56 protein-coding genes (2 of these 56 cut by a window edge) are annotated in these 55,467 nt (G+C 65.4%); 24 read left to right on the top strand and 32 right to left on the bottom strand.

Features of this window, described 5'->3' with window-relative positions; genetic code table 11:
* Positions 1-327: the final stretch of a 4-hydroxybenzoate octaprenyltransferase gene (ubiA, locus tag ACVISU_RS14670; protein ID WP_050403687.1), read on the top strand. Its footprint begins 606 nt before the window's first position; only the last 327 of its 933 coding nucleotides appear in the window; the start codon falls outside the window, past its left edge; the stop codon is at positions 325-327.
* Between the two features lie 310 nt (positions 328-637).
* Here the strand turns inward: ubiA and ACVISU_RS14665 are convergent, their stop codons facing one another.
* Complete coding sequence (locus ACVISU_RS14665; protein ID WP_456707397.1) at positions 638-1,162, bottom strand: DUF6101 family protein; 525 nt, start codon at positions 1,160-1,162, stop codon at positions 638-640.
* Between the two features lie 275 nt (positions 1,163-1,437).
* Here ACVISU_RS14665 and ACVISU_RS14660 point away from each other — a divergent pair, with 275 nt between their 5' ends.
* From ACVISU_RS14660 to lpxK, 6 genes are all read left to right on the top strand, one after another.
* On the top strand, positions 1,438-2,826 hold the full coding sequence (locus tag ACVISU_RS14660) for a TldD/PmbA family protein (protein ID WP_050403685.1): 1,389 nt from the start codon (positions 1,438-1,440) through the stop codon (positions 2,824-2,826).
* A complete protein-coding gene (locus tag ACVISU_RS14655; protein WP_456707396.1) occupies positions 2,813-3,622 on the top strand; it encodes an inositol monophosphatase family protein in 810 nt (269 codons plus the stop codon). The genes ACVISU_RS14660 and ACVISU_RS14655 overlap by 14 nt, the downstream gene beginning before the upstream one ends.
* A gap of 174 nt (positions 3,623-3,796) precedes the next feature.
* Positions 3,797-4,045: a DUF4170 domain-containing protein gene (locus tag ACVISU_RS14650; protein ID WP_050403683.1), complete on the top strand. Its 249-nt coding sequence runs from the start codon at positions 3,797-3,799 to the stop codon at positions 4,043-4,045.
* Positions 4,042-4,755: a lysophospholipid acyltransferase family protein gene (locus ACVISU_RS14645; RefSeq protein ID WP_050403682.1), complete on the top strand. Its 714-nt coding sequence runs from the start codon at positions 4,042-4,044 to the stop codon at positions 4,753-4,755. Before ACVISU_RS14650 ends, ACVISU_RS14645 begins: the two co-directional genes overlap by 4 nt.
* Positions 4,718-6,052 carry a 3-deoxy-D-manno-octulosonic acid transferase gene (locus ACVISU_RS14640; RefSeq protein WP_456707395.1) on the top strand — a complete coding sequence of 445 codons (1,335 nt, stop codon included), beginning with the start codon at positions 4,718-4,720 and terminating at the stop codon, positions 6,050-6,052. Before ACVISU_RS14645 ends, ACVISU_RS14640 begins: the two co-directional genes overlap by 38 nt.
* Positions 6,045-7,067 (top strand): tetraacyldisaccharide 4'-kinase, encoded by a 1,023-nt coding sequence (gene lpxK / locus ACVISU_RS14635; protein WP_456707394.1) that lies wholly within the window; start codon positions 6,045-6,047, stop codon positions 7,065-7,067. The genes ACVISU_RS14640 and lpxK overlap by 8 nt, the downstream gene beginning before the upstream one ends.
* Positions 7,068-7,081: 14 nt before the next feature.
* On the opposite strand, the gene ACVISU_RS14630 is transcribed toward lpxK, so the two are convergent.
* Positions 7,082-7,309, bottom strand: coding sequence for a DUF2093 domain-containing protein (locus ACVISU_RS14630; RefSeq protein WP_016848019.1), 228 nt, complete (start codon positions 7,307-7,309; stop codon positions 7,082-7,084).
* Between the two features lie 187 nt (positions 7,310-7,496).
* Here ACVISU_RS14630 and ACVISU_RS14625 point away from each other — a divergent pair, with 187 nt between their 5' ends.
* Positions 7,497-8,327, top strand: a complete 831-nt coding sequence (locus ACVISU_RS14625) for a dienelactone hydrolase family protein (RefSeq protein ID WP_456707393.1) — start codon at positions 7,497-7,499, stop codon at positions 8,325-8,327.
* Positions 8,328-8,535: 208 nt separating this feature from the next.
* Here ACVISU_RS14625 and xseA read toward each other — a convergent pair whose 3' ends face one another.
* Complete coding sequence (gene xseA, locus ACVISU_RS14620; RefSeq protein WP_456707392.1) at positions 8,536-10,158, bottom strand: exodeoxyribonuclease VII large subunit; 1,623 nt, start codon at positions 10,156-10,158, stop codon at positions 8,536-8,538.
* 149 nt (positions 10,159-10,307) lie between these two features.
* On the opposite strand from xseA, the gene ACVISU_RS14615 reads away from it, so the two are divergent.
* The 4 genes from ACVISU_RS14615 (at position 10,308) to purD (ending at position 13,078) form a co-directional block, all read left to right on the top strand.
* Positions 10,308-10,850, top strand: coding sequence for a DUF2306 domain-containing protein (locus ACVISU_RS14615; protein ID WP_456707391.1), 543 nt, complete (start codon positions 10,308-10,310; stop codon positions 10,848-10,850).
* Positions 10,847-11,398: a hypothetical protein gene (locus ACVISU_RS14610; protein ID WP_456707390.1), complete on the top strand. Its 552-nt coding sequence runs from the start codon at positions 10,847-10,849 to the stop codon at positions 11,396-11,398. The genes ACVISU_RS14615 and ACVISU_RS14610 overlap by 4 nt, the downstream gene beginning before the upstream one ends.
* A gap of 3 nt (positions 11,399-11,401) precedes the next feature.
* The gene (locus tag ACVISU_RS14605) at positions 11,402-11,701 is read left to right on the top strand and encodes a winged helix-turn-helix domain-containing protein (RefSeq protein WP_050403675.1); all 300 of its coding nucleotides are present in this window, start codon (positions 11,402-11,404) and stop codon (positions 11,699-11,701) included.
* 99 nt (positions 11,702-11,800) lie between these two features.
* Positions 11,801-13,078: a phosphoribosylamine--glycine ligase gene (purD, locus tag ACVISU_RS14600; protein WP_456707389.1), complete on the top strand. Its 1,278-nt coding sequence runs from the start codon at positions 11,801-11,803 to the stop codon at positions 13,076-13,078.
* Positions 13,079-13,211: 133 nt separating this feature from the next.
* On the opposite strand, the gene ACVISU_RS14595 is transcribed toward purD, so the two are convergent.
* Positions 13,212-14,444, bottom strand: a complete 1,233-nt coding sequence (locus ACVISU_RS14595; RefSeq protein WP_456707388.1) for an acyl-CoA dehydrogenase family protein — start codon at positions 14,442-14,444, stop codon at positions 13,212-13,214.
* Between the two features lie 120 nt (positions 14,445-14,564).
* Between ACVISU_RS14595 and ACVISU_RS14590 the strand changes: the two genes are divergently transcribed.
* The gene (locus ACVISU_RS14590) at positions 14,565-15,470 is read left to right on the top strand and encodes an alpha/beta fold hydrolase (protein WP_456707387.1); all 906 of its coding nucleotides are present in this window, start codon (positions 14,565-14,567) and stop codon (positions 15,468-15,470) included.
* 201 nt (positions 15,471-15,671) lie between these two features.
* On the opposite strand, the gene ACVISU_RS14585 is transcribed toward ACVISU_RS14590, so the two are convergent.
* Positions 15,672-16,130: a nucleoside deaminase gene (locus ACVISU_RS14585; RefSeq protein WP_456707386.1), complete on the bottom strand. Its 459-nt coding sequence runs from the start codon at positions 16,128-16,130 to the stop codon at positions 15,672-15,674.
* Between the two features lie 128 nt (positions 16,131-16,258).
* Here ACVISU_RS14585 and ACVISU_RS14580 point away from each other — a divergent pair, with 128 nt between their 5' ends.
* The 3 genes from ACVISU_RS14580 (at position 16,259) to ACVISU_RS14570 (ending at position 19,591) form a co-directional block, all read left to right on the top strand.
* Positions 16,259-18,307 (top strand): pseudouridine synthase, encoded by a 2,049-nt coding sequence (locus ACVISU_RS14580; protein ID WP_456707385.1) that lies wholly within the window; start codon positions 16,259-16,261, stop codon positions 18,305-18,307.
* 6 nt (positions 18,308-18,313) lie between these two features.
* A complete protein-coding gene (gene rsmD / locus ACVISU_RS14575) occupies positions 18,314-18,871 on the top strand; it encodes a 16S rRNA (guanine(966)-N(2))-methyltransferase RsmD (protein ID WP_050402775.1) in 558 nt (185 codons plus the stop codon).
* Positions 18,872-18,970: 99 nt separating this feature from the next.
* A complete protein-coding gene (locus ACVISU_RS14570; protein ID WP_050402774.1) occupies positions 18,971-19,591 on the top strand; it encodes a hypothetical protein in 621 nt (206 codons plus the stop codon).
* Between the two features lie 106 nt (positions 19,592-19,697).
* Here ACVISU_RS14570 and mutL read toward each other — a convergent pair whose 3' ends face one another.
* Positions 19,698-21,515: a DNA mismatch repair endonuclease MutL gene (gene mutL / locus ACVISU_RS14565; protein ID WP_456707384.1), complete on the bottom strand. Its 1,818-nt coding sequence runs from the start codon at positions 21,513-21,515 to the stop codon at positions 19,698-19,700.
* 232 nt (positions 21,516-21,747) lie between these two features.
* Here mutL and ACVISU_RS14560 point away from each other — a divergent pair, with 232 nt between their 5' ends.
* Positions 21,748-22,059 (top strand): ribbon-helix-helix domain-containing protein, encoded by a 312-nt coding sequence (locus tag ACVISU_RS14560; protein ID WP_229197066.1) that lies wholly within the window; start codon positions 21,748-21,750, stop codon positions 22,057-22,059.
* Between the two features lie 124 nt (positions 22,060-22,183).
* Here ACVISU_RS14560 and ACVISU_RS14555 read toward each other — a convergent pair whose 3' ends face one another.
* Genes ACVISU_RS14555 through ACVISU_RS14540 form a run of 4 tightly spaced genes read right to left on the bottom strand, consistent with a single transcriptional unit; the run spans position 22,184 to position 25,074 of the window.
* Positions 22,184-23,752: a GMC family oxidoreductase gene (locus tag ACVISU_RS14555; RefSeq protein WP_456707383.1), complete on the bottom strand. Its 1,569-nt coding sequence runs from the start codon at positions 23,750-23,752 to the stop codon at positions 22,184-22,186.
* Positions 23,753-23,776: 24 nt separating this feature from the next.
* On the bottom strand, positions 23,777-24,325 hold the full coding sequence (locus ACVISU_RS14550; RefSeq protein WP_050402770.1) for a twin-arginine translocation pathway signal: 549 nt from the start codon (positions 24,323-24,325) through the stop codon (positions 23,777-23,779).
* A 32-nt stretch (positions 24,326-24,357) separates the two neighbouring features.
* Entirely contained in the window at positions 24,358-24,753 is a 396-nt protein-coding gene (locus ACVISU_RS14545; RefSeq protein WP_456707382.1) for a VOC family protein, read from the bottom strand.
* The gene (locus ACVISU_RS14540) at positions 24,754-25,074 is read right to left on the bottom strand and encodes a c-type cytochrome (protein ID WP_456710825.1); all 321 of its coding nucleotides are present in this window, start codon (positions 25,072-25,074) and stop codon (positions 24,754-24,756) included. It lies immediately after the preceding gene.
* Positions 25,075-25,475: 401 nt separating this feature from the next.
* Between ACVISU_RS14540 and ACVISU_RS14535 the strand changes: the two genes are divergently transcribed.
* Positions 25,476-25,784: a hypothetical protein gene (locus tag ACVISU_RS14535; RefSeq protein ID WP_050402768.1), complete on the top strand. Its 309-nt coding sequence runs from the start codon at positions 25,476-25,478 to the stop codon at positions 25,782-25,784.
* 53 nt (positions 25,785-25,837) lie between these two features.
* Here ACVISU_RS14535 and arfB read toward each other — a convergent pair whose 3' ends face one another.
* From arfB to ACVISU_RS14495, 8 genes are all read right to left on the bottom strand, one after another.
* Positions 25,838-26,257, bottom strand: coding sequence for an alternative ribosome rescue aminoacyl-tRNA hydrolase ArfB (gene arfB, locus ACVISU_RS14530; RefSeq protein WP_456707381.1), 420 nt, complete (start codon positions 26,255-26,257; stop codon positions 25,838-25,840).
* Between the two features lie 325 nt (positions 26,258-26,582).
* Positions 26,583-27,920, bottom strand: a complete 1,338-nt coding sequence (locus tag ACVISU_RS14525) for a M16 family metallopeptidase (protein ID WP_456710824.1) — start codon at positions 27,918-27,920, stop codon at positions 26,583-26,585.
* A 38-nt stretch (positions 27,921-27,958) separates the two neighbouring features.
* Complete coding sequence (locus ACVISU_RS14520; RefSeq protein WP_456707380.1) at positions 27,959-29,350, bottom strand: M16 family metallopeptidase; 1,392 nt, start codon at positions 29,348-29,350, stop codon at positions 27,959-27,961.
* Positions 29,351-29,519: 169 nt separating this feature from the next.
* Positions 29,520-30,251, bottom strand: coding sequence for a hypothetical protein (locus ACVISU_RS14515; protein WP_456707379.1), 732 nt, complete (start codon positions 30,249-30,251; stop codon positions 29,520-29,522).
* A 101-nt stretch (positions 30,252-30,352) separates the two neighbouring features.
* The gene (gene lspA, locus ACVISU_RS14510) at positions 30,353-30,874 is read right to left on the bottom strand and encodes a signal peptidase II (protein ID WP_050402765.1); all 522 of its coding nucleotides are present in this window, start codon (positions 30,872-30,874) and stop codon (positions 30,353-30,355) included.
* Complete coding sequence (ileS, locus tag ACVISU_RS14505) at positions 30,847-33,846, bottom strand: isoleucine--tRNA ligase (RefSeq protein WP_456707378.1); 3,000 nt, start codon at positions 33,844-33,846, stop codon at positions 30,847-30,849. Before ileS ends, lspA begins: the two co-directional genes overlap by 28 nt.
* Before the next feature lie 410 nt (positions 33,847-34,256).
* Positions 34,257-34,784 (bottom strand): sugar O-acetyltransferase, encoded by a 528-nt coding sequence (locus tag ACVISU_RS14500; protein ID WP_050402763.1) that lies wholly within the window; start codon positions 34,782-34,784, stop codon positions 34,257-34,259.
* Between the two features lie 17 nt (positions 34,785-34,801).
* Entirely contained in the window at positions 34,802-35,785 is a 984-nt protein-coding gene (locus ACVISU_RS14495) for a bifunctional riboflavin kinase/FAD synthetase (RefSeq protein WP_050402762.1), read from the bottom strand.
* 213 nt (positions 35,786-35,998) lie between these two features.
* Between ACVISU_RS14495 and ACVISU_RS14490 the strand changes: the two genes are divergently transcribed.
* Complete coding sequence (locus ACVISU_RS14490; RefSeq protein ID WP_050402761.1) at positions 35,999-36,394, top strand: response regulator; 396 nt, start codon at positions 35,999-36,001, stop codon at positions 36,392-36,394.
* A gap of 259 nt (positions 36,395-36,653) precedes the next feature.
* Here ACVISU_RS14490 and ACVISU_RS14485 read toward each other — a convergent pair whose 3' ends face one another.
* From ACVISU_RS14485 to uvrC, 7 genes are all read right to left on the bottom strand, one after another.
* Positions 36,654-37,508 (bottom strand): TIGR01459 family HAD-type hydrolase, encoded by an 855-nt coding sequence (locus ACVISU_RS14485; protein WP_050402760.1) that lies wholly within the window; start codon positions 37,506-37,508, stop codon positions 36,654-36,656.
* Positions 37,509-37,523: 15 nt separating this feature from the next.
* Positions 37,524-38,936 (bottom strand): EAL domain-containing protein, encoded by a 1,413-nt coding sequence (locus ACVISU_RS14480; protein WP_456707377.1) that lies wholly within the window; start codon positions 38,934-38,936, stop codon positions 37,524-37,526.
* 177 nt (positions 38,937-39,113) lie between these two features.
* Positions 39,114-40,085, bottom strand: a complete 972-nt coding sequence (gene prmB / locus ACVISU_RS14475) for a 50S ribosomal protein L3 N(5)-glutamine methyltransferase (protein ID WP_456707376.1) — start codon at positions 40,083-40,085, stop codon at positions 39,114-39,116.
* Positions 40,085-40,552 carry a molybdenum cofactor biosynthesis protein MoaE gene (locus ACVISU_RS14470; RefSeq protein WP_456707375.1) on the bottom strand — a complete coding sequence of 156 codons (468 nt, stop codon included), beginning with the start codon at positions 40,550-40,552 and terminating at the stop codon, positions 40,085-40,087. The genes prmB and ACVISU_RS14470 overlap by 1 nt, the downstream gene beginning before the upstream one ends.
* Positions 40,553-40,560: 8 nt before the next feature.
* Positions 40,561-40,812, bottom strand: coding sequence for a molybdopterin converting factor subunit 1 (moaD, locus tag ACVISU_RS14465; RefSeq protein WP_456707374.1), 252 nt, complete (start codon positions 40,810-40,812; stop codon positions 40,561-40,563).
* Positions 40,809-41,423 carry a CDP-diacylglycerol--glycerol-3-phosphate 3-phosphatidyltransferase gene (gene pgsA, locus ACVISU_RS14460; protein ID WP_194458636.1) on the bottom strand — a complete coding sequence of 205 codons (615 nt, stop codon included), beginning with the start codon at positions 41,421-41,423 and terminating at the stop codon, positions 40,809-40,811. Before pgsA ends, moaD begins: the two co-directional genes overlap by 4 nt.
* Positions 41,424-41,615: 192 nt before the next feature.
* Entirely contained in the window at positions 41,616-43,712 is a 2,097-nt protein-coding gene (gene uvrC / locus ACVISU_RS14455) for an excinuclease ABC subunit UvrC (protein ID WP_050402754.1), read from the bottom strand.
* Between the two features lie 268 nt (positions 43,713-43,980).
* On the opposite strand from uvrC, the gene ACVISU_RS14450 reads away from it, so the two are divergent.
* Positions 43,981-44,604, top strand: a complete 624-nt coding sequence (locus ACVISU_RS14450) for an outer membrane protein (RefSeq protein ID WP_050402753.1) — start codon at positions 43,981-43,983, stop codon at positions 44,602-44,604.
* A gap of 275 nt (positions 44,605-44,879) precedes the next feature.
* Here the strand turns inward: ACVISU_RS14450 and ACVISU_RS14445 are convergent, their stop codons facing one another.
* The 4 genes from ACVISU_RS14445 to ACVISU_RS14430 all read right to left on the bottom strand — a co-directional run bounded on the left by ACVISU_RS14445 (position 44,880) and on the right by ACVISU_RS14430 (position 47,647).
* Positions 44,880-45,092 (bottom strand): cold-shock protein, encoded by a 213-nt coding sequence (locus ACVISU_RS14445; protein WP_016844477.1) that lies wholly within the window; start codon positions 45,090-45,092, stop codon positions 44,880-44,882.
* 259 nt (positions 45,093-45,351) lie between these two features.
* Positions 45,352-46,212 carry a 23S rRNA (adenine(2030)-N(6))-methyltransferase RlmJ gene (locus ACVISU_RS14440; protein ID WP_456707373.1) on the bottom strand — a complete coding sequence of 287 codons (861 nt, stop codon included), beginning with the start codon at positions 46,210-46,212 and terminating at the stop codon, positions 45,352-45,354.
* A 158-nt stretch (positions 46,213-46,370) separates the two neighbouring features.
* Positions 46,371-47,057, bottom strand: coding sequence for a ribonuclease T2 family protein (locus ACVISU_RS14435; RefSeq protein ID WP_050402751.1), 687 nt, complete (start codon positions 47,055-47,057; stop codon positions 46,371-46,373).
* Positions 47,058-47,170: 113 nt separating this feature from the next.
* Complete coding sequence (locus tag ACVISU_RS14430; RefSeq protein WP_050402750.1) at positions 47,171-47,647, bottom strand: hypothetical protein; 477 nt, start codon at positions 47,645-47,647, stop codon at positions 47,171-47,173.
* Between the two features lie 166 nt (positions 47,648-47,813).
* Between ACVISU_RS14430 and ACVISU_RS14425 the strand changes: the two genes are divergently transcribed.
* The 3 genes from ACVISU_RS14425 (at position 47,814) to ACVISU_RS14415 (ending at position 51,540) form a co-directional block, all read left to right on the top strand.
* Positions 47,814-48,113, top strand: a complete 300-nt coding sequence (locus ACVISU_RS14425; RefSeq protein ID WP_050402749.1) for a hypothetical protein — start codon at positions 47,814-47,816, stop codon at positions 48,111-48,113.
* 43 nt (positions 48,114-48,156) lie between these two features.
* Positions 48,157-48,687, top strand: coding sequence for a DUF3617 domain-containing protein (locus tag ACVISU_RS14420; protein ID WP_456707372.1), 531 nt, complete (start codon positions 48,157-48,159; stop codon positions 48,685-48,687).
* 579 nt (positions 48,688-49,266) lie between these two features.
* Positions 49,267-51,540: a TonB-dependent siderophore receptor gene (locus ACVISU_RS14415; protein ID WP_456707371.1), complete on the top strand. Its 2,274-nt coding sequence runs from the start codon at positions 49,267-49,269 to the stop codon at positions 51,538-51,540.
* On the opposite strand, the gene ACVISU_RS14410 is transcribed toward ACVISU_RS14415, so the two are convergent.
* The 3 genes from ACVISU_RS14410 to ACVISU_RS14400 are packed head-to-tail and all read right to left on the bottom strand — an operon-like array spanning position 51,541 to position 54,209.
* Positions 51,541-52,926, bottom strand: coding sequence for an ATP-binding protein (locus ACVISU_RS14410; RefSeq protein ID WP_050402746.1), 1,386 nt, complete (start codon positions 52,924-52,926; stop codon positions 51,541-51,543).
* Positions 52,927-52,935: 9 nt separating this feature from the next.
* Positions 52,936-53,658 carry a response regulator gene (locus tag ACVISU_RS14405; RefSeq protein ID WP_456710823.1) on the bottom strand — a complete coding sequence of 241 codons (723 nt, stop codon included), beginning with the start codon at positions 53,656-53,658 and terminating at the stop codon, positions 52,936-52,938.
* A gap of 2 nt (positions 53,659-53,660) precedes the next feature.
* On the bottom strand, positions 53,661-54,209 hold the full coding sequence (locus ACVISU_RS14400; RefSeq protein ID WP_456707370.1) for a MarR family winged helix-turn-helix transcriptional regulator: 549 nt from the start codon (positions 54,207-54,209) through the stop codon (positions 53,661-53,663).
* Between the two features lie 330 nt (positions 54,210-54,539).
* On the opposite strand from ACVISU_RS14400, the gene ACVISU_RS14395 reads away from it, so the two are divergent.
* On the top strand, positions 54,540-55,467 hold the 5' portion of the coding sequence (locus ACVISU_RS14395; protein ID WP_456707369.1) for a branched-chain amino acid aminotransferase. The gene runs 152 nt beyond the window's last position; only the first 928 of its 1,080 coding nucleotides appear in the window; it begins with the start codon at positions 54,540-54,542; its stop codon lies beyond the right edge, outside the window.

Genomic DNA, 55,467 nt, shown 5'->3' with positions numbered 1-55,467 from the left:
ACCATCTACGCCCATCAGGATGCCGAGGATGACGCGCTGATCGGCGTCAAATCCACCGCGCGCCTGTTCGGCGCACGCACCCATCTGGCGCTTAAGATTTTCTACGGTCTCGCCGTGCTGCTGATCGGCGTAGCGTTCGCGCTTGCCGGCGCCCGCTGGCCGGCGTGGATCGGGCTAGCGGCATTCGCGCTGCATCTCGCCTGGCAAATCCGCCGGCTCGACACCAGCGATCCCGCGCTCTGCCTGCGCATCTTCAAATCCAATCGCGACGCCGGCTTCATTCTGTTCGCGAGCCTGGTCGTCGATGCGGTGCTGCGCGCGGCGTAGTTTTTCTTCACTCGCCACAAAATAACAGTGAGGTGAGCACGCTGCTCAGGCTCCCTCTCCCCTTGCGGGAGAGGGTGGGGAGAGGGGTGGCCCCGGGCGAGATGATCGAAGGGGAGATCGTTCTTGCAACTTGTTCGCTCGTCATCGTGACGAATACGGAGAGAGCGCGTCGTGTGGCACCCCTCTCCCTAACCCTCCCCCGCAAGGGGGGAGGGAACCCTTCCGCCGGTGCATCCCTTACGCGCCGTGAGCCATTTTCATCGTCGTCCTGGCGAAAGAGGTGAGAGTCGTGGAGCGCGGCGAAACGAACTCAGTCCCGCGCGATGATCTCGCGCTCGTCGCGATGCACGCTGGTGCCGTTGAGGCTGACGCCGGCGCGGCGGCGGACCAGGAATTTCGGGCGTCGCGCGCGGATCGCGTTGCGGCGACGGCGGCGCGGGGAGGGCGTCCGCGGCGCCGGCTCGGTTAGTTGCGGCAGACGGAAGATGTCGCTCCACATCTGCCAGGCGGAGGCGATTTCTTCGGCATCCGAACTTGAGCCGAGTGGAATGCTGAGCGCGGGATCGCGGTGAACCAGCACCAACATCTGCGCATCGTCGATGCCGCGCAGCGCGACGCCGAGGAAATCGCTGACGCGAACATTGACCGCCATCCGCATGCCGAGAACGGCGCGGCGCAGCACGACATGTTCGCGATGAAGCTCGACCTGCCGCATGCCGCCATCCGCGCGCGCATCCTGCGCGTGGAAGCTAAGCGGAAGGCAAAGGGGGTCGAGCCGCAGTGCGCGGCTCGACCCGGCGGAATTGATTCCGCTTGTTGGTGTTTGACGCCTCAAAGCCTTAGTCTCCCCGCCGGGATTATGTTCCCGGTCGATGTGTGAGAGCCTAGCCGAGCGATGGCCGTTTCGGCTTAAAAAGCCTGGTTAACCGCTCCTCACCTCGTGCCATGATTGACAAGAGGTTGGCCCGCATGATTGACGAAGCCTTGCGCCAATCACTCAAATCTTTGTTGGCCGCCGGTGCAAAGTGCTTGAAATCCCTGTGAATCCGGCACATCTGGTTAGGTCTGTCGACGCCATTCCGGGCCCCCTCCATCCGCAGGAATTCGTTCGTGAACTCTTCACCATTTGCATCGCGACACGGCGATACCTCCGATCTGTTCGATCAGTCCGGCCTGAGCGACCTTGCGCAGCGTCTGGTCGAAGCCGCCAAGCGCGCCGGCGCCGATGCGGCCGATGCCATCGCGGTGCGCGGCGTCTCGCAAGGCGTCGAAGTGCGCGATGGCCGCGTCGAGGAAACCGAACGTTCCGAAGGCGATGACGTCGGCCTGCGGGTATTCGTCGGCCAGCGCCAGGCGGTGGTGTCGACCAATGACATCAGCGGCGACGAGATCGCAAAGCTCGCCGAGCGCGCGGTCGCGATGGCGCGCGTCGCGCCCGACGACAAATATGTCGGCCTCGCCGATCCCGCGCTCCTCGCGCATGATTTCCCCGATCTCGATCTGCTCGACCGCAACGTCCCGACCACGGCCGAGCTCGAGCAGCGCGCCATCGAAGCGGAAGCTGCCGCGCTCGCGGTCAAGGGTGTCACCAAGTCCGGCGGTGCGTCGGCCTCAACCGGGATCGGCGGCATGGTGCTGGTGACGTCTACCGGCTTCCACGGATCCTATCTTCGTTCCAGCCATGGCATCTCGACGACCGCGATTTCCGGTGAGGGCACTGGCATGGAGCGCGATTACGATTTCACCAGCGCGCCGCATGCATCCGATCTCGATTCACCTGCCACCGTCGGCCGCAAGGCCGGCGAGCGTGCGGTGGCGCGCGCGAATCCGCGCAAGGTCGAGACCTGCAAGGTGCCTGTGGTGTTCGACCCGCGGGTTGCGGGCTCGATCGTCGGCCATCTGGTCGGCGCCATCAACGGCGCCTCGATCGCGCGCAAGACCAGCTTCCTGAAGGACAAGCTCGGCGAGCAGCTGTTCTCGAGGGATATCCGCATCATCGACGATCCCTTGCGCGTGCGTGGCCTGCGCTCGCAGACCTTCGACGCCGAGGGCGTCAAGGTGAAGAAGATCGCGCTGATTGACGAGGGCGTGCTGACCACCTGGGTGCTGGACTCCGCGACCGCGCGCGAGCTCGGCCTGGTCACGACCGGGCATGCGCATCGCGGCGTGTCCTCCTCGCCGTCGCCGGGCACCTATAATCTGCATCTGGAGCCGGGTGCAGTGACGCCCAAGGAGCTGATCTCCGACATCAAGCAGGGCTTCTATGTCACCGACCTGATCGGCTCCGGCGTCAACGGCGTGACCGGCGATTACAGCCGCGGCGCGTCCGGCTTCTGGATCGAGAATGGCGAGATCACCTATCCGGTCAGCGAAGTGACCATCGCCGGCCATCTGCTGCCGATGTTCAAGTCGCTGGTCGCCGCCAACGATCTGGAGTTCCGCTACGGCGTCAATTCGCCGACCTTGCGCATCGAGGGCCTGACGCTTGGCGGACGCTGATACGGACGACTGGACCAAGGCGCGCGATGCCGCCTTGCTGACCAAGACAGTGCAGGAGGCGGGCCGGCTCGGTCTGTCGATGTTCCGCACCGAATTGAAGAACTGGATCAAGGGCGCGTCCTCGCCGGTGTCGGAGGCCGATATCGCGGTCAACGACCTGCTGGAGCAGCAGCTTCGTTCGGCGACGCCGGGTTACGGCTGGTTGTCGGAGGAGAGTGCCGACAACGAGAGCCGTCTCGACAGGCGTTTCACCTGGATCGTCGATCCGATCGATGGCACCCGTGCCTATCTCGCCGGCCGCGAAGACTGGTGCGTCAGTGTGGCGCTGGTTGAAAATGCATCGCCGGTGCTCGCGGCGGTGTATGCGCCGGTGACCGAGGAATTCTTCTTCGCCGCCCGCGGTCAGGGCACCACCCTGAACGACAGCGGTGTGCACGCGACAACGGGCACCGATTTCGATTTCCCGCGCATGGCCGGGCCGAAGCCGCTGGTGCAGCGGCTCAGCCCGACGTCGGACGAGATCACGCTGTTTCCGCGGATCGGATCGCTGGCCCTGCGGTTGTGCCGCGTAGCACAAGGTCGACTTGACGCCGCCTTTGCCGGCGGGCAAAGCCGCGACTGGGATCTTGCCGCCGCGAATTTGATCGTGCAGGAAGCGGGTGGTAAGATGACCGCGCTCTCGGGGGAAGCGATTGAGTACAATCGCCGGGAGGTGACGCATGGGGTGCTGGTGGCAGCAGGACGCGAACGTCATGCACGCATTGTCGAGCATTTTCGCAACCGTCCACTGCCGTGAGGTCCCGCCAATCCGCGCCGCGCTTCCGATTGTGACGAGCAGACCTGTTACGACAGGCTTGTGACGACCAGACTTGTAACGAGCCGACTTGATAACGACCAGCCTTGATAACGATCAGACCTGTGACGACCACGACTTCATTTGCTTGCCGGGCATCTCGTTAGGAAAACCATCATGTCAGACAATGCCCAGCCACAGCTGCTTCACCTCGTGATCGGCGGCGAGTTGACCGATCTCGAGCACAACACCTTCAAGAATCTGGACGAAGTCGAGATCGTCGGCGTCTACCCGAACTATGCGACCGCCTATGCGGCCTGGAAGGCGAAGGCGCAAGCGACCGTGGACAACGCCCAGATGCGCTATTTCGTCGTTCACCTCCACCGGTTGCTCGATCCCGAGCAGGACGCAAAGCACTCCCATTGAAACGACTATTTCGCGATCTGCTGCGCAGCGGCTTCGTGCAGCGCGCGCTGGGTGTGCTTGCGGCCGAGTATCTGCGGCTGGTGTGGTACACCAACCGCTTCATCTATCAGCCGCATGACGTATACGGGATCGTCGAGCCCTTGATGCCGGCGATCTTCGTGTTCTGGCACGGCCAGCACTTCATGACGCCGTTCATCAGGACCAAGGACAGCTACCGCGCCAAGGTCTTGATCTCCCGCCACCGCGACGGCGAGTTCAATGCCCTGGCGGTCGAGCGGCTCGGCATCGGCACGATCAGGGGGTCCGGCGACCATTCCGGCGCGTTCCATCGCAAGGGCGGCGTCGGCGCCTTCCTGGAGATGGTGCGGACGCTGGAAGACGGCTGCAATATGGCGACCACCGCCGATGTGCCGAAGCGAGCGCGGGTGGCGGGCCTCGGGGCCATCATGCTGGCGCGGGAAACCGGCCGGCCGATCATCCCGTTTGCGATGGTCACCAGCCGCTTCATCCGGTTGAAAAACTGGGATTCCACGACCATCAATTTGCCATTCGGGCGCGGCGCAGTGGTAGGTATTGAGCCGGTCTATGTGCCGCCCGATGCCGATGCCGCGACGATGGAGAAGCTTCGGCAGCACGTGGAGAATCTGCTTAACGAAGCGACCCGGCGCGCCTATGCAGCCGTCGGGCGGCCGGAGGCAACGCTTGGCTAGCTCGCTACCGATGACGTTGCGTGTCTATCGCAAGCTGTCGTCCGCGATGGTGCCGCTCGCGCCTGCGCTGATCAAGCGGCGGCTCAAGCTCGGCAAGGAAGACCCCGAACGTGTCGGCGAGCGGCGCGGCGTCAGCGCCGATACCAGGCCGCAGGGACCGCTGGTGTGGATTCACGGCGCGAGCGTCGGCGAGGTGCTGGCGGCGGTCGGGCTGATCGAGCGGTTGCGCGCGCTGAACCTGCGCATCCTGCTCACGTCAGGGACGGTGACGTCTGCCGCGATCGTCGCCAAGCGCTTTCCGCCCGACGTGATCCATCAATACGTGCCGTACGACTCGCCGCGCTACGTCGCGCGCTTCCTCGATCACTGGCGTCCGTCGCTGGCGCTGTTCATCGAGTCCGATTTGTGGCCGAACCTGATCCTGTCGAGCGCCGCGCGGCGGCTGCCGATGGTCCTGATCAACGGGCGGATGTCGCAGCGCTCGTTCCCGCGCTGGCGCCGCCTCTCCAACACCATCGGGGCGCTGCTCGGACGGTTCGACATCTGCCTCGCGCAGTCGAAGACCGATGCCGAGCGCTTTGCCGCGCTCGGCAGCCAGAATGTCCTGGTCACCGGCAACCTCAAGCTCGACGTCGCGGCGCCGCCGGCCGATCCCGCCAAGCTGGAGCGGCTGATGTCGGTGACGCGCGGCCGTGCGATCGTGGTTGCCGCGTCGACCCATCCCGGCGAGGAAGAGCTCCTGATCGAGGCGCACAAGTCGCTCGCCGGATACTTCCCCGGGCTGCTCACGGTGATCGTGCCGCGCCATGCCGCGCGCGGCGAGGCAGTGGCGCGGCTGGTGACGGAGCGGGGCCTGCGACCCGGCCTGCGCTCGCATGAGGACCTGCCGGTCGCAACCACGGATATCTACGTCGGCGACACAATGGGCGAGCTCGGCCTGTTCTATCGCCTCGCGCCGATCGTGTTCATGGGCGGCTCGCTGGTCGCGCATGGCGGCCAGAACCCGATCGAGGCGATCAAGCTCGGCGCTGCGATCGTGCACGGCCCGCACGTCTTCAACTTCACCGAGGTCTATGAGGCACTCGATCGCGCCGGCGGCGCGCGCCGCGCCGACGATCTGGACGCGCTGGTCAAGCAGCTCGGCCAGTTCCTCGCCGATCCCGCAGCGCGCGATACCTCGCTTGCGGCGTCCGAGCGCGTCGTCGAACAGCTCGGCGGCGCGCTGGAGCGTACGGTGACCGCTCTCGAGCCCTATCTGTTGCAGTTGCAGCTCGAGATGGGAGCGGCCAATGCGTGAGCCGGCCTTCTGGCACCGGCCATCGTCTTGGACATCGCAATTACTCCGACCGCTTGCCGCGCTGTACGGCGCGGTGGCTGCGCGGCGGATGCAGCGAGCCGGCATCGATGCCGGCATTCCCGTGATCTGCGTCGGCAATTACCATGTCGGCGGTGCCGGCAAGACGCCGACCGTGCTGGCGCTGGCAAAACTGCTGCGCGAGCTCGACGAACGCCCGGTAGTGCTCAGCCGCGGCTATGGCGGCGCGCTTGCCGGGCCGGTCAAGGTCGATCGCGACAGCCACGCGGCGGCCGATGTCGGCGACGAGCCGCTGATGATGGCCGCGACGTTGCCGGTCGTGGTGTCGCGCGACCGCGCCGCTGGCCTGGCGCTGGCGCGCGCGCAGAATGCGAGCGTGATCCTGATGGATGACGGCTTCCAGAATCCGAGCGTGCTCAAGGACACCTGCCTGATCGTGATCGACGGCACGCGCGGCATCGGCAATGGTCGCGTTATTCCGGCAGGACCGTTGCGTGCGCCGCTCTCGCCGCAGCTGGAGCGCACCGACGCGCTGATCGTGGTCGGTGAGGGGAGCGCGGCGCAGAAGATTGCGGCCGATCTCGCATCCCGTGGCAAGCCGATCTTGTCGGCGCATCTGAGGCCAGACGAGGCCTCATTGAATGCGTTGCGTGGTCAGCGCGTACTCGCTTTCGCCGGCATCGGCGATCCCACGCGCTTCTTCAACTCGCTGCGCGCAAGCGGCATCGACGTCGTCCGCAACACGGCGTTCCCCGATCATCATGCCTTCACCAGGGATGAGATCGCGCAGCTCGTTGCCGATGCGAGAGGCGACGCCCTGACGCTGGTGACGACGGAAAAGGATCTGGCGCGGCTGCGTGGTCCGGCGGGGATGCCGGCCTGGGCACAGGCGACCGTGCCATTCGCGGTGACGCTGCAATTCGAGGACGCCGGCGCGCTGCGGCGCCTGGTGACCGATCAGCTGTTCAAGGCGCGGAACAGGAGGCTGCAAACATGAACCGGGCTTCGAGCTCAGGCCTGCGGCTTGAGCACGCCGGGATGATGCCGCTGCAGCACGGCGGTCGGGGTGGCGTAGGCCTCCTGCAGGTCGACGCTCCAGTACTTCAGCTCGTCGAGCGGGATCCGGACGTCGGTGATGGCACAACGCACGAAGGTGCCAGGCGAGATCACGCGAAAATCGCCGTCGAGATATTGCACCTGCGCTTCGCCATGGCCCGAGGGACCGAACTTGTTCAGCACGTTTGAGCTCTCCGCCTTGCCCCTGATGAGGCAGCCTTAAATGTTCATCAAGCCGTTTATCACAGATAGGGGGGCATGTCCGCCCGTTAAACCACCGACTTGTGATGATTTGGCGGCAGATGCGCATGGTAGCGTTGCAGCCGTGGTCCGCTGTGTTTACAGCGCCATAACGAGCCGGCCGGATCGGATGCGCCTCAAGTCAGTTTTCACCTGCCTCGCCATGCTTGCCGTGCCGCCCGCGGCGGCGGCGCCGCTTCCCGCCCCGCATCAGGTCGAAATTTCCGAAGGCAATGTCACGCTGCATGCGCAGCTCTACCGGCCCGATGGCGACGGGCCGTTCCCGACGGTCATCGCGCTGCATGGCTGCGGCGGTCTTGCCGGCGGTTCCGAGCAGGTCGCACCGCGCTATCGCGACTGGGCCGAGCAACTGCTCACGTCAGGCCATGCGGTGCTGCTGCCGGACAGCTACGGCTCCCGCGAGCTCGGGCCGCAGTGCCGCATCAGGGAGCATCAGGTCCAGACCCGCCGGGCACGGGTTGCCGACATCAATGCCGCGCGACAATGGCTGGTGCAGCAGAAATGGGTGGCGAAGAGCCGCATCAGCCTGATCGGCTGGGGGAATGGCGCGGCCGCCTTGCTGTGGGCGGTGCGGCCGCAGATGTGGTCGCGCAGTGTCGAGCCGGACTTTCGCTCGGCGGTCGCGTTCTATCCGGATTGCCGCACCTCGTCCGGCCTCGGCTGGAGCGCGCGGGTGCCGACGCTGGTGCTGATCGGCGCGCGCGACGACGTGACCTCATCGTCGGCCTGCCACCAGATGGTCGACGGCGCACGCGGCCGCAGCGCGCTGGCGCGGATCGTGGTCTATCCCGAGGCCTATCATGATTTCGACCGCGCCAATCTGCCGCTGCATGCGGTCGCGGCTTCCGATGTCGATGTCGCCGAGCGCGGCCATATCGGCACCGATGCGGACGCGCGCAAGGACGCGCAGAAGCAGGTCGCCGAGTGGCTGGCGCGCTAAAGCGGGATGAAGTTAGCTTGAATCGGTTTGGCCTCGGGTTCGGTTCACCTCTCCCCATTGGGGAGAGGTCGATTTGCGTAGCAAATCGGGTGAGGGGCCGCAGCTCCAACGAGGGACCGTAACCCCTCACCCGGCGCTGCGCGCCGACCTCTCCCAAGGGAGAGGTAAGGCCCCGATGCGCACCAATTCAACCTAATCTCATCATGCTTTAGAACAGGCTACCTTGGTCCACCGGCTTGATGACGCGTTTCGGCGCTGCCGGCTTCGCCTCGCGCTGCGGCTTAGGCTGACTCTCCGGCGTCGCCGTCGCCGCGGGCTGATCGGAATTCGTGGTGGCGCCGACGCGGCCGTCGGCGAACTCGATCGACAAATTGGCGTTCGGACCGACCGCTGCGGCTGAATGCAGTGCGTGTCCCTGCGCATCGCGCACCAGCGCAAAGCCGCGCGCCAGCACGCCGCGATAGGACAGCGCCGACAGCAGCTGGCTGCGATGGGCGACCCGCGCCTCGAGCCGTTGCAGCGTCGTGACCAGTGCGCGGCGAGCGCGCTCGGCGAGGCGGTGGGTGCGCTCGAGATCGCGCGCGATCGCGGTGCGCTGGGCCTTCGCATTGGCGAGTTTCGAGGCCTTGAGCCGGATCTCGAGCCCGCCAAAACGCTCGCGCCGCCGATGCAGCAGCGCGCGCGCCGACAGCGTGATGCGCTCGCCGGATGCGGTGAGCCGCTGCCGCGCATGCGCGACCTGGCCGCGCAGCACGCCGATGGTGAGGCGCGAGCTCGACGCGGCAAAACGGCGGAAATGCGCGTGCGTGTTGGCCTTCAGCCCGCGCGGCAGCCCGGCAGCGAGATGATCGAGCCGCTGCCGCGGGATCGCCAGCAGTTCGTTCGCCGCCGGCAGCGCGCGCGCCGCGGCGCGCAGCTCGGTGCGGCGCGCCTCCTGGGCACGCTGCCAGCACACCATGGTGCGGCGGGCGAGCGCGGTGACCTCGACGAACAGCTCGCTGCGCACCGGCACCGCCATCTCGGCGGCGGCGGTCGGGGTCGGCGCGCGCTTGTCGGCGGCGAAGTCGATCAGCGTAATGTCGGTCTCGTGGCCGACCGCCGAGATCAGCGGGATGTGGCTCTCGGCCGCCGCACGGACCACGATCTCCTCGTTGAACGACCACAAATCCTCCAGCGAGCCGCCACCGCGCGCGACGATCAACAGATCGGGCCGCGGGATCCGGCCGCCCTCCGGCAGCGCATTGAAGCCGCGGATCGCGGCGGCGACCTGCTCGGCCGAGCCGTCGCCCTGCACCTTGACCGGCCATACCAGCACCCGGCGCGGGAAGCGGTCCTCGAGCCGATGCAGGATGTCGCGGATCACCGCGCCGGTCGGCGAGGTGACGACGCCGATCACCTCGGGCAGCCAGGGCAGCAGCTGCTTGCGGGCCTCGTCGAACAGGCCCTCGGCCGCCAGTTTCTTCTTGCGCTCCTCCATCAGCGCCATCAGCGCGCCGACGCCGGCCGGCTCCAGGGAGTCGATGACGATCTGGTACTTCGAGGAGTTCGGATAGGTGGTCAGCTTGCCGGTGGCGATGACCTCGAGCCCTTCCTGCGGCTTGAAGCGCATCCGGGCGTGGGCGAATTTCCAGATCACCGCTTCGATCTTGGCGCTCTCGTCCTTGAGGGCGAAATAGCAGTGGCCGGACGAGTGCGGGCCGCGGAAGCCCGAAATCTCGCCGCGGACGCGGACATGGCCGAACCGGTCCTCCACCGTCCGCTTCAGGGCGGAGGAAAGTTCCGAGACGGTGAATTCGGGCGCGTTGACGAGATTCGGCGCGGCAGCGGTCATTTGCAGGTGATTCGGCTGTTTGTGAGCTTCAGCGCAAGGTAGGGACTTTTGCCCGTCATCGCCAATGCGCGGGCTTGCTTGTCCCTAAACTCTGTGGTACAGAGTTCTCTATGTTGAAGGTACTGGCGACCTTGCTGGAGCGCTGACCGATGATCCCGCAGTTGACCTCGGCGAGTTTCGTCCATTCCGCGGCGGGCGCGGTCCATGCCGTGGTGGCTGTGCTGTGCATCGGGGTCGGGCTGATCCAGTTCCTGCGGCCGAAGCGCGGCGCAGGCCACCGGGCGCGCGGCTATTTCTTCGTCTACGCCATGCTGGTCGCCGACGGGGCGGCGATGCTGGTTTACCGGTTCACCGGCGCTCTCAACCTGTTCCATGTCGGTGCGATCGTGAACTTCGCCTGCATCGTGGCGGCGATTGTTCCGCTGCTGCGCAGCCCGCGTCCGCCGAACTGGCGGCTGATCCACTACTACTTCATCTCCTGGTCCTACGTGTCGCTGATGTCGGCAGCGGCCACGGAAATCATGGCGCGCGCGCTGCCGCTGACGACGCGCGGGCAGGTCGGGCTGCTGGCGCTGGTGCTGTCGATCATCACCATGACGATCGCCTATGTCCTGATCGGGAAATATCGCCCGCCGGCCGACGCCCCACCGGTTTCTTCCGGGCTCGCCGAGCAAAATGGAGTGACGTCATGATCGACAGCCAGCAGGCCAGCGCGGCGCTGAACGACATCAACGACGTCGTGCATCGCCTCCGCCAGTCGCAAATCTACCAGATCGCCAGTCTCATCATCGTCATGTGGGGCGCATTGGTGTTCGTGGGCTACCTCGCCAATTACACCTGGCCGCCGCAGGGCTATACGATCTGGGCCGTCGTCGATCTCATCGGAATCGCAGGCTCGATCGCAATTGCGGCGTTCAGCGGTGTCGGTCCGGGGGCGGGCGCCTACGCGCTGCGGCTGCTGGTGGCGTTCCTGCTGTTCATCGCATTCGGCATTTTCTGCTCCGTTGTGCTCGGCCATTTCGGGCCGCGCCAGATGCTGGTGTTCTGGCCGCTATTCACCATGCTGTTCTATGCGCTCGCCGGCCTGTGGTTCGGCTACGCCTTCATCGTGATCGGGCTCGGCAGCAGCGCCTTGATCGTGACCGCTTACTTCTACGCCGGTCCGGCGCTGCTGTTGTGGATGGCAGTGGTGCACGGTGGCGCACTCATCCTCGGCGGGCTCTGGATGCGCCGGATCTGATCGATGGCCGAACTCGACGAGATCATTCACCAGCCGCTGCGGCTGCGGATCATGGCGGCACTCAATGCGCTGCCGGCTTCGACCGGGCTGGAATTCGCCCGGCTGAAGAAGCTGACCGGCGCCACCGACGGCAATCTCGGCGCCCATATCGAGACGCTGGCGAGGGCCGGCTATGTCGCGGTCGACAAGGCGTTCGTCGGCAAGAAGCCGCAGACCACCGTGACCGCCACCGCGGCCGGCCGCGGCGCCTTCGCCCGCCATGTCGCGACCTTGCAGGAGATCATCGCCGGCAAGCAGCCGTGAAGCCGGAATGACAGGGGAATCGGCCCGGTCGCCCCTTGCGGGCGAACGGGGATTCGTGCGACCGACACAGCTCTTGCACCCTTTTTGAGCCTGTCTCTGATGAACATCCTCCTGCTCGGTTCCGGTGGCCGCGAACATGCGCTGGCGTGGAAGATCGCCGCATCTCCGCTGGTGACGAAACTGTGGTGCGCGCCGGGCAATGCCGGGATCGCGCGCGAGGCCGAATGCGTCGCGCTCGACGTCGCCGACCATGCCGCGGTCATCGAGTTCTGCCGGCGCAACGCGGTCGATCTGGTGGTGGTCGGGCCGGAGACGCCGCTCGCCGCCGGCATCGTCGATGACCTCGCCGCCGTCGGCATCAAGGCCTTCGGGCCGCGCAAGCAGGCCGCGCAGCTCGAGGGCTCCAAGGGCTTCACGAAAGACCTCTGCAGCGAGTTCGACATTCCGACCGGCGCCTATCGCCGCTTCGACAATGCGAAGGATGCGACCGCCTATGTCCGCGCCCAGGGCGCGCCGATCGTGGTCAAGGCCGACGGGCTCGCCGCCGGCAAGGGCGTCGTGGTGGCGCAGACGCTGCCCGAGGCCGAGGCGGCGATTGCGATGATGTTCGAGGGCGCGTTCGGCTCGGCCGGTGCCGAGGTCGTGATCGAGGAATTTCTGTCGGGCCGCGAGATCAGCTTCTTCGCGCTGTGCGACGGCGAGACCGCGATCCCGCTGGCGACTGCGCAGGACCACAAGCGGGTGTTCGATCACGACAAGGGGCCGAACACCGGCGGCATGGGCGCCTATTCGCCGACGCCATTCGTGACGCCTGAGATCCACGACCAGATCATGGCCCGGATCATCCTGCCGACGGTGGCCGGGATGAAGAGCCGCGGCACGCCGTTCAAGGGCGTGCTCTATGCCGGCGTGATGCTGACCGCGCAGGGCCCAAAGCTGTTCGAATACAATGTCCGCTTCGGCGATCCCGAGTGTCAGGTGCTGATGCTGCGGATGATGTCGGACATCGTGCCGGCGCTGCTCGCCTCGATCGACGGGCAATTGAAGAACTTCGACCTGCGCTGGTACCCGGACCCGGCGCTGACGGTGGTGATGGCGGCCAGGGGCTATCCCGGCGACTACATCAAGGGCACGCGGATCGACGGCCTCGATGACGCCGCCAAGGTCGAGGGCGTTGAGATTTTCCACGCCGGCACTGTGGCCAAGGATGGCGCGATCGTTGCCAACGGCGGCCGCGTGCTGAACGTCTGCGCGATGGGCAGGACGGTCACCGAGGCGCGCGACCGCGCCTATCAGGCCGTCGATCGGATCAAATGGCCGGAGGGTTTCTGCCGCCGCGACATCGCCTGGCAGGCGGTGGAGGCGGAAAAGGGCTAGCGCGCTCCACTCGCTTCGCTCGTCATGCGCGGGCTCGACCCGCGCATCCATCGCCTTCGGGAAAGTCTCTTCGTGAGATGGATTGCCGGGTCAAGCCCGGCAATGACGATGGGTGTTGGGACGCCGCCGCCGTCTACAGCAAATCCCCGCCCGCCGCGCTCGCGGTGGTGCCGTGCTCGCGGAACGCCTTGATGACATTCTTGCCGATCTTCCACTTGTGCACCTCGTCGGGACCGTCGACCAGCCGCTGCGAGCGCACCTGGGTGTACCATTTCGCCAGCGGCGTATCCTGGCTGAAGCCGAGCGCGCCGTGCAGCTGGATCGCGGTGTCGATCACCTTGTGCACCATGTGAGCGTGGAAGATCTTGGCGATCGAGTTCTCCTGGCGGATGTCGAGGCCTTTCTCGGCCTTGTAGGCGATGTGCAGCAGCATCAGCCGACCGATGTAAAGCTCGCTCGCGCAGTCGGCGAGCATGAACTGCACCGCCTGGCGGTCGGCCAGCAACTGGCCGAAGGTCGAGCGCTTGGTGACGTGGGCGGCCGCCATGTCGAGCGCGCGCTGCGCCTTGGCGACGTTGTGCATGCCGTGGCGCAGCCGGCCATAGGCGAGGCGATGCTGGCCCATGTTGAAGCCGTTGCCCTCGCCGCCGAGCAGGTTGTCGGCCGGCACCTTGAGGTCCTTGATCTCGATCTCGGAGTGGCCGCCATGGATCACGTCGTCATGCGGTCCCTCGATCGCCATGTTGGCGACGTTGCGCTTGATGCGGTAGCCGGGGTTGGGCAACTCGACGATGAAGGTCGAATACTGTTTGTGGCGCGGGGCGTTCGGATCGGTCTTCGCCATGACAAGCGCCATGTCGGCGACGCTCGCCGACGAGGAGAACCATTTCTCGCCGTTGAGGATGTAGTTCTCGTTGCCGTCCTTCACCGCCGTGGTCTGCATGCCGGTGGCGTCGGCGCCGGCCGCCTTCTCGGTCATCGAGAAGCAGATCCGCTTGTCGCCGTTCAAGAGGGGCTTGAGGAATTTCTCCTTCTGGTATTCCGTGCCGTGCGCCAGGATCGTCATCATCGAGGCGTCGTCCGGCCCCTGCGTGTTCATCGAGAGCGCGCCGAGCATGCTCTCGCCGAGCTCCATCTGCACCAGCGCATTGGCGAGCGGGCCGAGGCCCATACCGCCATACTCCTTCGGCACGAACGGGCACCACAGGCCCTGCGCGCGGGCCTTCTTGCGCAGTGGTCCGAGCACCTCGGCGAGCGGCTTGGTGTCGAGTTCCTTTTCCGCCGGAATGCACTCGTCGTGGACGAATTTGCGGACCTTCTCGCGGATCGCCTTGGCTTCGGCCGGAATCTCGAAATCGATCGACATGGCACTTCCTCGTTTTCGTGTTGTTGTTGCTTGGGCTCGAGAATGGCATAAACCCCACTTGGACCAGCGGCAACGCCGAACAAAGTTTGAAGCACGGCGCACGCGACCGGGGAGCCACCGATGCCTGATCTCGCTGATCTTTTTCCCGGCTATGAGTCGAAATGGATCAACACCTCGCAGGGCCGCATCTTCGCCCGCGTCGGCGGCAAGGGCCCGCCATTGCTGTTGCTGCACGGCTTCTCCTCGACCCATGTGATGTGGCACACGGTCGCGCCGAAACTCGATGACGCATTCACGCTGATCATCGCCGACCTGCCGGGCTACGGCTGGTCCGACATGCCCGACAGCGACAAGGACCATACGCCCTATACCAAGCGGGTCTGGGCCAGGACCATGATCGAGGCGATGGAGCAGCTCGGCCATGTGCATTTCGCGCTCGCCGGTCACGACCGCGGCGGCCGGGTGTCGTACCGCCTTGCGCTCGATCATCCCGGCCGGCTGTCGAAGCTTGCGGTGCTCGATATCGCGCCGACCTATGATTACTGGCAGAAGCTCAATCGCCTGTCGGCGCTGAAGATCTACCACTGGGCGTTCCTGGCGCAGCCCTCTCCGTTGCCGGAGACGCTGATCGCGAGCAATGGCGAATTCTTCCTCAAGGAGAAGATGGCGAGCCAGACTAGGACCAGGACGCTGGAGGCGATCGATCCGCGCGCGCTCGCGCATTACCTTGCGCCGTTCCGCGATCCCGCCCGCATCCACGCGATGTGCGAAGACTACCGCGCCGGCGCCTATGCCGACTTCGAGATCGACAAGGCCGACGTCGACGCCGGCAGGAAGATCACAATCCCGATGCTGGCACTGTGGGGCGATGCCGGCGTTGCCGGCGCGGCAACGACACCGCTCGATACCTGGAAGACCTGGGCAACCAATGTCAGCGGCGCGCCGGTGCCGTCGGGGCATTTCCTGCCTGAGGAAGCGCCGGACGCCACGGCGAAGTTGCTGCGCGAATTTTTCCTGGCGGGTTAGCGCAAAGCGCAGGACCGTCATCCTGAGGAGCGCGGAACGCGCGTCTCGAAGGATGAATCGGCCCCGCTTCGCGGCTACTCAGGATGACGGGACTAACAGCGGAGAGCTACGTAGCCCGGATGGAGCGCAGCGAAATCCGGGATTGTTTCCGTGGAGAAAGGTCCCCGGATCGCGCTGCGCCTCATCCGGGCGACTGGTGGCTCACCGCCGCTCCCTGAAGAACTCGCGCAAGAGGCGCGCCGACTCGGTCTCGCCGACCGCGCCATAGACCTCCGGCACGTGATGGCAGGTCGGCTGCGCGAAGAACCGCACACCGGACTCGACTGCGCCGCCCTTGGGGTCGGCGGCGCCGTAATAGAGCCGGCGGATGCGGGCGAACGAGATCGCGCCGGCGCACATGGTGCAGGGCTCCAACGTCACGTAGAGGTCGCAATCGATCAGCCGTTCGGTGCCGATGGCATCTGCCGCCTGCCGGATTGCCAAAATCTCGGCATGGGCGGTAGGGTCGTGATCCGTCAGGGTGCGGTTGCCGACGGCGGCGATCACCTCGTAACCGCGCACGATCACGCATCCGATCGGAACTTCGCCAGCTTTTCCGGCATTTTCGGCGGTTTTCAGCGCCAAATCCATGAAAGAAGGGGCAGACATGCCTCGTATCATCGGAAGAAACCTGCTAGTAGCGTCGCCTTCAGCAGAAGTGGATGCCGGTTTTGCGCCAGTCGCGCCCTGATGGCGCGCGTATCGCCGGTTGCCCTGCGCCCCAATTGAACCTCCAGGCGAGAACATTCATGCCCCGCGACAGCGACAAAAACAACGATTCCCCGCGCGGCCGGCGGGACCGGGGCGCGCCCGGGAAGGGGCGGCCCGGTGGCTCCCGCGGATCGGACAAGCCGTTCGGCAAGCGCAGCTTTGGCGACAAGGGGGATCGCGGCAAGCGCTCGTTCGGCGACAAAGGCGAGGGCCGCTCGTTCCGCCGCCGTGAGGATGGTGATGCGCCGCGCCGCGACTATGGCGACCGGCCGCGCTTCAAGCGTGACGACCGGGGCGGCGAGGGCGGCGGCAAGCGCCCGTTCAAGCCACGCGGCGAGCGCCGGGACTTTGAGGCAGGCGATCGTCCGCAGCGCGGCGAGCGGGGCGGCTTTCGTTCGGAGGGCCGGTCATCCGACCGCAAGTTCGGCGAGAAGCGATCCTATGGCGATCGCGAGAAGCGCCCCTATACGCCGCGCGGCGAGCGCGATGGCGAGAAGCGGACCTTTGCCCCGCGCGGCGAGCGCGCCGAACGCAAGTTCGACGACCGGAAATTTTCGCGCGGCGATCGCGACAAGACCTCGTTCCGCGATAAGGGCGAGGGCCGTCCGTTCCGCCGCCGTGAGGATGGCGATGCGCCGCGCCGCGATTTCAGCGATCGGCCGCGTTTCAAGCGCGACCGCGACTTCGAGGGCCGCGACCGCAGCGACGAGAAGCCCTGGCAGAAGCGTGATCGCAAACCGCGCGACGACCGCGGCGGTGACGAGCGCCCGCGGTTTTCGCGGTCGCGCGATGATCGCGGTGGCGACGAACGCCCGCGGTTCTCCAGGTCCCGCGACGATCGCGAGCAGGGTGATCGTCCGAAGTTCAGCCGGCCGCGCTGGAATCGCGATGACGAGAACGGCGGTCGCGACAACCGTCGGCGCGAGCGGACCGAAGGTCGCACCGATTGGCAGGAGCATCCGCGCAGCGAAGGCCGCTTCTCCGATCGGCCGCGCCGCGACAATGAGGATGACAGCAAGGTCTTTGCCAAGCGGCCGGCCTTCGGCGGCCGCGGCGCCTATCGCGAGCGCTCCTATGACCACCGTCGCGAGCGCCCCGAGCCCAAGCCGAAGAAATCCGGCGAGCGCATTGCCAAGGTGCTGGCGCGCGCCGGTCTTGCCTCGCGCCGCGATGCCGAGGAGATCGTCACGCAGGGCCGCGTCACCGTCAACGGACGGGTGATCAACTCGCCGGCGCTCGATATCACCGACAACGATGTGGTGGCGGTCGACGGCAAGCCGTTGCCGCCGCGTGAGCGGACGCGGCTGTTCATGTATCACAAGCCGCGCGGGTTGATGACGACGCATGCCGATCCCGAGGGGCGTCCGACCGTGTTCGACAATCTGCCCGAAGGCCTGCCGCGGCTGATCTCGATCGGGCGGCTCGATTTCAACACCGAGGGCCTGTTGCTGCTGACCAATGACGGCGGGCTGGCGCGAACGCTGGAGCATCCCGACACCGGATGGCTGCGGCGCTACCGGGTGCGCGCGCATGGCGAGGTGACGCAAGCGCAGCTCGACCAGCTCAAGGACGGCGTCGAGGTCGACGGCGTCAAATACGGGCCGATCGATGCCACGCTGGAACGCGACCAGAGCTCCAACGTCTGGGTGGTGTTCGCGATCCGCGAGGGCAAGAACCGCGAGGTGCGCAACGTGATGGCGCATCTCGGGCTCGAGGTGAATCGGCTGATCCGGATCTCCTACGGCCCGTTCCAACTCGGCGAGCTCGAGGAAGGCAAGGTCGAGGAGGTCAAGACGCGGGTGTTGCGCGAGCAGCTCGGCGAGAAGATCGCCAAGATCGCAGGCGCGGACTTCACGCGGCCGGAGCAGCGTGATGCCGGAGATGGCGACGATGCACCCGCCAGGAAGCCGAAGCCGAGCAAACGCGAAACGATCAACGACCGCAAGGGCCGCCGCGTGCTGGTGCAGCGCACCGGCAGCGAGGAAGCGCGCACCCGCAACGAGGACGAGGCCAACGGCTACGGCCCGCCGCGCCGTCCCAAGCGCGGCTATCACGGCAAGCGCGATCTCAAGCCGCGCGACGAGTAACGGCCGATGCGCGTCGTCGGGGGCAGGCTGAAGGGCCGCAATCTCGCGTCGCCGTCGGGCCGCGAGATCCGGCCGACCGCGGATCGCCTGCGCGAATCCGTGTTCAACATCCTGGTCCACGCCTACGACAATCCGATTCTGGACGCGCGGGTGCTCGATCTGTTTGCCGGCACCGGGGCGCTCGGAATCGAGGCGGCCTCGCGCGGCGCCAAGTTCACGCTGTTCGTCGACAATGGCGCCGAGGCGCGGGCGCTGCTGCGCAACAATGTCGAGGCGCTCGGCCTTGGCGGCACCACCAAGGTCTATCGCCGCGATGCCACCGATCTCGGCCCGGCGCATCCGGTCGAGCCGTTCTCGCTGGTGTTTCTCGATCCGCCCTACGGCAAGGGTCTCGCCGACAAGGCGCTGGCCTCGCTGCGCGACGGCGGATGGCTGGCGCCGGGCGCGCTGCTCGTGGTCGAGGAGGCGAAGGCCGCGGCCTTCGCGGCTCCCAGGGGATTCGAGGAGCTCGAACGGCGCGCGTACGACGATACCGAGTTCGTGTTCCTTCGCGAAAAAGTGTAGGGCGGATCAGCGTCACGTTCATCCGCCGGCCTTATGGTTGACCCTGCGCCCAGATAATCCGGCCTTCGACTTTCTCATCGTCGTTCGCGGAGCGTGATCATGGCCCAGTCTGTTGCCGTGCTTGCAAATCAGCTTGAGGCGCGCGTCAAGGCATTGCGCGGCGCGGGCGATGACGCCGCGCTGCTGGCGGCTGCGCGCGATGCCGCCGACGAGATCGCGCGCCATCCTGGAGCGCCGGACAGTGACCGGACCGAAGCGCTGAAGGTGGCCCAGCGTTTGACGTTCAACGCGGCGGCGGATTGCTGGCCGGGCTGGAGCGTCTCCGACAAGCCGATCAACCCGGATCATCTGCTGGCGGCGCGCGAGCTTGCGGAGCGCTCGCTGCGTCTCGTCGAGAGGCTCGGGTTGGAGCCGCTGCGTGTCGCAACCGGCATCTGGCTGGTGGGGGCGTTCGATCTGGCGCTGGGCCGGTACGACGAGGCGTCCCGGCTGTTCGGCGATGCGCGCGAGCAATATGGTGCAGCGGGCGCGCCCGGCCTCGTGCTGCTGGTGGACGGCTATGCCGCGATCGTCCGGCAGGTCGGCAAACGCACCGCCGATGGCGATGATCTCGATCAGGTCTGCAAGCGGATCGGGGCAGGCGGCTTCAGGGACGGCGATGAATGGATTGCACAGTTGCGCACCGCGCTGGAGGTGTTCGCGCGCAAGAATTCGTTGTGAGGGGTAGACTAGCGACCCCCATCCCACGGCTGTCATCACCCATGCCGTCTGTTCGTCCCGGCGAAGGGGATGTCACACCACGCGATGACAGCTGCGCGTGGGGCGGTTACCGCCGCCCGAACAGCTTCTCGATATCGCTCAGCTTCAATTCGACATAGGTCGGCCGGCCGTGGTTGCACTGGCCGGAGTTTGGCGTGTCTTCCATCTCGCGCAGCAGCGCGTTCATTTCCTCCGGCTTGAGGCGGCGGCCGGCACGGACCGAGCCGTGGCAGGCCATGGTGGCGGCAACATGCATCAGCCGGCGTTCCAGCGGCAGCGCCTCGTCCCACTCGGCCATGTGTTCGGCGAGGTCGCGGAGCAGCCCGGCGGCGTTGGTCTTGCCAAGCAGCGAGGGCGTCTCGCGCACCGCGACCGCGCCGGGGCCGAAGGACTCGATCGCGAGCCCGAACGAGGCCAGCTCCTCGGCGCGATCGAGCAGCTTCTCGACGGTCGCCTCATCGAGCTCGACGATCTCGGGGATCAACAGGATCTGCCGCTGCACGCCGTTCTTGGCGAGCGAAGCCTTCAGTTTCTCATAGACGATGCGTTCATGCGCCGCGTGCTGGTCCACCACGATCAGGCCATCGCGGGTCTGCGAGACGATGTAGGTCTCGTGGATCTGGGTGCGCGCAGCGCCCAGCGGACGGTCGAGCAGATCGGGTGCGGGCGCCGCCTCGAAGCGCACATCGGCGGTCGGCGTGCCGACGTCGAAAGCTGCCTGTCCGGGCTCGGCGAAAGCCGGCGCCGCCGCGCCGTCGAACGCGCGCATTGGACCAGCCGGATAGGACGGCGAAGCACGCCAGTCCCAATTGCCCGGGCGCGGCGGCGTGAAGGCAGGGCGGAACGCCTGTAGCGTCGCGCCGTCGGCGGTGTTGGCCGCGGTGCGTCGGCCCTCGCGCGCCAGGCCCTCCTTCAGCGCGTGCACGATCAGCGCGCGCACCAGGCCAGCGTTGCGGAAACGCACCTCGGTCTTGGCCGGATGCACATTGGCATCGACCTCCTGCGGATCGCAGGTGACGAACAGCGCCACGACGGGATGGCGGTCGCGCGGCAGATAGTCGGAATAGGCCGCGCGCACCGCACCCAGGATCAGCTTGTCGCGCACCGGGCGGCCGTTGACGAACAGATACTGCCCGAGCGCATTGGCGCGGGTCAGCGATGGCGCGGCGGCAAAGCCCTCGACCGTGACGCCCTCGCGCTCGGCGCGCACCTCGATCGCGCTGGCGCGAAAGTCCGCGCCCAGGATATCGCCGAGCCGTGTCAGCCTGCCGGCCGCACCGGGCAGCGCCGCGGCCCAGGTGACCGGCGCGCGCTCCTCGCCGGCCAGCGTGAAGGCGATGTCGGGCCGCGCCATGCCGAGGCGTCGCACCACCTCGCGGATCGCTTCCGCCTCGGTGCGGTCGGTCTTGAGGAACTTCAGCCGCGCCGGCGTGGCGTAGAACAGTTCGTTGACCTCGACGCGGGTGCCCTGGCCAAGCGCGGCCGGCATGACCTCCGACTTCTCGCCGCCTTCGACCGACAGCGACCAGGCGTGCGGCTCGCTGGCATGACGCGTGGTGATGCCGAGCTTTGCGACCGCGCCGATCGAGGGCAGCGCCTCGCCGCGGAACCCGAGCGTGCGGATGCGCAGCAAGTCCTCATCGTCGAGCTTGGAGGTGGCGTGGCGGTCGACCGCGAGCGCAAGGTCTGATCGCGTCATGCCGCCGCCGTCGTCGGTGATGCCGATCCGGCGGCGGCCGCCGCCGTCGGTGAAGATGTCGATCCGGCTCGCGCCGGCGTCGATCGCGTTCTCGACCAGTTCCTTGACGACGCTCGCGGGGCGTTCGACCACTTCGCCGGCGGCGATGCGGTTGACGAGCTGTTCGGGGAGCTGGCGGACGGGCATGGATTGCGCGATCGGACGGAGATTCGAGGGTCGGCGCCATTCTAGTCGGCTGGTCGGCCAAATGCATGGGGCGGTCCGCGAATAACTGGCTTTAGCTGGGGATGGAGCCGGCCTATCGCCTTGAAGACACTCACCTTCGCGTGTGCGCCCGCTACGCCCTACGTGGCGATTGTGACGCCGCATGCGGGGGTATATCGTTTAGAAAAATTATAATTCGATCGGGAGGATAGCCATGTGCCATTTGTTCTCGCACCAGCCGCAGCGGAATTATGAGTCGCAGACCCGGTCGCTGCGGATCGGCGGTCATTGCACCTCGATCCGGCTGGAAATGTCGTTCTGGGACACGCTGGAGGAGATCGCGGCCAAGGAGGGGATGAGCGTCGCGAAGTTCGTCACCACGCTGTATGGCGAAGTCCTCGACCACCATGGCGAGGTCAATAATTTTGCATCGCTGTTACGGTGCTGCTGCCTGATCTATCGCTCGCAGAGCGTAGCTGCGGCGCCCGCATTCCAGGGCCAGCCGATCCTCGACGCCGCGGAATAAGCTTTCGGATTGATCGTGCAGAAAACAGCGGCCTTGTCCTGGGCAGGACAAGGCCGTTTGAGTTGCGAGGGAACTCAGGCTTCGGTTCTGATCGAGATCAGACCGAAGCTCGCCCTTCAGAGTCCTAGATCTCCTTGCGCTGCATCGCGCCTGCGATGGTGTCGGCCTGGCGGATCGCTAGCGAGACGATGGTCAGGGTCGGGTTGCAGGCAGCTCCGCTCGTGAACTGGCTGCCGTCGGACACGAACAGGTTCTTGATGTCGTGGCTCTGGCCGAACTTGTTGACCACGCCGTCGCGCGGCCTCTCGCTCATCCGGTTGGTGCCCATGTTGTGGGTCGAGGGATAGGGCGGCGTCGGATAGGTCACGGTGGCGCCGACCGCTTCATAGACCGCGGCGCCGTGCTTGTAGGCGTGATCGCGCATCGCGACGTCGTTCGGATGATCGTCGAAATGCACGCTCGCGACCGGCATGCCGAACTTGTCCTTGATGGTCGGATCCAGCGTGACGCGGTTGGTCTCCTGCGGCAGGTCCTCGCCGACCAGCCACATGCCGGCCATCCGCGGATAGCCTTCCATGGCACTGGTGAAGCTGCGGCCCCAGGCGCCGGGATTGAGGAACGCGGCCATGAAGGGCAGGCCGAGCGACAGCGTCTCCATCTCGTAGCCGCCGACGAAGCCGCGCTTCGGATCGTTCTTCGCCTCGTCGCGGATGATGCCGGCCATCGTGGTGCCGCGATACATGTGCACCGACTTCTCGAAGGTCGCGTACACGCTGCCGGTCATGTGCCGCAAATAATTGCGGCCGACCTGGCCCGATGAATTGGCGAGGCCATCCGGGAACATGCTGGAGGCGCTGTTGAGCAGCAGCCGCGGACTCTCGATCGAGTTGCCGGCGACCGCGACGACACGCGCCTTCTGGCGCTGCATCGCGCCGCTCTCATCCGCATAGACCACGCCGGTGACCTTGCCGGACTGGTCGTGCTCGATCTTGATCACCATGCTGCCGGGGCGCACCTCGAGATTGCCGGTGGCTTCGCCCTTCGGGATCTCTGTGTAGAGGGTCGACCATTTGGCGCCCGACTTGCAGCCCTGGAAGCAGAAGCCGATCTGCTGGCAGGAGCCGCGGCCGTCGCGCGGCTCGCTGTTGATCGCCATCCGCCCGGTGTGCACCTCCTTGTAGCCGAGCTTCTTCGCACCCGCTTCCAGCACCTTGAAGTTATTGTTGCCGGGAAGTCCGGGAATGCCGTTGGTGCGGGTGACGCCCATCTTGTTCTCGGCCTTGGCGTAATAGGGCTCCATCTCGGCGAGCGTGATCGGCCAGTCCAGGAGGTTGGCGCCGGGGATGTTGCCGTAGGCCGACTTGATCTTGAATTCGTGCTCGTCGAAGCGGAGCGAGGCGCCGGCCCAGTGCACGGTTGATCCGCCGACCGCCTTCACGATCCAGGCCGGAATGTTCGGGAAATCCTTGTGCACGCGCCAACTTCCCGACGTCGTGCGCATGTCCGACCAGGCGAGTTGGCCGAAGCTGTCCCATTCATCGTTGATGAAATCCTGGTTCTCGATGCGCGGTCCGGCTTCCAGGATCACGACCTTGATGCCCTTCTGCGCCAGTTCATTGCCGAGCGTTCCGCCGCCCGCACCGGAGCCGACGATCACGACGACGCCGCTGTCATTCAGATCGAATTTTGCCATTGCTTCCTCCCGACGTTGTCCGGTTCAGGCCTTCGGCAGCCAGTCGATATCGGCGAAGCCGCGCTTGATGTAGCCGCCGTGCTCGGCGGAGGAGCCCTCGTAGCCGAACCGCGGCCACACCTCCTTGTTGTTGTAGAGCGATGCGATGAGATCGCCGCGGATCTTCTGGAAGAACGCGCTTTGCTCGATCTGCTGCAGCAGCGCGACGCGATCGTTCTCCCAGGCGATCTGGGCATAGGGCATCTTGTGGCGGTCGTTGGCCGCCTGATCGAGCCGGGTCACGCCCTCATTGATCAGCGATTTGATGGCCGGATCCTTGGCGGCCTTGTCATCCCACGGCTTGACCGCCGTGATGTAGTAGCTGTCGCCGAGGAAATCGTGCGGATAGATGTCGCGCGCCATCTTCAGCAGCGTCTTCATGGTGGCCGGCGTCAGCGTGCCGGCCTCGTCGGCCCACGCATCGCTGATGCCAAGCCCGGTCGATGTCGCGATCGCGACGGCGGGGGCGGTGACGGCCGCGCCTTTGAGGAAGACACGCCGGTCATATTTGCTGCGTCGATCGATTTCTCTCATGGGTTTCCTCCAAAATTTATTTTCTGATTGGATTAGCCGAAGCGCCCGCCGCGCTGGATCACCTCGATCTTGTAGCCGTCGGGATCGGAGACGAAGAAGAAGCGCGCCAGCGTCTTGCCGTCGTGCTTGAAGTCGCGCAGCGGCCCGGGCGACAGTTTCTCCTTCTCGAAGCGCGCGTGCTCGGCATCGACATCATCGACGACGACGGCGAGATGGCCGTAGCCGTCGCCGAGCGCGTAGGGTTCCTTGCGGTCGAAATTGACCGTGAGCTCGACCTCGAACGGCGAGGAGGGATGGCGCAGATAGATCAGCGCGAAATCAGGAAATCGCAGATTGTCGGCGATCTCGAGCCCGAATGCGCGGTGATAGAAGTCGAGCGCCTTGGCCTCGTCGAACACGCGGATCATCGAATGCACCGGTTTCGCCATTCAGTTCAGCTCCTTCAGGTAGGCGATGATCAGGGCGCGGGTTTCGGCCCTCGCCTGTCGGTAAGCCATCACGGCGCCGGGGATCACCTGTTGTGGATTGGTCAGCCAGGCATCGAGCCTGGCATCGTCCCAGACGAAATCCGCCTTGGCGAAGCCCGCGGAATATTTGAAGCCGTCGGCCTTGCCGGCATGGCGGCCGACGATCTTGTAGAGCGACGGTCCCTGCCGGATCGGATCGGAAATATTCGTGGTGTGGCAGGTCGCGCATTGCTGCTTGAACAGCGTCGCCCCGTCGGGCGGCTTGGCGGCAGGCAAGGGCATTTGCGCAGCCGTCATTTGCACTGCAAACATCGCGCTGCAAAATCCCAGCGCCCACGTCCACCTTGCCGTCCATTTGGCGCGCAGCTTTGTCATATACATCACCGCCTCTGTGCGATGACTGTAGGAGGCTGAAACCGGCCGTTGGTAGTAGCGGGCTGTTTCACGGCAGAACAAAGCTGGGCACTGATCTGGCGCGGAACCGATGGTTGCCGCATATGCGGACGACAAATCCGCAAAATGACCGCGAAATCCCTGCACGATCTCCACACGACGCCGCTTGCATTGGGTGTGCGCCGTTTGCGGAAATTCTGTCTCGCGCGATGGGGTTCAGGGTCGACGCGGCAAACGGCGCACGATCTGCGCCGCTCCACCCATCGTCAGTCAAAGTCCTGGAGAAATAGATGACGTTTGCAAAAACCAGCGTGCTCGTCCTTGCCATCTCGGCCGCGATGGCCGGCCCCGTCCTGGCGCAGGGAACGGCTACGCCGAATACCCAGCTTCGCGGCGGCGCAGCGGGCGCAGGAACGATGCAGCAAGGCGGCGGCATGTCCGGCAGTGGCGATGAGGAAATGGCGGCGCAGCCGACTTCGCCGTCGCAAAAGAGCGGTGCCACAGCCAAGTCGAAGGGAACGGTCGGCAGCAACAGCGGCCACGCGACGCCACCGAAGTCCGGTGGTTCCGAGATGGCGCCCGCAACGAAGAAGTACTAAGGCGCGATGGATCCCGGACGCAGCGCCGCGCGCTGTGTCCGGCGGCCCCTAGACTAATCGTCGAAACGTTGACTGCCGCGGCCGGCCTTGATGTCGCTGCGGCGTTTCTTGCCTTCGAGGCGGCGTTGCTTGGAGCCGAGCGTCGGCTTGGTCGGCCGCCGCGGCGTCGGCCGCACCATCGCTTCCTTCAGCATCTCGAGCAGCCGCTCGATCGCATCAGTGCGATTGCGCTCCTGGGTGCGAAACCGAAATGCCTGGATCACGATCACGCCGTCCTTGGTCATGCGGCTGCCGGCGAGCCGCGCCAGCCGCTGCGCCGCGTCCGGCGGCAGCACGATCTTGTTCGTGTCGAAGCGGAGCTGGGCCGCGGTCGAGACCTTATTGACATTCTGCCCGCCCGGACCAGAGGCGCGGACAAAGACGATCTCGATGTCGTTCTCGTCGATCGTAAGGTCGCGGGACACCCGCAGCATGACATCACCCGGTGGAGGGAAGAATCGGCAGGCCGCAGGATAGCGGGTTTGTGCTGCGCCTGCTTGAACTGCGTAGATGCAGCGTTGGTTGGGTCCGCGGTCGGCGTGCGCGGCTTACCCCTCTCCCCAACCCTCCCCCGCAAGGGGGGAGGGAGCCTATCCGCTTGCGCGTCCCTCACTGATCTCAGTCACCTCACATGTCAGTTGTGACGCGATGTGAGGTGAGCACGCCTCTCAGGGTCCCTCCCCCCTTGCGGGGGAGGGTTGGGGAGAGGGGTGGCCACAACGGGTGGTGTATGAAAGAAGCGGACGGCGCCGAAACGCCTCAGTTCGCCTTCGGCGGCGCCGAGGCCGGTTGTGCTGCGGCTTGCGGGGCGCGGCCGACGATCACGGTGAGCAGGCCGTTGCCCCACAGCCGCTTGGAGACCCGCTTGACGTCGTCGAGCGTCACCGCATCGACGATCGCGCTGCGCTTCTCGATGTAGTCGATCGGCAGCTTGTCGAGCTGGTATTGCAGCATCGCCTGCGCGAGCTTGGAGGAGGTGTCGAGCGCCAGCATCTGCGAGCCCTTCAGATAGGACTTCGCCTCGTCGAGCTCCTGCTGCGTCGGACCTTGCTCGGCGATGCGGCGGATCTCCGCCTCGATCGCATCGACGGTCTCGCCGGCGCGATCGGCGCGTGTGCCGGTGTTGCCGATGAACAGCGCGGAGTGATCCATCCAGAGCAGCGCCTCATAGATCGAATAGGCCAGCCCGCGCTTCTCGCGCACTTCCTTGTAAAGCCGCGACGACAGCCCGCCGCCGCCGAGAATGTGGTTCACCACATAGCCGGCCATGAAGTCCGGATCATGCCTGCTGATGCCGGGGCCGCCGAAGGTGACGACGGTCTGCGGCACGTCGAGCGGGACGAAGGCGCGCTGCGGCGGCTTGGTCGCCACGACGTCGGGGATCGCCGTCAATTCGGCCTTGGCCGGCAGGTCGCCGAAGGTCTTGTCCAGCAGCTTGCCGAGCGTCTCGGGATCGACGTCGCCGACCACGGCGATCCGCAGGGTGTCCTTGGCGATGATGCGGCGGACATACTCCTTCAGATCGGCGATCTCGATGGTCGGCACGCTCTCCAGCGTGCCGGTCGCCGTCCTGCCGTAAGGATGGTCGCCGAAGGCGAGCTCGAGGAACTTGCGGCCGGACAGCGAGGACGGATTGGTCGATTCGCGGCGCAGGTTCGAGATCACCTGGGCGCGGATGCGTTCGACGTCCTTCGGCTCGAAGTGCGGCGAGGTCAGCGCCATCCGCAACAGGTCGTAGGCTTCGTCCTTGTTGTCCTTGAGCATGCGCAGCGAGCCGCGGAACTGATCGCGGTTGGACTGGAAGCTGAGCTCGATGGCGCGGCGCTCGAGCCGCTCATGATAGGTCTTGGAATCGAGATCGCCGGAGCCCTCGTCGAGCAGGTCGGCGACCAGATTGCCGACGCCGGGCTTGCCGGGCGGATCCTGGCTGGCGCCGCCGCCGAAGGAATATTCCATCGCGATCAGCGGCACGGTGGCATCCTGCACGAACCACGCCTCGATGCCGCCGGGCGACACCAGCCGCTGGATCTTGGCCGCGGCTTGCGAGGGCGCTGACGTCAGCGTCAGCAACGCGGCGCAGGCGCCGCCGATCAGCACTGTGCGACGCGTGAGAGTGCGGCGGGTGATGGAATAGATCACGAGCGCTTCTCCTCGCGTTTCGGCGCAGTATCCTTGATCAGATAGCCGGTCACCGACCGCTTCTTGTCGAGCCAGGTGGCGGCGGCAGCGCGCACCTGCTCGGCGGTGACGGCGCGAATGCGTTCCGGCCAGCTCCTGATGTCGTCGATGCTGAGCCCGGTGGTCAGCGCGCCGCCGTACCAGCGCGCCAAGGTCGCCTGGTTGTCCTGGGCGTAGATCGCCTCCGCGATCAGCTGGGTCTTGACCCGTTCGAGATCCTCGGCGCGCGCGGGGTTCTGCGCGAGATCGGCGATCACCTTGTCGATCGCGTCCTCGATCTGTCCGAACTCGACGCCGGCCTTGGGCGTTACCGCGATCGAGAATTGCGACGGATCGAGCGCGGTGCCCTGATAGCCGGCGCTCGCCGAGATCGCGAGGCCCTTGTCGATCACCAGCGAACGATAGAGATACGAGTTGGCGCCGCCGCCCATCAATTGCGCGAGCACGTCGAGTGCCTGGCTCTCGCCCGCCGCAGCCGTGGTCGCCGACGGCACCAGATAATAGCGGCGCAGGTTCGGCTGTTCGACGCGGGGGTCCGACAGCGTCACGGTGCGCGGCGCGGCCGGGGTCGGCTCCTGCGGCCGGACACGCTTCTCGGGGATCGCACGTTGCGCCGGGATCGGGCCGAAATTCTTCTCGACCAGCGGGCGGATGTCCTTGACGTCGACGTCGCCGGCGATGACCAGGATCGCGTTGTTCGGCGCGTAGAAGCGGCGGTAGAAGGCGAGTGCATCCTCGCGGTCGAGCTTCTCGATCTCCTGGTGCCAGCCGATCACCGGCCGGCCGTAGGGATGGTTGAGATAGAGCGCGGCCATGATCTGCTCGGTGAGCCTTGCATCCGGGTTGTTGGCAACCCGCATGTTGAACTCCTCGAGCACGACGTCGCGCTCGGGCAGCACATTCTCATCCTTCAGGATCAGGCCGGTCATGCGGTCGGCCTCGAACTCCATCATGGTGGGCAGCTGCTCGCGCGGCACGCGCTGGAAGTAGCCGGTGTAGTCGTTGGAGGTGAAGGCGTTCTCGTTGCCGCCGACGCGCAGCACGGTCTGCGAGAACTCGCCTGCCGGGTGCTTGGCGGTGCCCTTGAACATCAGATGCTCGAGGAAATGCGCGAGGCCAGATTTGCCCGGCGTCTCGTCGGCGGAGCCGACCTTGTACCAGATCATCTGCGTCACGACCGGCGTGCGGTGATCGGGGATCACCACGACCTGCAGGCCGTTGTCGAGCGTGAAGCTCGCAGGGCGTTCCGAGGTGACGGTGGTCTGGGCGCGGAGGCTGGTGCCCGACAGCGGGATCGTTGAAATAAAGGCGGCAGTGAACAGGGCAATCGATCGGCGTGAGGGCATCATGGTCCTTATGGAAGCCTGGACGGATGGCCGGGCATGAAAGACGCCATCGTACACGGTGCAGTCCGTGCCAGTCGTCACGAAGCGGAGAGACGGACGTCCCTCCGCATTAAGCTTTGCTCATGTCAGCCTTCGCCCAAACAGGCCAAGCTTTGCCCAAACAGGCCAAGCGTCACTGCAGCGGTTTTCCGGTCATGACGTCGTATTGGCCCTCGTTCACCTTCGGCTTCATCGGGCCTGTGCCGTAGTCAAAGCCCGAGGACGGCGTCTGGTAGCCTGGAGGCGGCTCGGTCAGGGATTCTCGCGTCGGCTCGCCCTTGAACGGCTTGGACTCGCTGCTGTTTCCCTTGAACATGCCGAGCAGACCGCCGGTGTAACCGAGCTGGCTCGGCATCAGCGACGGATTGGTGTTGGTGCCCGGCTCGAGCGGCTCCCTGCGTCCCTCGGTGGCAGTCTGCTGCTTGCGGCCCGCCTCGATCTCAGCCGGGGTCAACGCCACCGCCGACTGCCACGGCTCCTTCTTGACTTCCTTCTTGCGCGCGGCGATCGCGGCCTTCCGCGCCGCGATATCAGGGTCCTTCGGCCAGTTCGGCGCGTTGACCTGGGCGGCTGTGGCAGGCGGCGGCAGGTCGAGCTTCGGCGGCACCACCAGCGGCGAGCGCTCGCGATAGTCGATGCCCTTGCTGGCGGCGCTCTTGGCGCCGAGCCCGGTCATCAGATTGTCGATGATCCGCTCTTCGAAGGTCAGGCCGTCATCGCCGTCATCCTCGTCGTCGCCAGCACGCACCGGGCTGGCTGCCATCACGAGGCCGATCCCGGCCGCGACGAACGCCAGGCGCAGGCCGCGCATCAGCGGCAGGGACGCCGTCTCGGTCAGGTAAAAGCGGGCTTTGGTGCTGCGCATCGCGCTATCCCCATTTCCAAAATTCGCCAGAGCGATCACTGGCTTAGCGCTCAGTTCCGCTGGGTGCAGGTCGGCCGCCGACCGGCTCGTATCGGCCGGGATCAGGGCGCTTTTACGGCGGGGGTCCCCATGACGGAATCATACAATAGGGCCGCCACGCCAGCAACGATCGCCACGTCGGCGAGGTTGAAGATGTACCAATTATAGGTTTTTCCGGCGATCTCGACATGGAACAGGGCAAAATCGACCACGGCGCCATAGGCGAAGCGGTCGATCCCGTTCCCGATCGCACCGCCGATGATCAGGCCCAGCGACACCGTCGCGAGCCAGGTCCGCGACCGCGCCATCCAGATCGCGAGCGCGATCACGGCGGCGGCCTTGATCACCATCAGCAGGATCTGGGCCGCCGGGGTCTCGCTCTGAAACCAGCCGAAGCTGATGCCGGGATTCCAGGCCAGCACCAGGTCGAAAAACGGCGTCACCTCGACCGCGCCGCGGTGGGCGATCCCGAAGATGTAGAGCAGCCAGAGCTTGGAGGCCTGGTCGGCGATCAGGGTGATGACCGCCGCCAGCACACCGGCGCGAACGGGCGAGCTCAAGCCGTGACCCCCAGCGCCTTCCATTCGCGCAGCGCCTGCGCGTCGCGCGGCGAGACGTCGGGATACTCAGGATCCTCGCCGACCGTGGGCAGGATCTTCCACGAGCGCGCGCATTTGGTGCCGACCGCTTTCTCGACCACCACGGCGACGCCGGGCACGGCATCGAGGCGGAAGGCCGTGGCCGGCGCCTCGCCCTCGCGCACCTCGTAGTTCGAGGTGATGCAGACCTCGGCGAGGTCGATGTCGAACAGCGTGGCCAGCATCGCCCGGTCGGCGACGTAGATCACCGGCGATGCCTCGAGCGACGAGCCGATCCGCTTGGCGGCGCGCTCAAGCTCCAGCGCGCCGGTGACGACGCGGCGGACGTTGCGGATGGTCTCCCATTTCGCGGCGAGCGCGTCGTCGCGGAATTGCTCCAGACCCTCGGGGAACAGCGTGAGATGCACCGAGGGCTCCGCGCCCGGCCGGTACATCCGCCAGGCTTCGTCAGTGGTAAAGCTCAGGATCGGCGCCAACCATTTCAGGATCGCGTCACACAGCAGGTCGATCGTGGTCAGCGCCGCCTTGCGCGCCACCGAGGACGGCGGATCGCAATACAGCGTGTCCTTGCGGATATCGAAATAGAACGCCGACAGTTCGGAGTTCATGAAGGCCGCGAGGCTTGCGACCACAGTCTTGTAGTCGAACGCGGCATAGGCCTGACGGATGGTCTCGGCATGGCCGGCCAGTTCGTGCAGCATCAGCCGCTCGAGCTCGGGCATCTCGGCAAAGGCGACCTTCTCGGACGGCTTGAAGTGATGCAGCGTGCCGAGCATCCAGCGGATCGAGTTGCGCAGCTTGCGATAGGTCTCGATGGTGTTCTTCAGGATCTCGGGGCCGATGCGCTGGTCGTCGGCATAGTCGGTGGCGCAGACCCACAGGCGCAGGATGTCCGCACCGGAATCCTTGATCACCTTCTGCGGCTCGACCGTGTTGCCGAGCGACTTCGACATCTTGCGGCCGTTCTCGTCGAGCGTGAAGCCGTGGGTCAGCACGATGTCGTAGGGCGCGCGGCCGCGGGTGCCGGCGCTTTCCAGCAGCGACGAGTGGAACCAGCCGCGATGCTGGTCGCTGCCTTCCAGATACATCACGGTGTCGTCGCCGCCGTCGATCTTGCGGACGATGTTGCCGAGCTGCGGGAAGTTCTGGCGGTCTTCCAGCACGAAGGCATGCGTGGAGCCGGAATCGAACCAGACGTCGCAGATGTCGTCGACCTTCTTCCAGTTCTCCGAGGCGCGGCTGCCGAGGAAGCGCTCGCGGGCGCCGTCCATGTACCAGGCGTCGGCGCCTTCCTCCATGAACGCTTCGGTGATGCGCTGGTTGACCACCTCGTCCTGCAGGATCTCGGCCGAGCCGTCGCTGTTCTCGCGCACGAACACGGCGATCGGCACGCCCCAGGCGCGCTGGCGCGAGATCACCCAGTCCGGCCGGTTGGCGATCATGCCGTTGATGCGGTTCTCGCCGGCCGGCGGCACCCATTGGGTGACCGAGATCGCGTGCAGCGCGCGGGTGCGCAGCGTGTCGCCCTTCTTGGCGTGACCATCCTCAGCGATGTCCTTGTCCATCGCGATGAACCATTGCGGCGTGTTGCGAAAGATCACCGGCTTCTTGGAGCGCCAGGAATGCGGGTACTGGTGCTTGAGGCGGCCGCGCGCCAAGAGCTTGCCGGCCTCGATCAGCGCCTTGATCACCGCCTCGTTGGCGTCGCCCTTCTCGCCCTTGTCGTTGAGCACGCGTTTTCCCGTGAAGCCCGGCGCCTGCGCGGTGTAGGCGCCGTTCTCGTCGACCGTGTAGGGGATCGCGGTCGGGATGCCGCGCGCATCGAGCTCGCGCGTGTTGGCGGTCCAGACGTCGAAGTCCTCGCGGCCGTGGCTCGGTGCGGTGTGCACGAAGCCGGTGCCGGTGTCGTCGGTGACGTGTTCACCTGATAGCAGCGGCACGGTGAATTCGTAGCCGCCACCGAAGCCGCGCAGCGGATGCGCACATTCGACGGCGTCCAGCGTGTCGCCGGGGATATCGCGGACCTTCTCATAGGAGGTGACGCGCGCCTGCTTGAACACCTCAGCGGCGAGCGCATCGGCGAGGATCAGGAGATCGCCGTTCCTGGCCCAATTGTCCGCGGGCGCGTCGGTGACCTTGTAAAGGCCGTAGGCGATCTTCGGCGAGAACGAGATCGCGCGGTTGCCGGGCAGCGTCCACGGCGTGGTGGTCCAGATCACGACCGAGGCATCGGCCAGCGCGCCATGCGCCGGCGAGGTGACCGGGAATTTCACCCACACCATGTCGGAGGTGTAGTCCTCGTATTCGACCTCGGCTTCGGCCAGCGCGGTCTTCTCGACCACGCTCCACATCACCGGCTTGGAGCCGCGGTACAGCGTGCCGTTGGCGGCGAACTTCATCAGCTCGCGGGCGATCTGCGCCTCGGCCGGATAACTCATGGTCTGATAGGGATGATCCCAGTCGCCGATGATGCCGAGCCGCTTGAACTCCTCGCGCTGCACGTTGATCCAGTGCGTCGCATAGGCGCGGCATTCCCGGCGGAACGCGACCATCGCGGCGGAGTCGCGGAAGTCGGGCTTCTGCTTGCCCTTGGAGCGGTAGTTTTCCTCCTCGATCTTCCATTCGATCGGCAGGCCGTGGCAGTCCCAGCCCGGCACGTAGTTGGAGTCGAAGCCGAGCATCTGCTGGCTCTTGGTCACGACGTCCTTGAGGATCTTGTTCAGCGCGTGGCCGATATGGATGTTGCCGTTGGCGTAGGGGGGGCCATCATGCAGCACGAATTTGGCGCGGCCCTCGGCTTCCCGGCGCAGCCTGTCGTAGAGGCCGATCTCGTTCCAGTATTTCAGGATTTCCGGCTCGCGCTGGGGCAGGCCGGCGCGCATCGGGAATTCCGTCTGCGGCAGGTAAAGGGTCTTGGAATAGTCGTTGGAGTCGGTCTTTTGCGGCTTGTCGGACATGAAAGCTCTGATTTGGCAGGTGCGGGCGCGGAAACGCGATCAATCGCGGGTGAAACGTCGAAGTCCCGGTCTTGCGCCGAGCCTTCAGGCTCAGGCGGAAGCCGGGCCGCTAATCCGTATGATGCGCCGCGAAAACATGGGGTTTTCCATAGCAGCCAGCCAGGGAAATCGCAAAGCCCTCGGTTGCCGGCGGCCCCGTACCGCGGGACCGCCCCTGGAGCGGTTGAGCTGGAGCGGCGGGTTTACCTCTCCCTTGGGAGAGGTCGGCGCGAAGCGCCGGGTGAGGGGTTAAGGTCTCTCGACGGAGCTGCGGCCCCTCACCCGATTTGCTGCGCAAATCGACCTCTCCCCGCCGGGGAGAGGTGGACCGAACCCGCGGTCAAACCGATTCAACCTAACTTCATCCCGCGCTAACCCTGCCGCGGCCGGGCCGGATTGCCCGCCACGATCGCGCCAGCGGCGACGTCCCGCGTCACCACGCTGCCGGCCCCGACCAGGGCGCCGTCGCCGATCGTGACGCCGGGCAGGATGATGGCACCGCCGCCGATCCAGACGTCGCTGCCGATCCGGATCGGGCGGCCGAACTCCAGCCCGGTGCGCCGGGTTTCGGCATCGCGCGGGTGGTCGGCGGTATAGATCTGCACCGCTGGCCCGATCTGGGTGCGATCGCCGATCGTGACCTCGACGACGTCGAGGATGACGCAATTGAAGTTGAGGAACACGCCGTCGCCGAGGCTGATATTGCTGCCGTAATCGCAGAAGAACGGCGGCCGGATCACGGCACCCTTGCCGACCCGGCCGAGCCGTTCGCACAGCAGGGCGTGTCGTTCCGATATCGGCGATGCCAGCGCCGCGTTGTAGCGCGCCATCCAGGCCTTCGCCTTGGCTTGATCGGCGGCGAGCTCATCGTCGGTATAATAGAGCTCGCCCGCGAGCATCTTTTGCTTTTCAGTTTTCAATCGATCACTCCGAGCTGCGGGAACGCGTCCGGCGCTGCGGCCAATGCCGCGCGCGCCCTGGCGCTGTCGTCATCCATCTGGCGTATCAACGCCTCGATGGTGTCGAATTTCAGCTCTTCGCGAATGAAACCGATGAAGGCGACATCGAGGACGGTGTCGTAGAGATCGCCCTTGAAGTCGAACAGGAAGACTTCGAGCAACGGCGCGCCGTTGTCGAAGGTCGGGCGGCGTCCGAAGCTAGCGACGCCGTCGAACCGCACCTTGTCGTTTCCGTGCGCCTTGCCGACCCGCACCGCATAGATGCCGTGCTTCAGGCCGCAATGCTTGTCGAGGCGGATGTTGGCGGTGGGGTAGCCGAGGTCGCGGCCGCGCTTCTCGCCGTGGATGACCTTGCCGGTTGCGAACCACGGCCCGCCGAGCATCGTGGTGGCATCGTCGACCTGGCCCTCGGCGAGCGCCATGCGGATGGCGCTGGAAGAGACCGGACGCTCCTCGATGTCGACATGGGCCTGCACATCGACCTCGATGCCGAGCCGCGGCGCTTCGCTGACGAGCAGGCTCGGCGAGCCGACACGACCTTTGCCGAAATGGAAGTCGTAGCCGACCGCGATCCCGCTGATGCCGAGCCGGCCGATCAGGTCATGGTGAATGAAGTCCTGTGCCGTGGTCCCGGCGCGCGCTTTGTCGAACGTCATCACGACGGCGCCGGCGAGCCCGGTGGCCGCGAGCAGCCGCAGCTTGTTGGTCTCGTCCGTGAGGCGGAATTGCGGGGTGTTCGGGCTGAAGAAACTGCGCGGATGCGGTTCGAAGGTCACGGCGAGCGCAGGCACGCCGCGCGCTCTGCCCATCGCCAGCGCCGCGCCGATCACGGCGCGGTGACCGAGATGGACGCCGTCGAAATTTCCCATCGCGACCACGGCGCCCTTCGGAATGGCGCTTTCGGGCGTGTTGTCGCGGATAACGGTAAAGCCGGTGCTCATGTCAGGTGTTCTTCAAGGATTCTTAAGCATGATTGGTGCGGGCCGGACCGTGACGCGGCGGCGGCGTGGAAGTCAAGCATAGCGAAAATCGCGTCAAATCCGTAACAATCCGGATTCAGCCGGTTAACGCGCTGTTTAACGCCTGCTGTTAGTCGTTGGCGGAAAGCTGCGTTCGTGCAGAAGCAGGTTGCGTCAGGCGTTTTGGGGGGAAAGATGGCGGTTGATTTGTCCATGCCGGTTCTGGTGGTTGATGATTACAGCACCATGATCCGCATCATCCGGAATCTTCTCAAGCAGCTTGGATTCGAGAATATCGACGATGCCTCCGACGGCTCGGCCGCACTCAACAAGATGCGCAGCAAGAAGTATGGCCTGGTGATTTCCGACTGGAACATGGAGCCGATGACCGGCTACGATTTGCTCAAGGAAGTCCGCGCCGATCCGAATCTCGCGACCACGCCCTTCATCATGATCACGGCGGAATCCAAGACCGAGAACGTGATCGCGGCCAAGAAAGCCGGCGTGAACAACTACATCGTCAAGCCGTTCAACGCGGCGACGCTGAAGACCAAGATCGAGGCGGTCTTCCCGGACATGGCGACGGCGTAAGATCCGTTCACCGCTCTAACTGAACTCGCGTCATGCCCAGGGCTGGTCCCGGGCATCCACTTTTTTGGGTGATGATAAGGCGAGACGTGACTGGTCTGCGCGAGCGCTAGCGAGGTCTGCCGCAAGGGTCTGCACGATTTCGGAATATTAGAATAATATCCCTGAGTTGCCCGACGTGTCAAGCGGGCTGATCCACCGTCAGCCGCCCCCGGCTACTGTGCATGGGGTTGTTTTCGATATTTTGTCGGCGAAGCGCCCGCTACCACTTCAGCTCGCGCATCAGCGCGCGCGGCGGATGGCCGAACAATTCCTTGATCGAGGCCGGATCGAGCTGCTCGATGCCCTCGAACTGCTCGGAATGGATGCCGCGGGTGACGAACAAAAGGTCGATGCCGAAGCCATGGGCGCCGGTGAGGTCGGTGCGCACGGAATCGCCGATCGCGAGCACGCGGCCGAGTTCGGTCGGACGCCCGCGACGCTCGGCGGCGAGCGCCATGGCGCGCTCGTAGATCGGCCGGTGCGGCTTGCCGTAGAACACCGACTCGCCGCCGAGCTCGCGATAGAGTTCGGCAACCGCGCCGGCGCAGTAGATCAGCCGGTCGCCGCGCTCGACCACGATGTCGGGATTGGCGCAGACCAGCGTCAGCTTGCGTTCGAGCGCCTTGAGCAGCGTGTCGCGATAGTCCTCGGCGGATTCGGTCTCGTCGTCGAACAGGCCGGTGCAGATGATGTAGTCGGCCTGTTCCAGCGGCACCAAGGTGGCATCGAGGCCGCGATGGATCGAGCTGTCGCGCTCCGGGCCGATCCAGAAGATCTTCTGGCCGGGATGATCAGCAACGAAATGGCGCGTCAGGTCGCCCGAGGAGACGATCGCGTCATAGGTCTCGTCGGCGACGCCGAGCTTGCGCAGCTGGCGCTGCACCGAATCGGCCGGACGCGGTGCGTTGGTGATCAGGATGACGGTGCCGCCCTGCTGGCGGAAGGTGTGCAGCGCCTCACAGGCCTCCGGAAAGGATTCGAGCCCGTTGTGCACGACGCCCCAGATGTCCGACAGCACGACGTCGACGTCGCCAGTGAGGTCGCGCAGCCGCTCGACGAAACGCAACGATGTCATGATGCGAACCGCCGGTTAATTCGGCCCGAGCGCGCGGCGCGCCAGCGCGGCGCTGCCAGTTGCGCGCGGTGGCACTGCGGGGCTGGAGACGGGTGAGGAAGTGCCGGCGCCATTGAGATCCTGGGGCTTAGTCTGCGGAGCCTCGGCGGTAGCAGATGCCCCTTCCGGCCGCAACGGCCGCGGCGGGGCGAACAGGAAGCCCTGGCCGAACCGGACATCGTAGTCGAGCAGGTCGACCACCGAGCGCTCGCCCTCGATCCGTTCGGCGATCAGGTCGATGCCGAAGCGGCCGAGCAGGTCGGACAGATCGGAGGGATCGATATCCGATGTCGCGCTTTGGCTGGAGTCGAGCAGCAGCGCGGCCGGCACCTTGATGAAGCGGACGCCGCGATCGGCGAGCTCGCGCGGCTCGAGCCGAAGGTCGCTGACGTGGTCGATCGAGAACCGGTAGCCGCGCTGCGACAGTGCCGCGAGATTCTCGCTTTCGACCGGGCCGAGATTGCGGAAGGTCGCCTGCTTGAACTCGAGCACGAAGGAGGGCGCCAGCGCGCGGTTGGCTTCGAGGAAGTCGAGACACTGGGTGAAGTGCTGCGGGCTCGCCAGTGTCGCCGCCGAGACGTTGCAGAACACGCCGACATCCTTGCTGCGGATCATCAGGCGGCGCAGCACCTGGACGCAGCGGAGCATCACCATGTGGTCGATGCGGCCGATCAGGCCGCCGACCTCGGCCGCCTCGATGAAATCGTCGGCGGCAAGCACCTGGTCGCGCTCGTCGCGCAGCCGCGTCACCGCCTCGTAGTAGCGCACCTTGCGCTGCGGCAGCGTCACCATCGGCTGCAGGTAGATGTCGAGGCGGTTTTCGTCGATGGCGTGCCTGATCGCGCCGATGAGCTGGGTCTGGTTGCGCGAGATCGCCGCCGGAGGTGTCGGCGGCGGCGGGGCGGCAAACACGACGGTCGGGGCCGGCAGGACCGGTTGCAGCAGATCGTCGCGCGGCGCGGCGACCGGCTGTGCCACCGGAGCTGCCGCCAGCAAATCCTCATGATGGGCGACGGACGCTGCAAGCTGCCGCACCAGGCCGCCAAGCTCGTTGATCTCGCCGGCCATGCCCTGGATCCGGTCGGCACCGGTGGAGTTCGCCGAGGCGACGCGGCCTTCGACCGCGGCCAGCCGGCGGCCGAATTCGGCGACCTGGCGGGCGAGGTCGGCGGTGCCGCGCGACAGGTCGGCGATCTGGCCGCCGACGTCGCTGCGGTCGCGCAGCCGCATCGAGACCGCGTTGTAGAGGATCAGGCAGGTGAGGGCGGTGAGCGCCACGATCGCCGATTCCGATCCGCTGATGCCCGCTACCGAATACAGCACGAAGCCCAGCGAGGCTGCGACCAGCACCATGCAGATGGCGATGAAGATCGTCGAAATGCGAATCATGTCGCGCGCTTAGCGCCCTCTCTCCGAACGTCCCCGGGGGGCAAGCTTAGCACCATTGTTGATTCGACGGGGCAGCGATCTTCCGAACCGGCTGGAACTGCACACGATTTTCGCTTCGCCTTGGCCGACCTCGAAGTCGGGCTCCGTAATAGACGGGAGCCGGCCGCGGCGCGCCGGTCAGAGGTCGGCGGCGGCGATCCAGAACACCTCGCCCTCGGAGTCCTCGGTGTCGAGCCAGAGCAGCGGCAGGTTGGGATAGGCGGCCTCGAGATTGTCGCGGCCGCGGCCGATCTCGCAGAGCAGCCCGCCCTGCGGGGTCAGATGCTGCTTGGCCTCGTCGAGCAGGCGGCGGACGATGTCCAGCCCATCAGTGCCGCCGTCGAATGCGATCTTCGGCTCGGCGCGGCACTCGCGCGGCAGCGCGGCCATGCCCTCGGCATCGACATAGGGCGGGTTCGAGATGATGAGATCGTAGCGCTTGTTGTCGAACGGCTTGAACAGGTCGCCGCGATAGAGCGTCAGGCGATCGTCGAGGCCGTGGTCGGCGACGTTGCGCGCGGCGACCTCCAGTGCATCCTTGGAAATATCCACCGCGTCGACCGAGGCATTGGCAAAATGCAGCGCGGCCAGGATCGCAAGGCAGCCGGAGCCGGTGCAGAGGTCGAGCACGCTTTCGACGTCAGCGGGATCGCCGATCAGCGAGGTGCCGTCCTCGTCGCCGCCGAAATGCGAATCCAGCAATTCGCCGATGAAGGAGCGCGGCACGATGGTGCGTTCGTCGACATAGAACGGCAGGCCGCGCATATAGACCCTGTTGACGAGATAGGCGGCCGGCTTTCGCGTCGCGATCCGCCGCTCGATCAGGTCGAGGATCTGCTTGCCTTCGGCAATCGTGACGCGCGCGTTCGCGAAGCTCTCGAACTGATCGGGATGCAGATGCAGCGTCTCTGAGATCAGGAACGCGGCCTCGGCCACCGGATCGGTGGTGCCGTGCGCGAACACCAGCTTGGCGGCGTTGAAGCGGCTGACCGCATAACGCAGGAAATCGAACAGAGTGTGAAGCTCCCCGGCGCCGACCTTGAGTGCGTTCCTGGGAGCTTTCGGCGTGGCGGGGCTGCGCGTGGCCGGCACTTTGCTGCGCTTGGCCATCAGGATTTGGTCCAGCGCGCGGCGGCCGCGTCGTCATGGCCCTGCGCCTCGATCCAGCTGGTGCCGCGCGCGCTCTCCTCGCGCTTCCAGAACGGGGCGTTGGTCTTCAGATAGTCCATCAGGAACTCGGCTGCCTCGAACGCGGCCTGCCGGTGCGCCGAGGCGGTCACGACCAGCACGATGTTCTCGCCCGGCGCGATGCGGCCGAAGCGGTGGATGATGGTGAGGCCCTGCAACGGCCAGCGCGCCAGCGCCTCGTCGGCATGGCGTCCAATCTCGGCTTCCGCCATGCCAGGGTAATGTTCGAGCGTCAGCGCCGCGATCGGCTCGCCCTGTTCGCTGCCGCGGCAGATGCCGCTGAAGCTGACCACCGCGCCGATATCGGTGCGGCCCTTGCTCAAGGCCGCGATCTCCTGCGCGACGTCGAAGTCGGCGTCCTGGATACGGATGGTCGCTGTGACAGTCATGACCAGACTTAGCCGCCGGTCATCGGCGGGAAGAACGCGATCTCGCGGGCGCCGGAGATTGCAGCGTCCGGTTTGACATGGGCGTGGTCGATCGCGGCGCGGATCACCGTTGGCTTCTCGAACGCATGGGCGTAGCCGTCGTCGCGCGCGGCAAGCCAGCCGATCAATTCGCCGATGGTGCGCACCTCGGCCGGTGGTTCGACGGTCTCCTCGGCCTTGCCGATGCGCTCGCGCACCCAGGCGAAATATTTCAGCTTCATCCCTCATCCTCCTTGATGAGGTGATGGATGCCGGCGCGGAAGTAATCCCAGCCGGTGTAGATCGTGAAGATCGCCGACATCCAGAGCAGCACGATGCCGATCAGGGTGGTCGCCGGGAACACCTGCTCGCCGGCTTCGCCGGCGATCAAAAAGCCGATCGCCACCAGCTGGATCGTGGTCTTCCACTTCGCCAGCTTGGTGACGGGTACGCTGACCCGCAGCCCCGCGAGATATTCGCGCAGGCCCGAGACCAGGATCTCGCGGCACAGGATCACGATCGCCGCCCACAGCGTCCAGCCGTGGATCGAGTTGTCGGCGGCCAGCATCAGGAGGCTGGAGGCTACCAGCAGCTTGTCGGCGATCGGATCGAGCATCCGGCCGAAAGCGGACTGCTGGTCCCACATCCGGGCGTAATAGCCATCGAGATAGTCGGTGATCCCCGCCGCAATGAACACGGCCAGCGCCACCCAGCGCAGCCATAGCGGGCCGTCCAGGATCGACTGCCAGTAGACGCAGCCGATCACCACCGGGATCGCGGCGATCCGGGCGTAGGTCAGGATATTCGGGAGGGACAAGGTCTTGGTCTGTCCCCGGGTCGTCGCGATGTTCATCCGTTCTACCAATACCGCTGAAGCGAGAAGGTCAACCGTGCGGGCGCCAAAGCGCGGCGAGATTACGCGGAATCGTCATGGCGTCTTAGCTCGTTGTTTATGCATGATCTTTTCGTAACATTGCGGGACGCTTTGCTGCATCATGCCCTAGATGCCCTGTCGCAGGCGACGCCCTGATGAATAGCCTTTGGTTTAACCCGGCTGGGCGTGGAAAAACTCGAAAATCTTGCGGGCACTCTCGGCGCTGACGCCGGGAACCTTGCCGAGGTCGGCGATCGAGGCCCGCTCGATCTCCTTGAGCGTTCCGAAGTGGTGCAGCAAGGCGCGTTTGCGCGACGGGCCGATGCCCGGGATTTCCTGCAGGCCGGCCTCGCGGATGTCCTTCTTGCGCAGCTTGCGGTGCGAGCCGATCACGAAGCGGTGCGCCTCGTCGCGCAGCCGCTGGATGAAATACAGCACCGGGTCGCGCGGCTCCAGCTTGATGGCTTCGCGGTCCGGCATGAACAGGGTTTCCCGCCCCGCATCGCGCTCCGGCCCCTTGGCCACCGCCATCAGCGAGACCTGGGTCAGTCCGAGATTTGTGAAAATCTCCCGGACCGCGTTGAGCTGGCCGCGGCCGCCGTCGATGATGACGAGATCTGGCCATTGCGGGAACGACTCGTCGTCGGTCTTCGCCTTGGCAGCCTCGCCCTCCGGCGGCTTCAGCAGCCGCTTGAAGCGGCGCTCCAGCACCTCGCGCATCATCCCGTAATCGTCGCCGGGCGTCAGCCCTTCGGACTTGATGTTGAACTTTCGGTACTGGTTCTTCATGAACCCGTCGGGTCCCGCCACGATCATCGCGCCGACTGCGTTGGTGCCCTGGATGTGGCTGTTGTCGTAGACCTCGATGCGCTTCGGCGTATGCGGCAGGCCGAGAGTCGTGACCATGCCCTCCAGCAGCCGGCTTTGAGTTGCGGTATCGGCGAGCTTGCGGCCGAGCGCCTCGCGCGCATTGGTGAGCGCGTGGCCGATCAGCTCCTTCTTCTCGCCGCGCTTGGGCACGGAGACCTCGACCTTAAATCCGGCCTTCACCGACAGCGCGTCGGCGAGCAACGCGCTTTCCTCGATCTCATGCGACAGCAGGATCAGCTTCGGCGGCGGCTTGTCGTCGTAGAATTGCGCGAGGAACGAGGACAGCACCTCCTCGGGCGTGAAGGTCTTTTCCGCGCGCGGGAAATAGGCGCGGTTGCCCCAGTTCTGGCCGGTGCGGAAGAAGAACACCTCGACGCAGGAATAGCCGCCTTCCTGGTGGATCGCGAACACGTCGGCCTCTTCGACGGTGCGCGGGTTGATGCCCTGCTGCGACTGGATCGCCGACAGTGCCGCGAGGCGGTCGCGGTACAGCGCCGCGGTCTCGAACTCGAGCTCGCCGGACGCTTTCTCCATCTCGGCCGCGAGCAATTCCTTCACGGCGTGGCTGCGGCCGGAGAGGAATTCGGTCGCCTCGCGCACCAGCTCGCTATAGCCGGGAAAATCGATCTCGCGCGTGCAGGGGCCGGCGCAGCGCTTGATCTGATAGAGCAGGCAGGGCCGGGTGCGGCTTTCGAAGAAGCCATCGGTGCAGGAGCGGATCAGGAACGCGCGCTGCAGCGCCGTGATGGTGCGGTTGACGGCGCCGGCGTTGGCGAATGGGCCGAAATAACGTCCGGGCCGGGACTGGGCGCCGCGATGCTTGAGGATCTGCGGCGCCCAGTGATCGCCGGTGATCAGAATATAGGGAAACGATTTGTCGTCGCGCAGCTGCACGTTGAAGCGCGGCCGGAGCTGCTTGATCAGATTGGCTTCGAGCAGCAGCGCCTCGGTTTCGGTCATGGTCGAGACGATCTCGACATGCGTGGTCGCCGCGATCATGCGCAGGATGCGCGCCGGCAGCGGTGCGTTGGCCCGCGCATAGGACGACAGCCGCTTTTTGACGTTCTTCGCCTTGCCGACATAGAGCACGTCGTTGGCGGCGTTGAGCATGCGATAGACGCCCGGCGAGGTCGGGGCGAGGCGAACCGCGTTCTCGATCGCCTCATGCCCGATCGAGAGCGTCCCCTCGGCAACCGGCTCGGAGGCGTCCTCCGATGCCTCAGGCAGACGCGCCTCGTCGTCCTCCTCGGTGGCGGAGCTCTCGGGATCGACGTCGCTCGTGTCGAGCGTCAGGTCGTCCTGCGGCAGGTCGGACTTTGAACCGCGCCGTGGCTTGAGGGCTGCCTTGGAATCAGCCTCGGGGGCCGGCGTCGGGCGCTCGGGAGAATCGTGAACCATGGGCCGTAAATTAAGCGCTTGGGCGACCGGTCGCCAGCGCTGGCGGCGTAGGAAAAAACAACCCGATTGCAGCAGGTTATCGGCCAGGCAAGGCCGCCGGGGCGGGGCGGTAACACATTATTAAGACTGATGAGCGGGCCGGTAACCGGGCTTAACAACCCTTTAACTTAAAACTCTCGATAAACCTTAGCGAAAAAAGTGGAGTTCCGTAACCACGCCGGGCCTTGGGGACCAGCGGGCTGCGGCAGTCGCGTGGTGGAGAGTAGCTATGACCCGGTTTGTTGCGCGTGCGCTGGCACTGTTCGTCGCAGGCTGGACGACCTCGGCGGCGGCGGCCGATCTCAACTATGGCTCGCCCTATACCGTCTATCAGCCGCTCAATGCCTATAGCTGGGCCGGTCCCTATCTCGGCGGCAACGTCGGCTATGGCTGGGGCTCGGTCGAGAACAACCCGACCAAGCCGTCCGGCTTCGTCGGCGGCGTGCAGGCCGGCTACAATTTCCAGAACGGCTCTCCATGGGTGTTCGGCATCGAGGCCGATATCCAGGGCACCACGGCCGACGACCGATTCGCGCCGTGGAAGTTCTCCAACCCGTGGTTCGGCACGGTGCGCGGCCGCGCCGGCTATGCGGTCAACAACGTGCTGTTCTACGCGACCGGCGGTCTCGCCTTCGGCGAACTGCGCGGCGAGACCTTCGGCATCACGGAGTCGCACACCAACGCGGGCTTCACGGTCGGCGCCGGCGCCGAAATGGGCTTTGCCCCGAACTGGAGCGCCAAGATCGAATATCTCTACGTCGATCTCGCCAACAGCAACTTCACGATCACCGGCGGCGCGTCGAACGGCTACAGCTTCAGCCTGGTGCGCGCCGGCATCAACTATCATTTCTGAGAACAAGAAAACGTCAGACATCAACTCCCGGCCGCGTCTCGCGCGGCCGGGTTTCTCTTTGTGCTGATCACGTCGACATCGCGCGCTGCTGCATGAACGCCGCGGCGTCCGCGAAACCAGCCGGACGGCCGCACGCATCTGATATGCGGGCACCGTCAATCGCGTCCGCATCATGCAGCTGGTCGTGCAGCGAGCGCGAGCCACGCGCCGTGCAGTCAACTCACACGCAACGCTTCATTCGCCGTTCATCACGAGCCACGCACCGCGCGCGCTCATCATGAAACCACCAGGTTGACCGCCTTCGGGCCCTTGCCCTTCTTGTCGGGTTCAACCTCGAACGTAATGCGCTGTCCTTCAGTCAGGTCCTTCAACCCTGCACGCTCGACAGCCGTGATGTGAACGAACACATCGCGGCCGCCATCGTCAGGCTTGATGAAGCCATAGCCACGCTCTCCGTTGAAGAACTTGACTGTCCCAGTCATGGCCATCGGGAAACTCCTCCCCCGTATTGCTCCACCGCTACGCGCACGCCGCGTAGCGGTTGACCGACATTCGCTTGTCGGAAGCTTGGCCACCTGAACAGGCCGGCGTCACGCCGCCGGTCTGCCTGGATTTTATTTCGGCCTTGTCACTCCGCCGCAACCATTCGCGGAAGCGGAACGTAAAGCCAGTCGTAACAGGATGAGCATAATACGGTTCCGCGCGCGTTGCCTATGCTCAAATAGAACTTTTCGGTGGGGCTACCGATCAAGGTTTAGGCGTTTCGAGTCTGAAGCGTCCGGCGCCGCCTTGACCAAGCGGTCGCTCGAGTTCGGGCAGGATGATCTTCAGCTCGCCCGCCAGCGTCCACGGCGGATTCACTATCAAAAGGCCCGTGGAAACGAGGCCGGAATCCGCTTCTTGCGGCGCCACACTGAATTCCAAGCGCAAGCATTTACCTGCGGGGCGGCTCGTCGCCGTTGCTGCAGCCACGCTGCGTGCGAGCTCGTCGGAAGCTCTCCGGGATTTTACGGGGTACCACAAAAGGTACGCGCCGGTCGGCCACTTCGCGAACGCCGCCGTGAAGGCACTGGCCAGTCGCTCGAACTCGTCCTTCGCTTCGAATGGCGGATCGATCAGCACCAGGCCGCGCCGCTCGTTCGGCGGCACGAATGCGGGCAACGCCATCCAGCCATCGAGATCGACGACGCGCGCCTGCGCATCGCGTCGCAATGCATCGATCAATTGCTTGCGCGCCACGGGCTCGATCTCGCAGGCCGTCAGACGGTCTTGCGGACGCAGCAGCGCCCGCGCGATCAACGGCGAGCCGGGATAGGCTTTCAGTTCGCCTCTCGGATTGAATGCTCTGACGATGTCGAGATAGGGCGCGATCAGCGGCAGCGCCTTGTCGGTGAGTCGCGCCTGCATCAGCCGCGCGATGCCGGTCAGCCATTCGCCGCCGCGCTGCGCTTCGCTCGACGTCAAATCATAAAGGCCGGCGCCGGCATGAGTGTCGATGACGCGGAACGGCGCCTGCTTTTCCTGCAGGTAGGTGAGCATGCGCACCAGCACGATGTGCTTGATGACGTCGGCAAAGCTGCCGGCGTGAAAGGCGTGGCGATAGTTCATGCGATGACGCTGCGCTCCAGAGGGTGCGCATGTTGTACTGCGTCATGCCCGGCCTGTCCCGGGCATCATGCCTTGTTTCGCTGGTTTCGTGATGGCGTCGATGGCCGGGACACAAGCGCGACGACGCGCGTCTGCCCGGCCATGACGTGGACGAGACGTCAGCCGCCGCGAACCGGCGGCATCAGCACCTGATCGCGGCGGCAGGCGCGGCGATCGATTTCCTCGCAGGAGCGGAATTGCAGATCCTTGCTGAGGCAAATCCGCACCTCGCTGAGTCGCTTGCTGTCGCAAGTCACCGAGATCGCCGAGTTGCTGAGCCCCGGATTGGCCTTGATGAACGCCGTCTCCAGGTCGTCGGGCGCGATCGTCTTCGGCTCCGTCAATTGCAGGAATTCCTCGGGGATCTTCACTGCGGCGCGAGCCTTGCGGATGGCTTCGAAATAGGCGCGCTCGCCGAGGCCGGAGCAGGTGCCGTGCTTGTCCCACTCGTTGTAGATCAGCCCGGGCGCCGGCATCAGGTCGAGCATCGAGGTCATGATGTTGCGGGCGAGGCGGGGCGAGGGCCGTTGGCAGTATTCCGGAAAGCCCCGCTCATATTGCGGCCACAGCCCGTGCACCACGAAGGAATAGGGCCGCCCGCCGCACTGTGCCTGCGTGCCGCGGCCGTTGTTGCCGCGCTCGCTCGCCGCCTCGCAGAACGAGGGCGACCACGACAGCGACAGCACATAGAAATCGAACTCGCCCGGCGCATTCTGCCGGCGATCCTGGGCCGAGGCCCCCGTCGCACCGCACAGGGCAAAGGCAACTGAAATCAGAAACCGGGAAATTGTGTCCAACCGAGGCATCAAACGCTCCCTCACACGACCGTCCAGAACCTAGCAGGCCATCGGAACATTTCAAGAACAAAAGCCGCCGACTGGATGGCGGCGGCTTCCGTTTTGACCGAATTGGTCGGGGATCAGGGCCGGGCGGCCTTGCAGGACGGGTTATAGGCCCAGTTGCGGTCGAGCCCAGCGACGCACCACTCGACGCCCTGGCTGAGGCCGGCAAAGCCGCCGTCCTCGATGATCGAATAGTGCACCTTGCGGACCTTGCCGTCGCTCAGCATCGCATCGCCCGAGCAATAGCGGCGCGGAATGTTATCCGACTGCCAGGGACGGAACGCGGTTTCGTGAATCCGGTTGTAGCCGGTGATCACGAGCGGCGAATTCCAGAAGGTGGCTTCCTTTTCGTGGAATTGCGAGCTGATAACCGGCAGTGCCCTCTCGCACGGGGCCACATTGCCGTCATAGCGCGGGCCGGACAGCCAGAAATTCAGCTCGAACGGATTGGCGGCCTGAGCCGTACCCCCGAACGCCAGAAGGCCGACCACGAGCGCGGCGCCGAGGCCGAGCGTATGGCTGAGTTTATTGGGGGAGTTGAACAGGTTGCGCATGGGAATCCACCCGATGATCCGATGCCGCGGACGGTGCCGTGAAGCCCCGGCAAGGTCAAGTGCAGCGCGGCAACACCTGCCGAGAAGTCCACCGCCGGTAGCCCGCTCGTTCTTTTCATGCTCGCCGGCGCACTCTATGTTGGTCGCAAGCGAAATGGAGTCTGCGATGCGAAGGAAATTGGCCGCGTGCCTAGTTGCCGTTAGCGGGATGCTGGCCGTTGGTCCGGCGCAAGCCGACTGGATGCAGCCGGTGCCGCCGTTCAAGGGCAATGATACCGGCGGTATCATCGCCTATACGCTGGCGGCCCAGACCGACGCGCGGCAGCTCGCCGTCGACCACTGCGCCTCCTACGGCAAGGTGGTCAAGTTCCTTGGGGTGCAGCGCTACCCGGGCGGCTACATCTCCTTCGCCTGCCGCTGGGTGCCCTATGGTTCGGCCGAGAGGCCGGTGCGCACGCTGTACTGAGCGCGCTCCAGATCCTCCAAACGTTCAGCCGGGAGCTCACCGCATGACCCGACAGCTTGCCTTGCTTGGTTCTGCTGTTTGCGTTGTCCTGTCCACCGGTGCCGCGAGCGCCGTCGACCTGCCGATCCGCAAGGCCGGTCTGTGGGAGATGAAAATGGTGCGCACCGGCGGGCCGATGCCGGAAATCACCATGCAGCACTGCACTGACGAGACCACCGACAAGGAGATGAGCGCGGCGGCCTCGCCGATGGCCAAGGAAGTCTGCTCCAAGCAAGACATCCAGAAGACCGCGACCGGCTATGTCAGCGACAGCGTGTGCAGCGTCGCCGGCATGTCGATGCAGAGCCATGCCGAGATCGTCGGCGATTTCAATTCCGCCTACACCGTCAAGAGCACCTCGCACGCGGAAGGCGGCGCGGCCGGCTCACGCGACACCACGATGACCATCGAGGCGAAATGGCTCGGCGCCTGCAAGAGCGACCAGAAGCCGGGTGACATCATCATGCCGGGCGGCATGAAGATGAACGTCAAGGACATGGAAAAGCTGAAGGGCCTCCTGCCCAAACAGAAGTAGCGCGCGGCGCTCAACTAACTGTAAGCGATGTTCGCTTCGTCATGGCCGGGCTTGTCCCGGCCATTTGCGTTTCTGCCGTGATCAGGGCAAAGACGGCGATGTCCCGCGCCGGCTGCGCCAAGAAGGCTACGCCGGGCTCGCAGCTCTGCTGCGATGCTGCCGGCCCTCGCCTTCAATCGAATCCCAAGCAAGGCATCAGGTGTTGGGCGCCGTCGTGCGCAATGCACGACAGCATTGCTGCACGACATCGACATCGTTGAATGATCGCTGCTTGCCTCGCGCTCAACACTCTCTGAGAGACCGAGTGCACGCATCGCATTCCTCGCGCGGCAAGCTAGCTGCGACAACATGTCTTTTTGAATCACTCCAGTGTTGCGCATCTTGAATCGTTCCAGTGTCGTGCATCGCGCGCTTCAATGGATTCTATTTTGCGCGTGTGGAATTCCGCGCAGCCCGCCGATAGAAGTCCGCCCCAATCGATGTCCGCTCAATGAGGAAGACGCGGCTCGATCAAGATCGGCCTTGCGGAAGTGTGGGGATTGCTTGGTGGGAATGGCTTCGTCGCGGAGCAAGCGCAGCTTGCTTGCATCAACGGCTGCGATCAATGCAGCGCTTCTCGGTTCGGTCATGCTGGTGCCAATGGGTGCCGACCTCGCCAGCGCGCAAGCGCAAACCAGTTCTCCGCAGAGCAACGTCAGCGTGCTTCCCGCGGTGACGGTGGATGAACCCGACGCTGCAAGGAAGCGGAGTGCCGCCGCTGCAAGCCGGAGCGCGAGATCTTCGCGCACCACGGTGGCGAGCCGGCGCCGTGCTGCCGCGGCGCCGGCCCAGACCCAGGCGCCGCGCTCGCAAGGCGCCGCCGGCACGATCGGGACGACGACCGGTTACGTTGCGACCGGCAGCACGGCCGGCACCAAGACCAACACGGCGTTGATCGAGACGCCGCAGTCGCTGTCGGTCGTCACGCAGAAGGAGCTCAGGGATCGCAACGTTCAGACGCTCAAGGACGCCGTCAATTACACGCCCGGCGTCACGACCTCGGCGTTCGGCTATGACCCCCGGTTCGACAGTTTCTACATCCGCGGCTTCGATGCGACCTATACCGGGATCTATCGCGACGGACTGCGCCAGGGCGGCGGCAATTTCGCCATTCCCAAGATCGAACCTTATGGCCTCGACAGCGTGTCGATCCTCCGTGGCCCAGCCTCGGGCCTCTATGGTCTCGGCTCTCCGGGCGGCATCGTTGATGTCACCACCAAGCGGCCGCCGTTGACACCGTTCGGCGAGGTGCAGCTGCAGGCCGCCAATTATGATCGTTACCAGGGCAGCTTCGACATCGGTGGTCCGGTGCCCGGCAGCGACCAGCTGTATTACCGCCTGACGGGTCTGCTCCGTGACGCCAAGACCTGGTATCCCGGCAACGACGACGATCGCGCCTATATAGCGCCTGCGCTGACCTGGCGGCCGGACGTCGATACGTCCTTCACCATCCTCAGCGAATATCAAAAGAGCCGGACCGCCGCGAGCATCGGCAACTTCCGCACGCCCGACGGACAATTGACAAACATCTACTCGAACGATCCGGCCTTCAGCGCCATGGATCAGAAGCAGTATCGTATCGGTTACGCGTTCGAGCGCAATGTCGACGACGTCTGGACGGTGCGGCAGAACTTCCGCTTCTACCAAGTCGACACCGACGCGAAATACACCCAGATCGACTCTATCGACAGCAGCACCAATCTCGCGTCGCGCTCCGCATGGCGGATCCTGGATAGCTTCAATACGGTGACGCTCGACAATCAGGCCGAGGCCAAGTTCACGCTCGGCGCGATCAAGAACACGGTGTTGTTCGGCGTCGATTACGGGCACTCCACCTACAACGACAAGATCGGCTACGGGGCGGCTCCCGATCTCAACCTCCTGACGATGAATTACGGTGCCCAGGCGATCGCGACACCGGCATTCTCGATCTTCAACAAGCAGTCGACCGATGAGGTCGGGGTCTATGCGCAGGAGCAGGCCAGGCTCGGCGGCTTCATTCTGACGCTCAATGGCCGCCAGAGCTGGGTCTCGCAGACGACGACCGCGGGTCTCGATGGCGTGCCGTCAACGCAGAAGGCGACTGCCTTCACGGGCCGCGCGGGCCTCAGTTACGTGTTCGACAGCGGCATTGCGCCCTATATCAGCTACGCCACTTCATTCGCCCCGCAGGTCGGCGTCGACGCATCGGGATCGCCGTTCAGGCCGACCACCGGCGAGCAGAAGGAAATCGGCATCAAGTACCAGATGCCGCAGCTTCCGGTGCTGCTGACCGCCGCGGTGTTCGACATCACGCAGGACAATGTGCTGCGTACCGATCCCAGCAACATGGCGTTCCAGGCCGCAACGGGGCAGGTCGAATCGAAGGGCGTCGAGCTCGAGGCGAAGCTCGCGCTCGAGCAGGGGTTTGACCTCACCGCGGCCTACACCCACCTCAACGTCGTGATCACGCGGGGCAATCCCGACACGACCGGCAACGAGCTCTCCGGCATTCCGAGGAATTCCTTCGCCGCCTTCGGCAAATACACCTTCCAGTCCGGCGTCCCGGTCGAAGGGCTCGGGGTTGGTCTCGGTGTCCGTTACATCGGGGCCAACTTCGGCAACGACCAGAACACGTTCCAGAATGCAGCGAGAACGTTGTTCGATGCCGTGATCGACTACGATCTCGGCAAGCTCGACAGACGCTTGCTCGGCGCCACCGCGCGCTTGAACGCTACCAATCTGTTCGACACGCGCTACCAGACCTGCCAGTCCGGCTACTGCTACGCCGGCGAACGGCGTCAGGTGATCGGCACCCTGTCTTACCGCTGGTAGCTACACTGGAATCCGCACCGCGGCGCGCAGGCCGCCCATCGGGCTTTCGCCGAGCGTGATGTCGCCGCCGTGCGAGCGGGCGATGTCGCGGGCGATCGCAAGTCCGAGGCCGCTGCCGCCCTCGTCCTGGTTGCGGGCATCGTCGAGCCGCAGGAAGGGCTTGAACACTTCCTCGCGCATGGCGGCGGGAATGCCGGGCCCGTCGTCGTCGACGGTGATGTTGAGATAGCGATGGTCGCGCTGGCCGGTGATCGAGATCGTGTTGGCGTGGCGCGCCGCGTTGGAAACGAGGTTGGCGAGACAGCGCTTGAACGAGGCCGGTTTCACCGTGACCACGGGCAGGCCGTGGAACGCGACGGTTGCGGTGTGGCCGTGACGTTCGGCGTCGCTGCGCAATTCCTCCAGCGCCATCGCCATGTCGGTCGGCTGCGCGACCTCGCCGGAATCGCCGCGCGCGAAGGCGAGGTAGTCCTCCAGCATCATCGACATCTCGTCGACATCCTTGCGCATTGCGTCGATCTCGGGGCCTTCGCCGATCAGGGCGAGTTCGAGCTTGAAGCGGGTCAGGATGGTGCGCAGATCGTGCGAGACGCCGGCGAGCATCGCGGTACGCTGCTCGATCGAACGCTCGACGCGCGCCTTCATCTCGATGAAGGCCTGCGCCGCGCGCCGCACCTCGCGCGCGCCGCGCGGCCGGAAGTTCGGCGCCTCTCTTCCCTTGCCGAAGCTTTCGGCGGCGTCGGCGAGCCGCAGGATCGGCTTGATCTGGTTGCGCAGGAACAGCACGGCGACGATCAAGAGGATCGACGAGGTGCCGACCATCCAGAAGATGAAGATCTCCGAATTGGAGGCATAGGCGGCGCTGCGCTGGGCGAAGATCCGCATCACGGAATCGTCGAGCTGGACACGGATCTCGACCAGATTGGACTTGCCGACGGTGTCGATCCAGAATGGGCGGCTGATCTGGCGGCCGAGCTGCACCGAGAGGGTCTGGTCGAGCAGCGAGAAGAACGGCTTCGGCCCCGGCGGCGGCATGTCGCCGGCGGGGAGGAAGTCGACCACCAGCTGCAGCTTCTGGGCGATGCCGCGCAGCTGCGCGCGGTCCTTGTCCTGCGGATAGATCTTGTAGACGTCGATCAGCGCGGCGATGTCGGAGACCACCGCGGCCGACAGGCGGCGCGTCACCGTGTTCCAGTGCCGCTCCATGAACACGAACGCAACCACGGTCTGCAGGATCACCATCGGCACGATCATGATCAGCAGCGCGCGGGCATAGAGGCCGGTCGGCATCCAGCTCTTGAACGCATTGCCCATCCAGCCATTGGCCTTCGAGACGCGCTGCGAAGCGTTCTTGATTAGGGTCAGGCCGGTATCGAGCGTGCTCATGGCTGGATCTTACGGCGAGGCGACCAGGCGATAGCCGATGCCGCGGACCGCCTGCAGGAACAGCGGATTGGCGGGATCGTGCTCGATCTTGCGGCGCAGGCGGTTGATCTGGACGTCGACCGCACGCTCATTGACGGTGCCGCCAGAGGTCAATTCGCCGCGCGGCACGGTCTCGCCGGGGGCGCTGGCGAGGATGCGCAGCATCTCGCGCTCGCGGTCGGTGAGATGGATGATCTCCTCGCCCTGGCGCAGCTCGCTGCGCTCGATGTGGAAGATATAGGGGCCGAACGCGATCTGCTCGACGACGCTGACTTGCGGCGGCGCGGTGCGCTTGAGGATATTGCCGATCCGCAGCACCAGCTCGCGCGGCTCGAACGGCTTGGCGACATAGTCGTCGGCGCCGATCTGCAGACCCTCGATGCGGGCTTCCGCCTCGTGGCGGGCGGTCAGCATGATGATCGGCACCGTCGAGGAGGTGCGGATGAAGCGGGCGAGGTCGAAGCCGTTTTCGCCGGGCATCATCACGTCGAGGATGAGCAGGTCGAAATGCAGCCCGAGCAGCTTGGCGCGCGCGTCGGTGGCGCTCATGGCGGTGGTGACGCGATAACCCTCGCCGGAGAGAAAGCGCGACAACAGGTCGCGAATGCGCCGGTCGTCGTCGACCAGCAGAAGATGCGGCGCATCGTCGGCCGGCTCGACCGGCGTGCGCACCAGGGTTGCAGCCTGCACCAGGTTCACTCCCTTGTTTTTCTGCCGCCGCCGAAGATCGCTTCGAGCACCTTGTCGGGTTCGTCGCGGTCGATCATCGCGCGGAGGAATTGGCGAACCGTCTCGACGCCGGCCGGATCGATGCCGGCGACGGCGCGGTTGATGCGGTCGGTCTGCAACCCTGCGAGCTTGGCGACCAGCGCCTCGCCCTTCGGCGTCGCGTAGAGCAGGCGCTGCCGGCGGTCGTTGTTGCCGGTCTTCTGCACGATGTAGCCTTCATCCAGCAGCTGCTTGAGCACGCGTCCGAGCGATTGCTTGGTGATGCGCAGGACGTCGAGCAGGTCGGCGACCTTGAGGCCGGGATAGCGGGTGACGAAGTGGATGACGCGGTGGTGGGCGCGGCCGAAACCGAACGCCTCCAATTCCTGGTCGGCGTCGCCGACAAAGTCGCGGTAGGCGAAGAACAAGAGCTCGATGATGTCCCAGCGCTGGTCGCGGCCGCCCGCCACAGGAGCGTGGTCATCTCCCTGCGAATCGGGCTTGGCAGCCATGCCTGAGAAATTTATGTCAGTCATATTGACGTATCTTGGGTTCAATGTTACAAAACTGCCAGTCGCGACGAAACATTAGATCGTTTCGTCCCCGACAGCGTTTGAGGCGGCCTGAAAGAGCCTGTGTGGCGGTTTGGGCCGCAAATTGGACTACCGTGCGATTGTCGAGCGGCATTTCGGCAAACATACTGGACTTCAGCACTCCGCAAAAGCATGTCTAACCGGCATGTTGGCGATGGAAACCGGCCGCCTTGCCGGCGGTGGTGAAGTTCGGACCAGCCGAGCCTGATGGCTCCGGGGGAAATAGGCCGTCGCCCGGTATGGCGCCGGTTCCGACAGCGGAAAGCAAGAAAAATGACTTTGAAATTCGACATCCATCCTTCGCCGAATCCGACGTCCGACAAGGATCGCGCGGCGAAGCTCGTGGACCCGGGCTTCGGCCGCGTCTTTACCGACCACATGGCGATCGTCCGCTACAGCCAGGGCAAGGGCTGGCACAGCGCCCGCGTCGAGGCCCGCACGAATTTTCCGCTCGATCCGGCCGGCGCGGTGCTGCACTACGCCCAGGAGATTTTCGAAGGTCTCAAGGCCTACCGGCGCGACGATGGCGGCGTGAACCTGTTTCGTCCCGACGCCAATGCCCGCCGCTTCCACGATTCGGCCGAGCGCATGGCGATGGCGCCGCTTCCCGAGGATTTGTTCATCGAGGCGGTCGAGCAGCTGGTGCGGATCGACCGCGCCTGGATCCCGGGTGGCGAGGGCAGCCTCTATCTGCGGCCGTTCATGATCGCGAGCGAGGTCTTCCTCGGCGTCAAGCCGTCGGCGGAATACATCTTCTCGGTCATCGCATCGCCGGTCGGCTCCTACTTCAAGGGCGGTCCCGCGCCGGTCTCGATCTGGGTGTCGGAGAATTACACGCGCGCCGCGATCGGCGGCACCGGCGCCGTCAAGTGCGGCGGCAACTACGCCGCAAGCCTGCGCGCGCAGGCGGAAGCGATCGAGCGCGGCTGCGATCAGGTCGTGTTCCTCGACGCGGTCGAGCGCCGCTACATCGAAGAGCTCGGCGGCATGAACATCTTCTTCGCCTTCGACGACGGCTCGCTGCTGACGCCGCCGCTCGGTACCATCCTGCCCGGCATCACCCGCGACTCGATCATCGCGCTTGCCAAGGATGCAGGCACCCGCGTGCGCGAGGAGCCCTACACGATCCAGCAGTGGCGCGCCGATGCCGCCAGCGGCAAGCTGAAAGAGGCGTTCGCCTGCGGCACCGCGGCCGTCATCT

Source organism: Bradyrhizobium sp. USDA 4452 (genome assembly GCF_054063575.1).
Note: the sequence above shows the minus strand (reverse complement) of the source record. Positions and strands in the feature narration are given on the sequence as shown.

Excerpts from the sequence above, each read along its gene's own strand:
- ACVISU_RS14650 (WP_050403683.1), top strand. The coding sequence starts at position 3,797 with ATGTCAGACAATGCCCAGCCACAGCTGCTTCACCTCGTGATCGGCGGC.
- ACVISU_RS14640 (WP_456707395.1), top strand. The coding sequence starts at position 4,718 with ATGCAGCCGTCGGGCGGCCGGAGGCAACGCTTGGCTAGCTCGCTACCG.
- lpxK (WP_456707394.1), top strand. The coding sequence starts at position 6,045 with ATGCGTGAGCCGGCCTTCTGGCACCGGCCATCGTCTTGGACATCGCAA.
- ACVISU_RS14625 (WP_456707393.1), top strand. The coding sequence starts at position 7,497 with ATGCGCCTCAAGTCAGTTTTCACCTGCCTCGCCATGCTTGCCGTGCCG.
- xseA (WP_456707392.1), bottom strand. The coding sequence starts at position 10,158 with ATGACCGCTGCCGCGCCGAATCTCGTCAACGCGCCCGAATTCACCGTC.
- ACVISU_RS14615 (WP_456707391.1), top strand. The coding sequence starts at position 10,308 with ATGATCCCGCAGTTGACCTCGGCGAGTTTCGTCCATTCCGCGGCGGGC.
- ACVISU_RS14610 (WP_456707390.1), top strand. The coding sequence starts at position 10,847 with ATGATCGACAGCCAGCAGGCCAGCGCGGCGCTGAACGACATCAACGAC.
- ACVISU_RS14605 (WP_050403675.1), top strand. The coding sequence starts at position 11,402 with ATGGCCGAACTCGACGAGATCATTCACCAGCCGCTGCGGCTGCGGATC.
- purD (WP_456707389.1), top strand. The coding sequence starts at position 11,801 with ATGAACATCCTCCTGCTCGGTTCCGGTGGCCGCGAACATGCGCTGGCG.
- ACVISU_RS14595 (WP_456707388.1), bottom strand. The coding sequence starts at position 14,444 with ATGTCGATCGATTTCGAGATTCCGGCCGAAGCCAAGGCGATCCGCGAG.
- ACVISU_RS14590 (WP_456707387.1), top strand. The coding sequence starts at position 14,565 with ATGCCTGATCTCGCTGATCTTTTTCCCGGCTATGAGTCGAAATGGATC.
- ACVISU_RS14585 (WP_456707386.1), bottom strand. The coding sequence starts at position 16,130 with ATGATACGAGGCATGTCTGCCCCTTCTTTCATGGATTTGGCGCTGAAA.
- ACVISU_RS14580 (WP_456707385.1), top strand. The coding sequence starts at position 16,259 with ATGCCCCGCGACAGCGACAAAAACAACGATTCCCCGCGCGGCCGGCGG.
- rsmD (WP_050402775.1), top strand. The coding sequence starts at position 18,314 with ATGCGCGTCGTCGGGGGCAGGCTGAAGGGCCGCAATCTCGCGTCGCCG.
- ACVISU_RS14570 (WP_050402774.1), top strand. The coding sequence starts at position 18,971 with ATGGCCCAGTCTGTTGCCGTGCTTGCAAATCAGCTTGAGGCGCGCGTC.
- mutL (WP_456707384.1), bottom strand. The coding sequence starts at position 21,515 with ATGCCCGTCCGCCAGCTCCCCGAACAGCTCGTCAACCGCATCGCCGCC.
- ACVISU_RS14560 (WP_229197066.1), top strand. The coding sequence starts at position 21,748 with ATGTGCCATTTGTTCTCGCACCAGCCGCAGCGGAATTATGAGTCGCAG.
- ACVISU_RS14555 (WP_456707383.1), bottom strand. The coding sequence starts at position 23,752 with ATGGCAAAATTCGATCTGAATGACAGCGGCGTCGTCGTGATCGTCGGC.
- ACVISU_RS14550 (WP_050402770.1), bottom strand. The coding sequence starts at position 24,325 with ATGAGAGAAATCGATCGACGCAGCAAATATGACCGGCGTGTCTTCCTC.
- ACVISU_RS14545 (WP_456707382.1), bottom strand. The coding sequence starts at position 24,753 with ATGGCGAAACCGGTGCATTCGATGATCCGCGTGTTCGACGAGGCCAAG.
- ACVISU_RS14540 (WP_456710825.1), bottom strand. The coding sequence starts at position 25,074 with ATGCCCTTGCCTGCCGCCAAGCCGCCCGACGGGGCGACGCTGTTCAAG.
- ACVISU_RS14535 (WP_050402768.1), top strand. The coding sequence starts at position 25,476 with ATGACGTTTGCAAAAACCAGCGTGCTCGTCCTTGCCATCTCGGCCGCG.
- arfB (WP_456707381.1), bottom strand. The coding sequence starts at position 26,257 with ATGCTGCGGGTGTCCCGCGACCTTACGATCGACGAGAACGACATCGAG.
- ACVISU_RS14520 (WP_456707380.1), bottom strand. The coding sequence starts at position 29,350 with ATGATGCCCTCACGCCGATCGATTGCCCTGTTCACTGCCGCCTTTATT.
- ACVISU_RS14515 (WP_456707379.1), bottom strand. The coding sequence starts at position 30,251 with ATGCGCAGCACCAAAGCCCGCTTTTACCTGACCGAGACGGCGTCCCTG.
- lspA (WP_050402765.1), bottom strand. The coding sequence starts at position 30,874 with ATGGAAGGCGCTGGGGGTCACGGCTTGAGCTCGCCCGTTCGCGCCGGT.
- ileS (WP_456707378.1), bottom strand. The coding sequence starts at position 33,846 with ATGTCCGACAAGCCGCAAAAGACCGACTCCAACGACTATTCCAAGACC.
- ACVISU_RS14500 (WP_050402763.1), bottom strand. The coding sequence starts at position 34,784 with ATGCTCGCGGGCGAGCTCTATTATACCGACGATGAGCTCGCCGCCGAT.
- ACVISU_RS14495 (WP_050402762.1), bottom strand. The coding sequence starts at position 35,785 with ATGAGCACCGGCTTTACCGTTATCCGCGACAACACGCCCGAAAGCGCC.
- ACVISU_RS14490 (WP_050402761.1), top strand. The coding sequence starts at position 35,999 with ATGGCGGTTGATTTGTCCATGCCGGTTCTGGTGGTTGATGATTACAGC.
- ACVISU_RS14485 (WP_050402760.1), bottom strand. The coding sequence starts at position 37,508 with ATGACATCGTTGCGTTTCGTCGAGCGGCTGCGCGACCTCACTGGCGAC.
- ACVISU_RS14480 (WP_456707377.1), bottom strand. The coding sequence starts at position 38,936 with ATGATTCGCATTTCGACGATCTTCATCGCCATCTGCATGGTGCTGGTC.
- prmB (WP_456707376.1), bottom strand. The coding sequence starts at position 40,085 with ATGGCCAAGCGCAGCAAAGTGCCGGCCACGCGCAGCCCCGCCACGCCG.
- ACVISU_RS14470 (WP_456707375.1), bottom strand. The coding sequence starts at position 40,552 with ATGACTGTCACAGCGACCATCCGTATCCAGGACGCCGACTTCGACGTC.
- moaD (WP_456707374.1), bottom strand. The coding sequence starts at position 40,812 with ATGAAGCTGAAATATTTCGCCTGGGTGCGCGAGCGCATCGGCAAGGCC.
- pgsA (WP_194458636.1), bottom strand. The coding sequence starts at position 41,423 with ATGAACATCGCGACGACCCGGGGACAGACCAAGACCTTGTCCCTCCCG.
- uvrC (WP_050402754.1), bottom strand. The coding sequence starts at position 43,712 with ATGGTTCACGATTCTCCCGAGCGCCCGACGCCGGCCCCCGAGGCTGAT.
- ACVISU_RS14450 (WP_050402753.1), top strand. The coding sequence starts at position 43,981 with ATGACCCGGTTTGTTGCGCGTGCGCTGGCACTGTTCGTCGCAGGCTGG.
- ACVISU_RS14445 (WP_016844477.1), bottom strand. The coding sequence starts at position 45,092 with ATGGCCATGACTGGGACAGTCAAGTTCTTCAACGGAGAGCGTGGCTAT.
- ACVISU_RS14440 (WP_456707373.1), bottom strand. The coding sequence starts at position 46,212 with ATGAACTATCGCCACGCCTTTCACGCCGGCAGCTTTGCCGACGTCATC.
- ACVISU_RS14435 (WP_050402751.1), bottom strand. The coding sequence starts at position 47,057 with ATGCCTCGGTTGGACACAATTTCCCGGTTTCTGATTTCAGTTGCCTTT.
- ACVISU_RS14430 (WP_050402750.1), bottom strand. The coding sequence starts at position 47,647 with ATGCGCAACCTGTTCAACTCCCCCAATAAACTCAGCCATACGCTCGGC.
- ACVISU_RS14425 (WP_050402749.1), top strand. The coding sequence starts at position 47,814 with ATGCGAAGGAAATTGGCCGCGTGCCTAGTTGCCGTTAGCGGGATGCTG.
- ACVISU_RS14420 (WP_456707372.1), top strand. The coding sequence starts at position 48,157 with ATGACCCGACAGCTTGCCTTGCTTGGTTCTGCTGTTTGCGTTGTCCTG.
- ACVISU_RS14410 (WP_050402746.1), bottom strand. The coding sequence starts at position 52,926 with ATGAGCACGCTCGATACCGGCCTGACCCTAATCAAGAACGCTTCGCAG.
- ACVISU_RS14400 (WP_456707370.1), bottom strand. The coding sequence starts at position 54,209 with ATGACTGACATAAATTTCTCAGGCATGGCTGCCAAGCCCGATTCGCAG.